39 protein-coding genes are annotated in these 57,671 nt (G+C 60.8%); 27 read left to right on the top strand and 12 right to left on the bottom strand.

The genetic code is table 11. The features are described from left to right. Positions 1 to 42 precede the first annotated feature (42 nt). From AC4IHP_RS18030 to AC4IHP_RS18010, 5 genes are read left to right on the top strand one after another with little or no spacing between them, the layout of a single operon-like run. Positions 43 to 1,290 (top strand): MFS transporter, encoded by a 1,248-nt coding sequence (locus AC4IHP_RS18030; RefSeq protein ID WP_490832348.1) that lies wholly within the window; start codon positions 43 to 45, stop codon positions 1,288 to 1,290. 8 nt (positions 1,291 to 1,298) lie between these two features. Continuing rightward, a complete protein-coding gene (locus AC4IHP_RS18025; RefSeq protein WP_490832347.1) occupies positions 1,299 to 2,429 on the top strand; it encodes a LuxE/PaaK family acyltransferase in 1,131 nt (376 codons plus the stop codon). Between the two features lies 1 nt (position 2,430). Beyond that, positions 2,431 to 4,833 carry an aldehyde dehydrogenase family protein gene (locus tag AC4IHP_RS18020; protein ID WP_490832346.1) on the top strand — a complete coding sequence of 801 codons (2,403 nt, stop codon included), beginning with the start codon at positions 2,431 to 2,433 and terminating at the stop codon, positions 4,831 to 4,833. Positions 4,834 to 4,872: 39 nt separating this feature from the next. Next, positions 4,873 to 6,183 carry a phenylacetate--CoA ligase family protein gene (locus tag AC4IHP_RS18015; RefSeq protein ID WP_490832345.1) on the top strand — a complete coding sequence of 437 codons (1,311 nt, stop codon included), beginning with the start codon at positions 4,873 to 4,875 and terminating at the stop codon, positions 6,181 to 6,183. After that, positions 6,152 to 7,087: a GNAT family N-acetyltransferase gene (locus AC4IHP_RS18010; RefSeq protein ID WP_460119038.1), complete on the top strand. Its 936-nt coding sequence runs from the start codon at positions 6,152 to 6,154 to the stop codon at positions 7,085 to 7,087. Before AC4IHP_RS18015 ends, AC4IHP_RS18010 begins: the two co-directional genes overlap by 32 nt. 46 nt (positions 7,088 to 7,133) lie before the next feature. Here the strand turns inward: AC4IHP_RS18010 and AC4IHP_RS18005 are convergent, their stop codons facing one another. Further along, on the bottom strand, positions 7,134 to 7,661 hold the full coding sequence (locus tag AC4IHP_RS18005) for a hypothetical protein (RefSeq protein WP_460119036.1): 528 nt from the start codon (positions 7,659 to 7,661) through the stop codon (positions 7,134 to 7,136). 365 nt (positions 7,662 to 8,026) lie between these two features. On the opposite strand from AC4IHP_RS18005, the gene AC4IHP_RS18000 reads away from it, so the two are divergent. The 18 genes from AC4IHP_RS18000 (at position 8,027) to AC4IHP_RS17915 (ending at position 31,258) form a co-directional block, all read left to right on the top strand. Next, complete coding sequence (locus AC4IHP_RS18000; RefSeq protein ID WP_490832344.1) at positions 8,027 to 10,018, top strand: methyl-accepting chemotaxis protein; 1,992 nt, start codon at positions 8,027 to 8,029, stop codon at positions 10,016 to 10,018. A 300-nt stretch (positions 10,019 to 10,318) separates the two neighbouring features. Next, complete coding sequence (locus AC4IHP_RS17995; RefSeq protein ID WP_490832343.1) at positions 10,319 to 10,765, top strand: DUF411 domain-containing protein; 447 nt, start codon at positions 10,319 to 10,321, stop codon at positions 10,763 to 10,765. Further along, on the top strand, positions 10,765 to 11,199 hold the full coding sequence (locus tag AC4IHP_RS17990; RefSeq protein ID WP_490832342.1) for a YqaA family protein: 435 nt from the start codon (positions 10,765 to 10,767) through the stop codon (positions 11,197 to 11,199). The genes AC4IHP_RS17995 and AC4IHP_RS17990 overlap by 1 nt, the downstream gene beginning before the upstream one ends. Positions 11,200 to 11,285: 86 nt before the next feature. Next, entirely contained in the window at positions 11,286 to 12,332 is a 1,047-nt protein-coding gene (locus tag AC4IHP_RS17985; protein ID WP_460119028.1) for an alpha/beta fold hydrolase, read from the top strand. Between the two features lie 12 nt (positions 12,333 to 12,344). Further along, positions 12,345 to 13,298 (top strand): D-2-hydroxyacid dehydrogenase family protein, encoded by a 954-nt coding sequence (locus tag AC4IHP_RS17980; protein WP_490832341.1) that lies wholly within the window; start codon positions 12,345 to 12,347, stop codon positions 13,296 to 13,298. Positions 13,299 to 13,888: 590 nt separating this feature from the next. Continuing rightward, on the top strand, positions 13,889 to 15,475 hold the full coding sequence (glgA, locus tag AC4IHP_RS17975) for a glycogen synthase GlgA (protein ID WP_460119024.1): 1,587 nt from the start codon (positions 13,889 to 13,891) through the stop codon (positions 15,473 to 15,475). A 17-nt stretch (positions 15,476 to 15,492) separates the two neighbouring features. Further along, the gene (gene treZ / locus AC4IHP_RS17970; RefSeq protein ID WP_490832340.1) at positions 15,493 to 17,295 is read left to right on the top strand and encodes a malto-oligosyltrehalose trehalohydrolase; all 1,803 of its coding nucleotides are present in this window, start codon (positions 15,493 to 15,495) and stop codon (positions 17,293 to 17,295) included. Beyond that, on the top strand, positions 17,292 to 19,370 hold the full coding sequence (gene malQ, locus AC4IHP_RS17965) for a 4-alpha-glucanotransferase (protein WP_490832339.1): 2,079 nt from the start codon (positions 17,292 to 17,294) through the stop codon (positions 19,368 to 19,370). The genes treZ and malQ overlap by 4 nt, the downstream gene beginning before the upstream one ends. Beyond that, positions 19,367 to 22,141, top strand: coding sequence for a malto-oligosyltrehalose synthase (locus tag AC4IHP_RS17960; protein ID WP_490832338.1), 2,775 nt, complete (start codon positions 19,367 to 19,369; stop codon positions 22,139 to 22,141). Before malQ ends, AC4IHP_RS17960 begins: the two co-directional genes overlap by 4 nt. 21 nt (positions 22,142 to 22,162) lie before the next feature. Beyond that, positions 22,163 to 22,501, top strand: a complete 339-nt coding sequence (locus AC4IHP_RS17955; RefSeq protein ID WP_460119016.1) for a DUF2934 domain-containing protein — start codon at positions 22,163 to 22,165, stop codon at positions 22,499 to 22,501. 240 nt (positions 22,502 to 22,741) lie between these two features. Continuing rightward, positions 22,742 to 24,901: a glycogen debranching protein GlgX gene (glgX, locus tag AC4IHP_RS17950; RefSeq protein ID WP_490832337.1), complete on the top strand. Its 2,160-nt coding sequence runs from the start codon at positions 22,742 to 22,744 to the stop codon at positions 24,899 to 24,901. 1 nt (position 24,902) lies between these two features. After that, positions 24,903 to 25,901, top strand: a complete 999-nt coding sequence (locus AC4IHP_RS17945; protein ID WP_490832336.1) for an acyl-CoA dehydrogenase family protein — start codon at positions 24,903 to 24,905, stop codon at positions 25,899 to 25,901. Beyond that, complete coding sequence (locus AC4IHP_RS17940; RefSeq protein WP_460119010.1) at positions 25,898 to 26,656, top strand: PIG-L deacetylase family protein; 759 nt, start codon at positions 25,898 to 25,900, stop codon at positions 26,654 to 26,656. The genes AC4IHP_RS17945 and AC4IHP_RS17940 overlap by 4 nt, the downstream gene beginning before the upstream one ends. After that, entirely contained in the window at positions 26,653 to 27,252 is a 600-nt protein-coding gene (locus AC4IHP_RS17935; protein WP_460119008.1) for an SAM-dependent methyltransferase, read from the top strand. The genes AC4IHP_RS17940 and AC4IHP_RS17935 overlap by 4 nt, the downstream gene beginning before the upstream one ends. Continuing rightward, entirely contained in the window at positions 27,249 to 27,908 is a 660-nt protein-coding gene (locus AC4IHP_RS17930; RefSeq protein WP_490832335.1) for a glycosyltransferase family 2 protein, read from the top strand. The genes AC4IHP_RS17935 and AC4IHP_RS17930 overlap by 4 nt, the downstream gene beginning before the upstream one ends. Before the next feature lie 178 nt (positions 27,909 to 28,086). Next, positions 28,087 to 28,845, top strand: coding sequence for a PIG-L deacetylase family protein (locus AC4IHP_RS17925; protein ID WP_490832334.1), 759 nt, complete (start codon positions 28,087 to 28,089; stop codon positions 28,843 to 28,845). 198 nt (positions 28,846 to 29,043) lie between these two features. Next, positions 29,044 to 29,826, top strand: coding sequence for an endonuclease/exonuclease/phosphatase family protein (locus AC4IHP_RS17920; protein ID WP_016774637.1), 783 nt, complete (start codon positions 29,044 to 29,046; stop codon positions 29,824 to 29,826). A gap of 379 nt (positions 29,827 to 30,205) precedes the next feature. Further along, the gene (locus AC4IHP_RS17915; RefSeq protein ID WP_490832333.1) at positions 30,206 to 31,258 is read left to right on the top strand and encodes an autotransporter domain-containing protein; all 1,053 of its coding nucleotides are present in this window, start codon (positions 30,206 to 30,208) and stop codon (positions 31,256 to 31,258) included. A gap of 245 nt (positions 31,259 to 31,503) precedes the next feature. On the opposite strand, the gene glgB is transcribed toward AC4IHP_RS17915, so the two are convergent. The 3 genes from glgB to AC4IHP_RS17900 form a co-directional block, all read right to left on the bottom strand. Next, entirely contained in the window at positions 31,504 to 33,735 is a 2,232-nt protein-coding gene (gene glgB / locus AC4IHP_RS17910; protein ID WP_460119001.1) for a 1,4-alpha-glucan branching protein GlgB, read from the bottom strand. 2 nt (positions 33,736 to 33,737) lie between these two features. After that, entirely contained in the window at positions 33,738 to 37,079 is a 3,342-nt protein-coding gene (gene treS / locus AC4IHP_RS17905) for a maltose alpha-D-glucosyltransferase (protein ID WP_490832332.1), read from the bottom strand. 169 nt (positions 37,080 to 37,248) lie between these two features. Further along, complete coding sequence (locus AC4IHP_RS17900; RefSeq protein WP_490832331.1) at positions 37,249 to 39,246, bottom strand: alpha-1,4-glucan--maltose-1-phosphate maltosyltransferase; 1,998 nt, start codon at positions 39,244 to 39,246, stop codon at positions 37,249 to 37,251. A 215-nt stretch (positions 39,247 to 39,461) separates the two neighbouring features. Between AC4IHP_RS17900 and AC4IHP_RS17895 the strand changes: the two genes are divergently transcribed. Beyond that, on the top strand, positions 39,462 to 39,620 hold the full coding sequence (locus AC4IHP_RS17895; RefSeq protein WP_016774632.1) for a hypothetical protein: 159 nt from the start codon (positions 39,462 to 39,464) through the stop codon (positions 39,618 to 39,620). A gap of 123 nt (positions 39,621 to 39,743) precedes the next feature. On the opposite strand, the gene AC4IHP_RS17890 is transcribed toward AC4IHP_RS17895, so the two are convergent. Then, positions 39,744 to 40,256 (bottom strand): MgtC/SapB family protein, encoded by a 513-nt coding sequence (locus AC4IHP_RS17890; RefSeq protein WP_460118994.1) that lies wholly within the window; start codon positions 40,254 to 40,256, stop codon positions 39,744 to 39,746. 123 nt (positions 40,257 to 40,379) lie between these two features. Here AC4IHP_RS17890 and AC4IHP_RS17885 point away from each other — a divergent pair, with 123 nt between their 5' ends. The 3 genes from AC4IHP_RS17885 to mapR all read left to right on the top strand — a co-directional run bounded on the left by AC4IHP_RS17885 (position 40,380) and on the right by mapR (position 43,794). After that, on the top strand, positions 40,380 to 40,628 hold the full coding sequence (locus AC4IHP_RS17885) for a DUF3203 family protein (RefSeq protein WP_460118992.1): 249 nt from the start codon (positions 40,380 to 40,382) through the stop codon (positions 40,626 to 40,628). Between the two features lie 195 nt (positions 40,629 to 40,823). Continuing rightward, positions 40,824 to 42,254: a cytochrome c oxidase accessory protein CcoG gene (ccoG, locus tag AC4IHP_RS17880; RefSeq protein ID WP_490832330.1), complete on the top strand. Its 1,431-nt coding sequence runs from the start codon at positions 40,824 to 40,826 to the stop codon at positions 42,252 to 42,254. A gap of 130 nt (positions 42,255 to 42,384) precedes the next feature. Continuing rightward, entirely contained in the window at positions 42,385 to 43,794 is a 1,410-nt protein-coding gene (gene mapR / locus AC4IHP_RS17875; RefSeq protein ID WP_460118988.1) for a GntR family transcriptional regulator MpaR, read from the top strand. 131 nt (positions 43,795 to 43,925) lie between these two features. Here the strand turns inward: mapR and AC4IHP_RS17870 are convergent, their stop codons facing one another. The 7 genes from AC4IHP_RS17870 to tpx all read right to left on the bottom strand — a co-directional run bounded on the left by AC4IHP_RS17870 (position 43,926) and on the right by tpx (position 57,251). Then, positions 43,926 to 44,672, bottom strand: coding sequence for an SDR family oxidoreductase (locus AC4IHP_RS17870; RefSeq protein WP_415762551.1), 747 nt, complete (start codon positions 44,670 to 44,672; stop codon positions 43,926 to 43,928). A 138-nt stretch (positions 44,673 to 44,810) separates the two neighbouring features. Continuing rightward, entirely contained in the window at positions 44,811 to 46,892 is a 2,082-nt protein-coding gene (locus AC4IHP_RS17865) for a putative bifunctional diguanylate cyclase/phosphodiesterase (RefSeq protein ID WP_490832329.1), read from the bottom strand. A 571-nt stretch (positions 46,893 to 47,463) separates the two neighbouring features. Further along, entirely contained in the window at positions 47,464 to 48,933 is a 1,470-nt protein-coding gene (locus tag AC4IHP_RS17860; protein ID WP_490832328.1) for an efflux transporter outer membrane subunit, read from the bottom strand. Next, a complete protein-coding gene (locus AC4IHP_RS17855) occupies positions 48,930 to 52,037 on the bottom strand; it encodes an efflux RND transporter permease subunit (RefSeq protein ID WP_490832327.1) in 3,108 nt (1,035 codons plus the stop codon). Before AC4IHP_RS17855 ends, AC4IHP_RS17860 begins: the two co-directional genes overlap by 4 nt. 139 nt (positions 52,038 to 52,176) lie before the next feature. Continuing rightward, complete coding sequence (locus AC4IHP_RS17850) at positions 52,177 to 55,275, bottom strand: MdtB/MuxB family multidrug efflux RND transporter permease subunit (RefSeq protein ID WP_490832326.1); 3,099 nt, start codon at positions 55,273 to 55,275, stop codon at positions 52,177 to 52,179. Further along, entirely contained in the window at positions 55,272 to 56,576 is a 1,305-nt protein-coding gene (locus AC4IHP_RS17845) for an MdtA/MuxA family multidrug efflux RND transporter periplasmic adaptor subunit (RefSeq protein WP_041481001.1), read from the bottom strand. The genes AC4IHP_RS17850 and AC4IHP_RS17845 overlap by 4 nt, the downstream gene beginning before the upstream one ends. Positions 56,577 to 56,750: 174 nt before the next feature. Next, positions 56,751 to 57,251 (bottom strand): thiol peroxidase, encoded by a 501-nt coding sequence (gene tpx / locus AC4IHP_RS17840; RefSeq protein ID WP_460118976.1) that lies wholly within the window; start codon positions 57,249 to 57,251, stop codon positions 56,751 to 56,753. Positions 57,252 to 57,671 lie beyond the last annotated feature (420 nt).

Genomic DNA, 57,671 nt, shown 5'->3' with positions numbered 1-57,671 from the left:
TAGGCTCTGCGAACTTCCTACAACTCATAAACAGGGATGTTCATGCAGAGAACACTGATAAACATCGGCCCCAGACAGGTAGCAGGTTTCTGCCTGGCGTTGACCGCTTTCGAACTCCTCACCTACATGGCCAGCGACGTGATCATGCCAGCGATGCTCGACGTCACGAGCGAGCTCGAGGCGCACGCACGGCATGTTCCCAATGCCTTCAATCTCTATCTATTGGGTGGCGTCTGCCTGCAATGGCTACTGGGCCCCTTGTCCGATCAATTCGGGCGAAGGCCACTGTTATTGATCGGCAGCGCGCTCTTCGGCGTGTCGTGTGCGGCAGCCTTTTTCATTGGCAATATCGAAGTTTTCAACCTGTTGCGTCTGGTGCAGGGCATGGGGCTGGGGTTCGTTGTCGCGGTCAGCTATCCGGCATTGCAGGAGGTCTTCTGCGAAGCCGATGCGGTCAGACTTATGGCACTGCTCGGCAATGTTGCGTTGTTATCGCCCCTGCTCGGGCCGCTGCTGGGAATCCTCTTGCTGGAATGGCTGAGCTGGCGGGAAATCTTTCTACTGCTTGGTCTTGCATCGGCGCTGGTCTGGCTCGGCCTGTTGTTGTGGATGCCGGAAACCGTCGGGGTCGAGCGCCGTGATGGCCAATTCACTCGCGCAGTGTCCTTCTCCTGGCGCCTGACTTCTCGGCGCTACGCAACGCTGTTCAGCAATCCACGTTTCCTCTGCGCCAGTCTGGCGCTAGGCCTGATGAGTCTGCCATTGATCGCCTGGATCGGCCTGGCGCCGTTGTTGCTGGTGCGGGTTCTGCAGCTGCCGCCGCTGGAATATGGCCTGTGGCAGATTCCGGTGTTCACGGCGGTGATCGCCGGCAATCTGGTTCTCGACCGCTTGCTCAAGACCCGCTCGTTGCAGCAATTGATTCAACTGGCGCTCTGGCCCTTCTGTCTGGGCCTGCTGCTGCTGATCGTATGCGCATTGTTCGGGGCCGGACCTGGACCCGTGGTGGCTAGCCTTGCGTTGTACGCCGTAGGGTTGGGCATGAGCAATGCGGCGGTGTATCGCCTCGCGCTGTTTTCCAGTGATGACAGCAAAGGTCTGGTATCGGCGCTGACCGGCATGCTCTCGATTGCCGTCATGGGGCTCGGCGGTTCGCTGATTGCTGCCATCGGTGGCGGCAGCCGTCTCGAGTATTTCGCTCTCTGGGCCGGACTCGGCGGACTGATGTGCCTGCCTTTGATCTACCGGCTCCTGCAAACCCCCACGCCGGATGTGGCCTCGCCTCAATAAGGAACAAGATGACTCATTTACCCTATGCCGACGCGTTGTGCGCGTTGCCGCAACCCTATTGCCTGAATTCCGCCCCGGCCGATCTGTTCGATCGGGCGATGGCTGAGATCAGCCGCTTTCACTGCGATCACACGCCGGGTTACCGCCATTGGCTCAACGCCCATGGATTGTCGCCGCAAGACCTCGACAGTCTCGATGACTGGTCACGACTGCCGCCGATTTTTGCCAGTTTCTTCAAGCAGCACCTGCTCCTCAGCAGCACTGGCACGGACGCCCTCGAACTGACTTCATCAGGCACCAGCGGACAGAAAAGCCGGATGCGTTACGACGAGCGCAGCCTGGCGCGGGCGCAATTCATGGTCGTGCAGATCTTCCGCCATTACGCTTGGGACACTCCGGATACGCCATGCAACTACCTGCTGCTGAGCTACGAACCCGAAGGCCGCATTACGCTCGGCACTTCGTTCACCGACCAGTTTCTGTGTCGGTTCGCCCCGACCAGCCGGGTGGTCTATGCCTTGCGCAACACCGGTAGCGGCCATCAGTTCGACGTGTTTGGGGTGATCGCCGCGTTGCAGTCATTCGCTGCGGAGGGATTGCCGGTGCGGATCTTCGGTTTCCCGGCGTTTTTGTGGCAGACCCTGCAACGCATGCAGGACACCGGTGTGCAAGATCTGCAAATGCCGGCCGGTTCGCTGGCCTTTTTTGGCGGAGGCTGGAAAACCCAGGCCGCGGAGGAAATCCCCAAACAGCAGCTCTACACCCACATCCACCGCCAGCTGGGCATTGAACCCGGCCGCTGCCGCGATGGTTACGGCGCCGTCGAGCACGCCGTGCCTTACATCGAATGCGCCCATCACCGCTTTCACGTGCCGGTGTATGCGCGGGTATTGATCCGCAACCCGGCGGATTTTTCCCTGCTGCCCTACGGCCAACAAGGCCTGCTCGGCTTCGTTTCGCCCTATATCACCTCCAGCCCCGCCCATGCCGTGGTCATGAGCGACCTGGCCACGCTGCACCCGGGCGCAAGCTGCGGCTGCGGATTGACCACCGACTGGTTTGAGCTGCAAGGCCGCGCCGGGACCACGGCGGGCAGAAGCTGCGCCATGGCCGCCGCCGAATTACTGGGAAATCACTGACATGTATCTGATCAATGGACAATTGCACGACATTTACAGCCTCGACCAAGCGCTGCAAGACCTGCAACAGGCGCTGCCGCACCGGTTGTCGACGGCACTCGAAAGCGGCACGGTCATCCAGGCCGCGAGGTGTTTTGTCCAGCAGCTGCGTAGCGCCCACACCGATTTGCCACTCGACAACGAACAACGGCAAGCCTTGATCGATTTCTGCCAACCCCAAGCGCTGAGGCACAAACGCCAGCGTGAACTTGGTACCGATGCCGATTCTCTGCGCCGAATCGACTATCGCCAGCCCCGCTTCGAAGCCTGGCGCCCGCTCGGGCTGGTGGTGCACATCACCCCCGCCAATGCGCCGCTGCTGGCGTTCTGTGCGGTGGTCGAAAGTCTGCTGGCCGGCAACGTCAACTGGTTGCGCCCCAGCCGCAGCGATCGAGGCCTGACGGCGCGACTGCTGAGCGCATTGGTGGCGTGCGATGCCAACGGGCAACTGGCTGGTTATGTAGCGGTGATTCCAGCCGACACCAGCCAGATTGGCCAACTGTGCAAGCACGCCAACGGTGTCGCGGCGTGGGGTGGCGAAGCGGCTCTGCAAGCCATCCGGCAGCAACTGGCGCCGGGTTGTCGCTGGATCGACTGGGGACATCGCATCAGCTTTGTGTATCTCTGTGCGGAAACTGCCACGCCCGAGGCGCTCGACGCTGTCGCCGACGAAGTCTGCAAACTGGATCAGCAAGCCTGCTCCAGCCCGCAATGGCTGCTGGTGGACAGCGATGATCCGCAGGTTTTACACGATATCGGTGAACGCTTGGCGCAAGCGCTGAAGCGCCGCGCCGCACAATGGCCGGCACTGGTGCCGACGCTCCAGGAAGCTTCACAAATTTCCACGCATACGCAGATGGCCCGCCTCGGCCAGAGTTTTGCCGGAGACACCGGCCAAGTCTGGAACGGCTCAGGCTGGCGAGTGATCTGGCGCCATGATCGGCAACTCACACCTTCGCCGCTGTTTCGCAGCGTACTGCTGCACCCGGTGCCACAGGCCCTGCTCACCGCCACCCTGCTGCCATGGCGTAACGTGCTGCAAAGCTGTGCTTTGGTGTGCGCAGAATCGCGCATTGTCGAGCTGACCCATGCACTGATCGGCGCCGGGCTCACACGTATCGCACCGATCGGCAGCCTTCACGACGGTTACGAAGGCGAACCCCATGACGGCGTCTACGCGCTGCAACGTTTGAGTCGCCGGGTATCGGCGAGTCTGGCGGCGACGCAACTGCCGAATCAAGCCTCTCTCGATACAGCGTCATCACCAGCGAAGCCGTGCGCTGCGATCATGGACAAAGCGGCTTTCGTCGCCCAGCCCGTCAACGATCAGGCGCAGTTGTTTTTTCGTTCCGGAGGCAGCAGCGGCATCCCGGCGCTGGCCGGCTACAGCTATCGCGACTTTGATCGGCAGATGCGTGCAACCGCAGACGGCCTGTTCGCCGCCGGCCTTGATCCGGCGCGGGATCGGGTCATGAACCTGTTTTTCTGCGGCGGGCTGTACGGTGGTTTTCTCAGCTTCGGCAAAGCGCTGGAATTGCTCGAAGTGACGCACCTGCCCATGGCCGCGCCTGCTGATAACGACTATAGGGAAATTGCCCGATTGATCATCGATCAGCGGGTCAACGTGCTGGTCGGCATGCCCGCCACGCTGCATCGCCTGTTCCTCAACGAGCAGGAGCATTTGCGTGCTTATGGAGGGGTGGAAAAAGTCTTCCTTGGTGGCGAGCACCTGAGCGAACAGAACCGTGAATTGCTGCGCAGTTGTGGCGTCTCGACGATCCGCTCGGCGATTTACGGCAGCGTCGATGCCGGCCCGCTTGGCCATGCCTGCCAGGTTTCAGCGGACGGAGTTTTCCATTTGATGAGCGATATCCAGCAACTGGAAATCGTTGCGCTGGATGAAGATGTCACGGTTGTCGACGACCAGGTGGGTCGGCTGCTGGTGACTTCGCTTGCCCGTGAAGGTGGCCAGCGCGTGCAGCGTTACGAGATCGGCGACACCGGGCGCTGGTTGCCGGGTGCCTGCGCCTGCGGACTGCAGTCGCCACGCTTTGAACTGCTGCAACGCCACGGCACGCTGCTGCGTATCGGCACCGACTTCATCTCGGCAAGCGAGCTTTCGACAAGGCTGCAGGTGCCATTTCAGTTGCACCTGGACCACACCGCCGAGGGCATCGAGCACCTGCAGGTGCACTGCGAACTTGCAACTGACGTGGTTCAAGCCCGGCTCGCCGATTATCCGACCCTGATGACCGTCATCGACAGCGGATTGCTGGTCATACAGGCCCAACAATGCTCGCCCGCAGATTTCATTCAAAACAAACACAGCGGCAAGACGCCACTGGTCATTGACTCGCGCCGCTGACGTTTGAGCGCAAGTCAGATCATTCAGGAAGAACACCTTGTGAAAATAACTCAACCGATTCGCGAACTGATGAGTTTTGCCCGTCAGCATTCACGCTACTACAAGAACTGTCTCGCTGATGTTCCCGAGGCAATGAACTCACTGACCGAACTGCCTCTGCTTGATCCAGCGAGTTTCTGGATTGGCAGCGAGCGCCTCGAGCAATGGCCGGTACTGACCGCGCCGATCGGCTCGGCGGTGGTTTTCAAGACCGGCGGAACCACCGGCGGCGGCAGGCTCTCGGTCTACACCCGTGCCGAATGGCAAGCCACTGTAGAGAATTTCGGTCGCAGTCTGAATCGACAATTCAGCCCGGGCGACCGGGTCGCCAATCTGTTCTTCGCCGGCGACCTCTATGCCAGTTTTTTGTTTATCCACGATTCACTGGCCCATGTTGATACGCCGATCACCGAGTTCCCGTTCAGTGGTGAAGTCGACCCGCCGAAGCTGGCCGATGCCATCGCGCAACACCGGATCAACGTGCTGGCTGGCGTGCCCGCGCAATTATTGACCTTCGTCAGTTGGCTGAGGCAACGCAACCTCGCATTGCCTTTGGTTGATACCGTGCTTTACGGCGGGGAAAGCCTGTTCGCCTCGCAGCGCCAACTCCTTGCGCAAGCGCTGCCCAACGCACGCATCGCCTCCATCGGCTACGCCAGCGTCGACGCTGGATTTATCGGCGCCAGTCATCATGACTGCATGGAAGGTGAACATCGCACCCCTGACGGCCACGTCCTGCTGGAGATCATCGACCAGCACACGGGCAAGCCGATCGAGGCCTGCGATCAAAAAGGCGTGCTCGTATTGACCAACCTTCATCGGCGCTTGATGCCCCTGCTCCGCTATCCCGTGGGAGATCTGGCGTGCTGGCGCGAACCGGTCGGTACGCCGCAACGCAAATTCGCCCTCAAGGGCCGCAGCGGCAACAGCCAGCGCGTGCGCGTCGGCATCCTGTCGCTGATGACGGATGAAATCAGCGAAACCGTAAGGAGCACTGCTGGCAGCGACGACTGGCAATTGTTGATTGAACAGGCCGACGGCACCGATGTATTGACGTTGAAATATGCAGTCGATGAGCGATCAACACACATCGATAAGAACCTTGAGGCCCGCTTGATCGAACGCTACCCGCAGATCACCCGACTGCGAGGCGCTGGATTACTGCAGTTACGCATCCAGAGCTGCCGCTTCGAGGATCTCGCGCGCCATCCTCGCGCCGGCAAAAGCCTGCGGATCGTCGATTTACGCTGCTATGACCAACATGACAGGGAGGTGCGTGATGGAAGCGTTGATCCTGCGCAATTACCGTGAGAGCGACGCCGCCGCCGTCAGCGAACTGTTTCGCCAGGTTTACGGCGACCATTACGTACAAAGTGACGTGTACCTGCCGTGCCTGATCAGTCAGAACCATGCAGAAAAACGCTGGCACTCATTGGTAGCGGTCGAGGGAGAACGGATTCGTGGTCATGCCACCTTGTACAGGCAAAGCAAGGCATCGCACGACGCTGAACTGGCTTTGAGTGCCGTTCATCCTGACACCCGTGGGCAGAACATCGCCACGCGCCTGGGCGAGCAACTGCTGACTCACGCACAGGCATTGGGTTGTCGCAGCGTTTCGATCAAGCAGGTCACCCACCACCCTTACACCCAACGCATGGCGATCAGCCTCGGGTTCCATAACACCGGACTGCTACCGGACTATGTCCGCTCGCCTTTTGGCTGCAAAAAGCCGGAGTCGATCGTTTTGGGCGTTCGCGCGATCGATGGCTATCGGCGGCCGTTGCCCGAGCAGGACTGGCCAGCCAGTTGTCGGCCCTTGATGGAGCGTCTGACAAGCGTGTTCGGCATCGGAACCAGTGCGGGACGCTGGCGCGGGGCCTCGGTTCAGGTTGAACAACACGGCGATCGCCATGAAATGCTTCTGGAGAAACTCGATCCGGAACTGCTGAACCAATTGCGCACGCTGCCCGGGCATTGGCTGATTTCGATTCGCCTGCAACTGTCGGGACAATTTGCAGTGGATCTGCACAGTCTGGACGCCATTGGTTTTGTCTTCACCGGTCTAGCGCCGGCGCCAGACAATCAGGGCGGCTGGCTGGCGTTGTTCCATCGCGGTTTCCGCCCGCGCAGACTGGCCTTGCATTGCCCGTACATGCAAGACCTGCAGGCTCGGACGCAACGGCAAATCGCGCGCCGTGATCTGCAGACGCTTTGATCGGCTACCCGTAATAAAGCATAAGCCCGCTCGCTGAGGCGCGGACTTATGCCTTGGCTTTGAGGCCCTGGTCTGACGGCACAGCGGCATTGCCTTCGCCGTAAGTCTTGAGGTTTTGCAGGACGTAAATGGCTTTCTTGAATTCGGGAATCAGGCTTTTGCCGTAGTAGTTGCCATTGAGACTGTTGGTCTGGATGGCATCGAGCTGCGTGGCAAAATATTCCAGCGCGTTGAACTTCGCCTCCGGGTCTTTCTGCACACCGAAGCGGTCGAACTTGTCGCCGGCATTGAGCAAGGTGATCGAGGTGATTTCAGAAATCAGCCCACGCCCGCGCAGAAACTCGCTGAGGTTGCCCAATTGCTTGACGGAAACGTTGGCCGGGTCGAAGCCCTTGATCTGCTTGCGCAGCCCCTGCTTATCCATCTCGGCGACGTTCAGCGCGTTCGGATCGTTGCCGACCAGCGTGAGCATCTGCTGCACCTTGACGCTCTGCGAAACCTGTTTCTTCGCGCCGGTATCACGGACCATTACGCCCGCCTTGCTTTCCCAGGCGCCGGTATAACCGATCGTCATGCGAGGATTCCTTGTGCCATGAGCATGAAATGTCCTTGTTCCAACAAACTGAATGGGCGCAAGTATCGGCCGCCTCGTTTGATCGCACCAACCTTTTTGTGCGCTTTTTTACAACTTTCGTACATTCACGATACAAAGCGCATCCCCTGCAAACATTGCGCTAGAGCCGTCATCACCATGTAACGAAGGCGCCTGTCGCGCAGTAACGGTCGCGAACGTATCAATTGCGATACCAACCGGTCATCGCTACCCGTTTCTTTCGGCACGCCAGTACCTAAAGCTTCGGCCCGAAACGACGATACGCTGTGATACCCGCCCTGTTTTATTCCTGCCCTCAAACAAAACGCCGCTCAAGGATCAGTTCCATGCCCGCACTGCGCACTATTCAGGCTCGCTACACGCTGTTTCTGGTTCTGTTTATCCTGCTGTTGTCAGTGCTGACCGTGGTCGGCATCAGCCAGTTGGTCGCGCCAACCCTGCGCGATACCGAAGAGAAGGTCGTGCTCAACCGCATCGCCGAAGTGGCCGTGCAGATTCAGGGCGAACTGAACAAGGTGCAGGCGCAGCAACGCAGCATCACCCAGACCATTCCACTGCTCGACAGCGCCGCCATCGACGTGGTGCTGCCAGGGCTGGTGGATCAGTACGGCGAACTGAAAGTCTTCGGCGGCGGCATCTGGCCGTTGCCGGGCCAGCGTGACGCCGGGCGCAACAAGTTCAGCACGTTCTGGCATCGCGACGCCTCGGGTCAGCTCAAGGTCAACACCTTCTGGAACAGCGACGCCGCACCGAACTACTACGACCAGAGCTGGCACAAGGGCGGCATGGCCACTCCGCGCGGCCAGTGCGCGTGGGCCGCTGCCTATAAGGACGACGCCAGTGCCGAGCCGCGCACCAACTGCGCCATGGCGATCTACAAGAACGGTAGCGCCTGGGGCGTGTCGACCATCGACGTGACCCTGGGCTTCTTCAATGACCTGGTGGCCCGCAAGGAAAAAGACCTCAACGCCGAAATGCTCATCGTCGAGGCTGACGGCAAGATCATCAGCAACAGCTCGCGCATCAGCGGCCCGATCGTGCTGAAGAACATCAGCGAACTGGCGGCCAGCTCGACCTTCATCAATCAGATCAAGACAGGCCTGCAGAACCGCGATAAAGCGCAACGTGTCGAGTTCGACAACAACGGTGAAGACGCCACCTTCTTCATGCGCCCTATCGAGGGTACACCGTGGTTCCTCGCCACCGCCCTGCCGACCAAAATGCTCACCGCACAGCGCGACGACGTGCTCAACAGCCTGAGTCTGATCCAGATTCCGCTGGTGATCCTGTTGGTGCTGTTGCAGGTCTACGCGATTCGTAAACTGGTGCTGCGCATGAAAGCGCTGAAGGCCAACATTGATTCGCTGTCCAGCGGTGACGCCGACCTGACCCGCCGCATCACCATTCGCGCCGAAGACGAACTGGGCGCCATCGGTCACTCGGTCAACACCTTCATCGCCTATCTGCAGAACATGATCGGCGAAGTCACCCACGCCACCGGCGCCATGGCTTCGAGCCTCGATAATCTGCAACGCACCTCGGCGCATACCAGCCAGATTCTGCTGCGTCATGCCTCGGAAACCGATCAGACTGTCACCGCGATTACTGAAATGAGCTCCACCGCCGAAAGCGTTGCGCAGAATGCGGCTGAGACCGCAGCGTTCACCCAGCGCGCCAATGAAAACGCCGATCGCTCGCGCGTCGTGGTCGGGGAAGCGACCAACAGCGTGGTCGCGCTGATCGACGAAGTGGCGAGCGCTACACACAAAGTTGAAAACATGCAGCAGGACGCCCAGCGCATCACCGAAATCCTCGGCGTCATCGGCGCGATTGCCGGGCAGACCAACCTGCTCGCCCTTAACGCCGCGATTGAAGCGGCGCGTGCCGGGGAACAGGGGCGCGGCTTTGCGGTGGTGGCGGATGAAGTCCGCGCCCTCGCCGCACGAACGCAGGCCAGCACCTCGGAAATCAACGAAATGTTGACCCGTCTGACCCAAGGCGTGAGTTCGTCGGTCAGCGCCATGGAAAATACCCAGGCCAGTTGCCAGTCCGCAGCTGACGCCACCGCCCGAGTCAACTCGGGGCTGGACGAAATGGCCGGTTCAGTCAGCCACATCAACAGCCTCAGCACCCAGATCGCCACTGCCGCCGAACAGCAAAGCGCGGTGACCGAAGAGATCAACCGCAGCATGGTGCAGATCCGTCACATGGTCGATGAACTGGTGCAGAGCGGCCAGGCCAGCGAGCTGAATACCCGCCAGCTGCTCGAAGCCAACAGCCGCGTGAGCGCGATCATGGGACGCTTCAAGGTCAGTTGACTCACCCCCCACACTGGATTGCCTGATGGCAGACAATCCAGTGTGGGAGCGGGCTTGCTCGCGAAGCCGTTGTGTCTGGCAATTGAGTCTTTACTGACGCGCCGCGTTCGCGAGCAGCCCGCTCCCACAGGGATTACTTCGCATGGCATACCTTACTGACAACCTTGTTACCTCTCCCTCATCTCTCAGCCCTCTGCCCGCCCGTCTTGTAGCAACTGGAAACACTCAGTTGATGCCGGGACGGAAAAACCGGTCAAAATGCGCTCTTTCTGACCTTCACCGAGTCGAGAGCCCATTCCCATGCGAACCCCATTGCGTCTGCTCGCCCTGAGCGCCCTGTTCATCTCCACCCTGGCGCAAGCCGCCGAACTGATCCCGATCGAAGTGCACCGCGATGCCAATTGCGGTTGCTGCAAAAAGTGGATCAGTCATCTCGAGGCCAATGGCTTCAAAGTCGAAGACCACGTCGAAAGCGACATGAGCAGCTTTAAACAGCAGCACGGCGTGCCACCGCGTCTGGCGTCCTGCCACACGGCGATCATCAATGGCAAATTCGTCGAAGGCCATGTGCCGGCCGATCAGGTGCTCGCGTTGAGCAAGCGCGACGATCTGCTTGGCGTGGCCGCACCGGGCATGCCGATGGGTTCGCCAGGCATGGAAATGGACGGCATGAGCGACGCGTATCAGGTCATCGGCCTGAAAAAGGACGGTGCTGACGTAGTGGTGGCGGACTACCCGGCCCGTTGATGGGGGCGGCTTATTTCGGTCTGTTCTTTGCTGCGTTTGGCGCGGCGACGTTGTTGCCGCTGCAATCCGAGGCGCTGCTGGTCGGTCTGATCGTCAGCGAGCGTTACTGGTTGTGGGGGCTGCTCGCGGTGGCGACGCTAGGCAACGTACTCGGCTCGCTGGTCAACTGGTGGCTGGGCCGTGGCATCGATAGGTTTCAGGATCGACGCTGGTTCCCGGTCAGCCCTCGGCATATGACCACGGCGCGCAAGCACTACGAGCGTTATGGGCATTGGTCGCTGCTGCTCAGTTGGCTGCCGGTGATCGGCGATCCGCTGACCTTGATAGCAGGCGTCATGCGCGAACCGCTCGGGCGCTTTCTGTTGATCGTGACGCTGGCCAAAGGCGCGCGCTATGGCGTGCTGGCCTTGCTGACCCTCGGCTGGCTCGGTTGAACCAACCTTCGCTGCGATTGCCTTTGTTTAACGTCGGCGTAATCCCGGCCTTCCAGAGTCGGCCAATTTTCAAGGAGTTTGTGCTCATGTCTGTCACGCTTTCCCGCTGGCTGCCCGGCCTCGTCCTCAGCGCTGCCCTGCCATTAATGGCGCACGCGGCCACTGAAACCGCTCCCGCCGAAGGGCCTGCCTACGGCCCGGAGCTGCAAGGCTTCCAATATCCCTACACGCTTAAACACTTCGCCTTCGAATCTCAAGGCCAGAAACTGCAAATGGGCTACATGGACGTCGCCGCCAATGGCAAGGCCAACGGCCGCACCGTGGTGCTGATGCACGGCAAGAATTTCTGCGCGGCGACCTGGGACAGTTCGATCAAAGCCTTGAGCGATGCCGGCTACCGCGTGATTGCGCCGGACCAGATCGGCTTCTGTACGTCCAGCAAACCTGCGCACTATCAATACAGCTTCCAGCAACTGGCAACCAACACCCAGCAATTGCTCAAGGCGCTGGGCATTCAGAAAGCCACTGTGCTCGGGCACTCCACCGGCGGCATGCTCGCCACCCGTTACGCGTTGCTGTTCCCTGAACAGGTTGATCAACTGGCGATGGTCAACCCGATCGGTCTGGAAGACTGGAAAGCCCTCGGTGTTCCGTATCGCACCGTCGATCAGTGGTATCAGCGTGAATTGAAGGTCACGGCCAAGGGCATCCGCGACTATGAGCGCACCACTTATTACGATGGCCGCTGGAAGCCGGAATTCGATCGTTGGGTCGACATGCTCGCCGGCCTGAGCAAAGGTCCGGGCAAGACCCAGGTCGCGTGGAACTCGGCGCTGATCTACGACATGATCTTCACCCAGCCGGTCTACTACGAGTTCAAAGACCTGAAGATGCCGACCCTGCTGCTGATCGGCACCTCCGACACCACCGCCATCGGCAAGGACCTTGCACCACCTGAAGTGAAAGCGAAAATCGGTCATTACGAGGTGCTCGGCAAGCAAGTCGCCAAGCTGATTCCGCAGTCGACGCTGATTGAATTCCCGGGCATGGGCCATGCGCCGCAAATGGAAGAACCGGAAAAATTCCACCAGGCACTGCTCGGCTGGCTGGGCAAGACTCCTTCCGTTCCTTGATGAGGTAAGGCGATGACAGTGCAGATTGCAGTGATCGACGACTGGCAGGACGTGGCCCGCGACGCGGTCGACTGGTCCGTGCTCGAGGGCATCGGTGAAGTAACCTTTGTGCATGATTACCCGGCCGACAACGCGACACTGGCCGAGCGCCTTGGCAAGTATGAGGTGATCTGCGTCATGCGCGAACGCACGCGTTTCGACGCCGATTTGCTCGGGCGCCTGCCCAATCTGAAGTTGCTGGCCACCGGCGGCATGCGCAATGCCGCGCTGGACATGCCGGCCGCTGCAGCCCTGGGCATCAAGGTCTGCGGCACCGACAGCTACAAGCACGCCGCACCGGAACTGACCTGGGCGCTGATCATGGCGGCGACCCGGAATCTGGTTAACGAGGCCAATGCTCTGCGCGCCGGCCACTGGCAGCAGGGGTTGGGCGGTGATCTGCACGGCAAGACGCTGGGGATTCTCGGTTTGGGCAGCATCGGCCAGCGGGTCGCGCAGTTCGGTCAGGTGTTCGGCATGCGGGTGATCGCCTGGAGCGAAAATCTCACGGCCGAACGCGCTGAACAGGCCGGCCTGACGTACGTCAGCAAGCAGCAACTGTTCGAGCAGGCCGACGTACTGTCGGTGCATCTGGTGCTCAGCGAGCGCAGTCGCGGTCTGGTCGATGCCCAGGCGCTGGAGTGGATGAAACCGACTGCGCTGCTGGTCAACACCGCACGCGGGCCGATCGTTGATGAAGCGGCGCTAATCAAGACATTGCAGAAACAGCGGATTGCCGGTGCCGCGCTGGACGTGTTCGAGCAAGAACCTTTGCCGGCCCTGCACCCGTTTCGCACGCTGGACAATGTCCTCGCCACGCCGCATGTGGGGTATGTCAGTCGGCAGAACTATGAGCAGTTCTTCCGGCAGATGATCGAGGATATTCAGGCTTGGGCGGCTGGGCAGCCGGTGCGTCTGTTGAATTGATTCCATCACTTTAAAGTTGTGTTGCTTCAACCGCCCTCTTCGCGAGCAGGCTCGCTCCCACAGGTTGTATGTGTCCCAATGTGGGAGCGAGCCTGCTCGCGAATAGTCCATCACTGACACCACGCCCAAATGCCTTTGCACCAAATCGGTGCCCTGACCCCATCCCCTAGCACAAAATCGTGACTAGCCAGTCACCGTTTTGGCCCACTCCAGACGAAAAACATGCCCTTCGTCGGAGCGTTCCCCCTCCTGAACCCTCGATTACATCCCGACACAACCGATTGTCGAACAATTTACCCATTTGCCCTGACCCGCTCTAGGATCTGGCCTAGACTCATTTTTCAGTGGCCAAACCACTCGGTCATACCGGCGAAAAAAAGTCGAAACTTTTGCTTCACGCCACAGGTCATCAGAACAACTGGGCGAAAGCGACTGGTGTAATCCTTGCAACGGCCTCACCACCCATTCTGCTTGCGCGTGTTGGGTCAGCGTTTGCTCACCGATGCGTGGCGCCTTTGCGCCCGGCCACAGGACTTGGCCATGAAACAGCTTGTTCGAGACAAGAATCAGATCAAACACGGGAGATACATATGATCAGTGCGGCATTGGATATTCAGGGAGAGCGTGCTCACCAGTCGCTTGGAGAATCGAGCACCATCAGTGTTCCCGGCAGCCGACAGATCAACGTACCCGGCACCAAGACGCTTGCTCCGGTAGCAAGCCAGAATCCCAACAAGAAAAAAGTGTTGTTCGTGACTTCGGAAATCGCCGATCTGGTCAAGACCGGTGGTCTGGGTGACGTCTCCGCCGCCCTGCCCCGGGCCATGGCCCATCTGCATGACGTGCGGGTGCTGATTCCCGGTTACCCGCAAGTGGTGCACAGCGAAAACCCGATTCACATCATCGGTGAGCTGGGTGGCCACGCCGCGCTGCCACCTTGCAAGATCGGGCGCATGGACATGCCCGATGGCTTGGTGATCTACGTGTTGATCTGCCCTGAACTCTACGAGCGTGAGGGCGGCCCGTACGGCGCCAACAACGGTCGCGACTGGCCGGACAACCATATCCGCTTCGCCCGTCTCGGCCTGGCTGCTGCCGACATCGCCGCCAACCTCGCGCAAATCCATTGGCGCCCGGATCTGGTGCACGCCCATGACTGGCCGGCTGGCCTCGCGCCCGCTTACATGCACTGGCGCGGGCAGCGCACGCCAACGCTGTTCACCATTCACAACCTTGCCTACCAAGGCGTGACCAGCCTTGCTTCCTGCCCCGAGCTTGGGATTCCCACCCATGCCCTGCAACAGGAAGGCATGGAGTTCTACGGCAAGATGTCGTTCCTCAAGGCCGGCATGGCCTATTCGAGCCACATCACCACCGTCAGCGCCACTTACGCGCAGGAAATCACCACGCCCGACTTTGGCTGTGGCCTCGACGGCTTCCTTGCCGCCAAAACCCAGCAAGGCCTGCTCAGCGGCATCCCCAACGGCATCGATGAAAGCTGGGATTCCGCAACCGATCCGCACCTGTTCGCCCCTTTCGCCATTGGCGACTGGGAAGGCAAAGCGGTGAATGCCGCCCACGTCCGTGAGCTGTTCGGCCTGAATGATTCCACCGGCCCGCTGTTCGCCGTGGTTTCGCGACTGGTCTATCAGAAAGGTCTCGACCTGACCGAAGCGGTGTCCGAGTTCATCGTGCAGAACGGTGGCCAGATCGCGATCATCGGTCGCGGCGAGCCGGAAGAAGAGCAAGCCATGCGCGAGCTGGCCCTGCGCTTCCCTGGGCAGATCGGCGTGCGCATCGGCTTCAACGAGACCGATGCACGGCGCATGTTCGCTGGCAGCGATTTCCTGCTGATGCCGTCGCGTTACGAGCCATGCGGCCTGAGCCAGATGTACGCCCAGCGTTTCGGCTCCTTGCCGGTCGCGCGCAACACCGGCGGCCTGGCCGACACCATCGAAAACGGCGTCACCGGTTTCCTCTTCGATGAATCCACTGTCGAAAGCTACAAGGAAGCCCTGAGCCGCGCGTTCAAGGTCTTCGCCTTCCCGGAACTGCTCAATGCCATGCGTTGCCGGGCCATGGCCGCACCGTTCAACTGGAGCAAAGCGGTTGAACCCTATGCCGAACTTTACGAACAACTGGTCGCCAAGGCGTTGGGTAAAGCCAGCCACAAATAACCAGGGAGTTGCAGAAAATGCCGTCAAGGACCCAAGAAACCTGGCCCCACGGCGCGATCATGCTGGATGCCGAGCACACGCAATTTGCGTTGTGGGCGCCTGACGCGTTCTACGTCAGTGTGGAACTGGATGATGGAAAATCGTTGCCCATGCTGCCCCAGGGCGACGGTTGGTTTGTGATCAAGGCCAACTGCCCAGCGGGCAGCCGCTACCGTTACTGCATCGATGGCGAACTGGAGGTGCCGGACCCGGCCTCCAGGGCGCAGGATGGTGACCTCGACCGCCACAGTGTGGTGGTCGATCCGCATGCCTACCAATGGCGGCACATCACATGGAATGGTCGGCCGTGGAGCGAAGCAGTGATCTACGAGTTGCACGTTGGTGCGCTCGGTGGATTTGCCGAAGTCGAACAACATCTGGCGCGGCTGGTGGCGCTGGGCGTCACCGCCATCGAACTGATGCCGCTGGCGCAATTCCCCGGTGATCGCAACTGGGGCTACGACGGGGTCCTGCCCTACGCACCTCAGGCTTCCTACGGCACACCGGAACAACTCAAACACCTGATCGACACTGCCCACGGCCATGGCCTGGCGGTGATTCTCGACGTCGTCTACAACCACTTCGGCCCTGACGGCAACTATCTGCATCGTTACGCCAAAGGCTTTTTCCGCGAGGACAAGCACACGCCCTGGGGCGCGGCGATCGACTTCCGCCGTCCGGAAGTGCGCGAGTTCTTCATTGAAAACGCGCTGATGTGGCTGCTCGAATACCGTTTCGACGGCTTGCGTCTGGATGCGGTGCATGCGATTGAAGACCCGGATTTCCTCAGCGATCTGGCCCGGCGCATTCGCCAGCAGATCGACCCGACCCGGCACGTCTGGCTGACCGTCGAAAACGAGCTGAATCAGTCGAGTCTGCTGGAGAATGATTACGACGCGCAGTGGAACGACGACGGTCATAACGCATTGCACGTGCTGCTGACCGGCGAAACCGACGCCTATTACGCTGACTATGCTGCGCAGCCCACCGAGCAACTGGTGCGCTGCCTGAGTCAGGGCTTCGTTTTCCAGGGCCACATCACTCGCCATGGCGAACCTCGCGGCGAGCCGAGCGAGCATCTGCCCTCCACCGCTTTCGTACTGTTCCTGCAGAACCATGACCAAATCGGCAACCGCGCCTTTGGCGAGCGTCTGCATCAGCTCGCCGACCCGCGCGCGGTGCAAGCGGCGACGGTGCTATTGCTGCTGTCGCCGATGATTCCGCTGATGTTCATGGGCGATGAGTTTGCCGCCGAGCAACCATTCCTGTTTTTCACCAGCCACCACGGTGAACTGGCGGAACTGGTGCGTGAAGGTCGGCGTAATGAGTTTGCCGCATTCAGCGCGTTTGCCGATCCGCACAAGCGCGAGCAGATTCCCGATCCAAATGCCGCAAGCACCTTTCACGCTTCGCAGCCGAGACTGGTAGGCAGCGGCACGCCATTGCAACAGCAGACCCAGGAGCTTTACCGGCAACTGCTGAAATTGCGTCACCAGTACATCATTCCCAACCTCTCCGGAACCCAGGCTCTGGGCGCGCAGATGCTCGGCTATGGCGCGGTCAGCGCACGCTGGCGGCTGGGCAATGGCAGTGAGCTGCGAATTGACCTGAACCTCAGTGATACGGCAGTGGTCAACCCTGCACAGACCAATACCGAGTGGCTGTTTCAACAGCCGCCGGCCCTTGATCTGTCGGACCCGAATCAACTGCCGGCGTACACCGCGCTCGTCAGCCTCACGGCCGCACCCCTTTTGCACCCCCTGGATGGAGAGCGCCTATGAGCGATGCGCAACTGGAAATACTCGCCAGCCGAGCCGGCCTTGCCGTCGACTGGATCGACGCCAACGGGCGTCAGCAAAAAGTCGCTCCTGCTGTGCTGCGCAATGTCCTGATCGGACTCGGCCACCCCGCCAGCACCGCGCAAGAAATCGATGCCAGCCTGCTGGAACTGCAAGAAGTCCAGCAAGACCGCCACTTGCCGCCCCTGCTGACCTGCGACGTGGGCGTTGCCCTCGACCTGAGTCGCTACTTTTCACCGGAAACGCCTTGCGAAATTCAGCTTGAAGACGGCTCGCAGATGAATCTCAAGCTGGACAACGAAGCGATGTTGCCTGGCTTGATTCCGGTCGGTTACCAGCAAGTGCACATTGGTGATCAGTATTTCACTTTGGCCGTAGCGCCCGAGCGTTGCTTCAGCGTCGGCGATGCGGTCGATAGCCCGATCCCGCGCGCCTGGGGCCTGAGTGCACAGTTATATGCGCTGCGCCGTCCCGGTGACGGTGGCTTCGGCGACACCCAGGCGCTGGAAGAACTGGTCCGCGTGGCTGGCGAACGTGGCGCCGATGCGCTTGCGATCAGCCCGATGCACGCGATGTTCAGCGCCGACAATGGCCGCTACAGCCCTTATTCGCCATCCAGCCGCTTGTTTCTCAATTCACTCTACGCAGCGCCGGGCGCGATTCTTGGCGAACGCGCGTTGCGTGACGCGATTGATGCCAGTGGTCTGGCCGCGCAGTTCGAGCAACTGGAAAATCTCAAGCTGATCGACTGGCCGACCGCCGCCGAAGCCAAGCAGAAACTGTTGCAAGCCTTGTACGACGGCTTTGTCGCTGGCGAGCACCCGCTGCACGCCGACTTCGCCAGTTTCCGCCACTCCGCTGGCGAAGCGCTGGAGAACCATTGCCGCTTTGAAGCCATTCAGGAAATGCGCGCCGCCCGTGGCGAAAGCCTCGACTGGCGCGAATGGCCGGAGCACTGGCATGACCCGCGCGGCGCAGCACTCAGTGCTTTTGCCGAGGAATACGCCGAGCGCATCGGTTATTTCGCCTTCTGCCAGTGGCTGATCCATCGCTGCCTCGAGCGCGCACAAACTGCCGCGCGCAGCGCTGGCATGGGCATCGGTCTGATCGCCGACCTCGCCGTCGGTGCTGATGGCGCTGGCAGTCAGGCCTGGAGCTTTCAGGATGAACTGCTCGCCTCGCTGACCGTGGGCGCGCCGCCGGACATCCTCAATCGCAGCGGCCAGGGTTGGGGCATTTCCGCGTTCTCGCCCGAAGGGCTGATCCGCAACGGTTTCCGCGCCTTCATTGACATGCTGCGCGCCAACTTCGCCCACGCCGGTGGCCTGCGCATCGACCATGTCATGGGCCTCCAACGCCTGTGGGTGATTCCCAACGGCGCCGCGCCGGCCGATGGCGCCTATCTGTATTACCCGTTCGACGACATGCTGCGCCTGCTGACCCTGGAATCGCATCGGCACCAGGCCATCGTCCTCGGCGAAGACCTCGGCACGGTACCGGAAGGCCTGCGTGAAAAACTCGCAGCGCGTTCGATTCTGGGCATGCGCGTGCTGTTGTTCGAACAGGACAACACCCGCTTCAAACCGATTCTCGACTGGCCGGATGACGCGCTGGCCACCACCAGCACCCATGACCTGCCGACACTCAACGGTTGGTGGCATGGCCGCGATATCGACTGGAACGCGCGCCTCGGCCTGGTCGATGCCAACGGCGAAATCGACTGGCGCCGGCACCGCGAGCGTGAACGCGAAGGCCTGCGCGACGCGCTGCGCCAGGATCCGCAGAATTTCCGTGAAGAGTCCCACGAAGCCGATCAAGTGGTCGACGCCAGTGTGCGTTTCCTCGGCCATACCCGTGCGCCCTTGGTGCTGCTGCCGCTGGAAGATGCCTTGGGTATCGACGAGCAGGCGAATCTGCCCGGTACTATCGATTCACATCCGAACTGGTCGCGACGTTTGCCCGGTCCCAGCGAAGCGTTGCTAGACGGCCCCGATGCCGCCCGCCGCCTGGAACTGCTGGCCTGCGCGCGCCTTCAAGCCTCTGAGCGTGACCAATGAATCAACAGCAAATCCAGCCACTGCGCGCCACGTTGCGCCTGCAATTTCATAAAGGTTTTACCCTCGAACAAGCGGTGCCACTGGTGCCGTACTTTGCCCGACTCGGCATCAGCCATATCTACGCCTCGCCCCTGCTGGCGGCGCGGGCAGGTTCCATGCACGGTTACGACGTGGTCGACCCGACCCAGGTCAACCCGGAACTCGGTGGTGAGCCAGCACTGCGCCGACTGGTCAGCACCCTGCGTGAGCACAACATGGGGCTGATCCTCGACATCGTTTCCAACCACATGGCCGTGGGCGGCAATGACAATCCGTGGTGGCTCGACCTGCTCGAATGGGGACGCCTGAGTCCGTATGGCGAGTTCTTCGACATTCAGTGGCACTCCCCTGATCCGCTGATGGAAGGCCAGTTGCTCTTGCCGTTCCTTGGCAGCGATTACGGTGTGGCGTTGCAAGAAGGCGCACTCAAGCTCAAGTTCAACGCGCAGACCGGGACTTTTTACGTCGAGCACTACGACCACCACTTCCCGATCTGCCCGAGCAATTACGGCGAACTGCTGAAATCAGCCGACACGCTCAAGTCCCTGGCCGATCGCTTCAGCACACTCAGCTACCAGACCGACGCCCATTCGCTGGCGATCCCGCTAAAGCATGAGTTGCGAGAGCTGGCGAGCGATCCGCGTATCCTGGCGACTGTCGAAGGCAACCTCGCAGAATACGATTCCACCACCGAGGAAGGCTTTCACAAACTTCACGAACTGCTGGAACGGCAAAGCTATCGCCTGGCCAGCTGGCGCACGGCGGCGGACGACATCAACTGGCGGCGCTTCTTCGACATCAATGAGCTTGGCGGCCTGCGTGTCGAGCGTCCGGCAGTTTTCGAAGCGACCCACGGCAAGATCTTCCAGTTGATCGAAGAAGGCTTGGTCGATGGCCTGCGCATCGACCACATCGACGGCCTCGCCGACCCGCGTGGCTACTGCCGCAAACTGCGCCGGCGACTTGATCACCTTGCACCGGGGCGTCATCTGCCGATCTATGTCGAGAAGATCCTCGGCGAGGGCGAAACCCTGCGCCGCGACTGGAGCGTGGACGGCACCACCGGTTATGAGTTCATGAATCAGCTGTCGCTGCTGCAACACGACCCGGACGGCGAACATGTGCTCGGCGAACTCTGGCAGCGCCGCACCGAGCGCCCGGCAGCATTTATTGAGGAAGCGCAACTGGCCCGTCAGCAGATCCTCAACGGCTCGCTGGCCAGCGATTTCGAAAGTGTCGCGCAGGCCCTGCACCAGGTTGCGCGGGATGACTTGATGACTCGCGACCTGACCCTGGGCGCGATTCGCCGCGTGCTGCACGCGCTGATCGTGCACTTCCCGGTTTATCGCACCTACATCAGCGCCATGGGTCGCTCGGAGCAGGACGAAGCGATTTTCCAGCACGCCATGGACGGTGCGCGGCAAACCCTCAGCGAGGCTGATTGGCCGGTGCTCGACTCGGTCGCCAGCTGGCTCGGCGGCACGCCATGGCGCCGCAAACCGCGCGGGCGTTCGCGCAAGATCCTCAAGCATGCCTGCGTGCGTTTCCAGCAATTGACCTCGCCGGCGGCCGCCAAAGCCGTGGAAGATACCGCGCTCTATCGTTCGGCGGTGCTGCTGTCGCGCAATGATGTCGGTTACAACACCGAGCAATTCAGCGCGCCGATCAGTGAGTTCCACGAAGTCAATCAACAGCGCATGGCGGAGTTTCCTGACAACCTGCTCGCGACCGCCACCCATGATCACAAGCGCGGCGAAGACACTCGCGCCCGGTTGGCCGTACTCAGCGAGCGCAGCCATTGGTACGCCGACCAGGTCGAACTGTGGCGCGCCCTCGCCCGCCCGGTGCGCATCGAAGATGACGCACCGTCTGCCGGCGACGAACTGATCCTCTATCAGGCACTGCTCGGCAGTTGGCCGCTGGATCTGCGGGACGACGACAAGGCCGGTTTCGCCGACTACGCCAAGCGCATCTGGCAATGGCAGCAGAAAGCCCTGCGTGAAGCCAAGTTGCAAAGCAGCTGGAGCGCGCCAAATGAAACCTATGAACGCGCGGCGCAGGCCTTCACGGAAAAACTCCTGACCGGCGAAGAAGGCGAATTGCTGCGTGCGGCGCTGAGCAAGACCGTCAACAGCATCGCCGCTGCCGGCGCGCTCAACGGGCTGGCGCAAACCTTGCTGCGCATGACCGTGCCGGGAGTGCCGGATCTGTACCAGGGCAACGAGTACTGGGACTTCAGTCTGGTCGATCCGGATAACCGCCGGCCGGTGGATTACGCCGCCCGCGAGCAATCGTTGCAGGCCTCCGCGCCGAGTGCAGAACTGCTCAAGGACTGGCGCGACGGGCGCATCAAGCAGGCGCTGATCAGAGAGGTGCTGAACCTGCGCAAGGAGCACGGCGAGTTGTTCCGTCATGGCGATTACCAGCCGTTGGAAGTGCTGGGCAGGCAGGCGCACAACGTGCTGGCATTCGCACGCGAACACGACGGTGTGCGGGCCATTGTCGTGGTGCCGGTACGCTGCGCAACGTTGCTGGAAAACAGTGCCGTTGCGCAAGTCGATGCGCTGCGCTGGGGCGATACGCGGGTGGTTTTACCGTCCGCCGCTTCGGATGCAAACCTGAAGGGACTTTTTGCCAGCAGCGTAGTCACACAAAACAGGGAGCTGAATGTCAGCGAAGCGCTGGGGGATGTCCCGGTCAATCTCTTTATCCAACACTCGACACAAGCATGAGTTCAGTTCAGGAGCATTGCGATGAGCACCGACGATAAACGCATTCGCGAATTCGCCTATCAGATCTGGGAGTCGGAAGGGAAACCTGAAGGCCACGAAGAACGTCATTGGGAGATGGCGCGCAAGCTGGCCGAGGCCGAAGCGCTGGCGCCGAAGAAGCCACCGAAAGCGGCTGGCAGCAAAGCGGCTGGCAAGACTACAGCGACAGCAGCGAAGAGCACTGACGCCAAGACACCGGCCGCAGCCAAAGCCAAACCAGCGGCGAAAGCCAAGCCTGCGGCTACGGCCAAAGTAGTCCCGCCGGGCGAAAAGGCTGCCGAGAAAAAGCCGCGAGCAGCGAAGAAGCCCCCGGCGAACTGACCCGATCCATATTTGAACTGAATGACTGTGTGGCGAGCGTGCTCGCCACAAGGGGTTTTTGCGCCCCGAAGAACGCCCCTTCTTGGGGGCAAACACACAGCCTTGTGGAACCGAGCCCGCTCGCGAAAGCGCTCGGTCAGTTGGTGAAGATGTCGGATGTACCGACGCTTTCGCGAGCAGGCTCGCTCCCACCAGGAAATCTCATTGCCTGAACTGTCCCGTTTTTTTGCAGGAGCAATCATGACCCGTCCAAAGAAAGCCGAACCCGCTGCGCACGTCGAGCCGTCGAAAATTCGTGAAGGCCTGCCCTTCCCGCTCGGTGCGACCTGGGATGGTCTGGGGGTGAACTTTGCTCTGTTTTCCGCCAACGCCACCAAGGTCGAGCTGTGCATTTTCGACGACAGCGGCGAAGTCGAACTCGAGCGCATCGAACTGCCCGAATACACCGATGAGATCTACCACGGCTACCTTCCGGATGCGCATCCGGGCCTGATCTACGGCTACCGCGTTTATGGTCCATATGACCCGGCCAATGGTCATCGCTTCAACCACAACAAACTGCTCATCGACCCGTACGCCAAGCAATTGGTCGGCGAGCTGAAATGGTCGGAAGCTCTGTTCGGCTACACCATCGGTCACCCCGACGCCGACCTCAGTTTCGACGAACGTGACAGCGCGCCATTCGTGCCCAAATGCAAAGTCATCGACCCGGCGCACACCTGGGGCAATGACCATCGCGTCAGCGTGCCGTGGGACAAGACCATCATTTATGAAACCCACGTGCGCGGCATCAGCATGCGTCACCCTTCGGTGCCGGAAAACCTGCGTGGCACCTTCGGCGGTTTGATGGTCGACGACGTGCTCGATCACATTCGCAAACTCGGTGTTTCGTCTGTCGAACTGTTGCCGATTCACGCCTTTGTCAACGATCAGCATCTGCTGCAAAAAGGCATGACCAACTATTGGGGCTACAACAGCATTGCGTTCTTCGCCCCGGATCCGCGTTATCTGGCCAGTGGCAAGATTGCCGAATTCAAGGAAATGGTCGCGCACCTGCACGATGCCAACCTCGAAGTGATTCTCGACGTGGTCTACAACCATACCGCCGAAGGCAACGAGCAGGGCCCGACCCTGTCGATGCGCGGTATCGACAACGCCTCGTACTACCGCTTGATGCCCGACGACAAGCGCTACTACATCAACGATTCCGGCACCGGCAACACGCTGGACCTGAGTCACCCGTGCGTCCTGCAAATGGTCACCGACTCTCTGCGCTACTGGGCCAGTGAGATGCATGTCGACGGTTTCCGCTTCGACCTGGCAACCATTCTCGGCCGTTACCACGATGGTTTCGACGAGCGCCACAGCTTCCTCGTCGCCTGCCGTCAGGACCCGGTGCTGCGGCAGGTGAAAATGATCGCCGAACCATGGGACTGCGGCCCCGGCGGCTATCAGGTGGGTAACTTCCCGCCGGGCTGGGTCGAATGGAACGACAAATTCCGCGACACCGTGCGTGCGTTCTGGAAAGGCGACGACGCCCAGCTCGCCGATTTCGCCAGCCGCATGACCGCCTCCGGGGAGATGTTCAACCAGCGTGGGCGTCGGCCGTATTCGTCGGTGAACTTCATCACCGCCCACGACGGTTTTACCCTCAATGATCTGGTCTCGTACAACGACAAGCACAACGAAGCCAACGACGAGAACAATCAGGACGGCAGCAACAACAACCTGTCGTGGAACCACGGTGTCGAAGGCCCGACCGACGATCCGGAAATCAATGCACTGCGTCATCGGCAGATGCGCAATTTCTTCGCCACCCTGCTGTTGGCCCAAGGTACGCCGATGATCGTTGCCGGTGACGAGTTCGCCCGTACTCAGGACGGCAACAACAACGCCTATTGCCAGGACAGCGAAATCGGTTGGGTCAACTGGGATCTGAGCGAGGACGGCAAGGCGCTGCTGAAATTCGTCAAGCGCCTGATCAAATTGCGTCTGACTTATCCGATCCTGCGTCGCGGGCGCTTCCTGGTCGGCGAATACAACGAGGACATCGGCGTCAAGGACGTGACCTGGCTGGCACCGGACGCCACCGAGATGACCACCGAGCACTGGCACGACGCGCATAATCGCTGCCTCGGCATGCTGCTCGACGGTCGCGCACAGGAAACCGGGATTCGCCGCAAGGGCGCTGATGCGACGCTACTGCTGGTGGTCAATGCGCACCACGACATCGTCAACTTCACCCTGCCGGAAGTACCGGACGGTGGCTTCTGGACCTGCATGATCGACACCAATCAACCGTCGATTCGCGGCCAGGAACGCTTCGACTTTGGCCATGAATATTCGGTGACCGGGCGCTCGTTGCTGTTGTTCGAACTGCAACGTGACGAAGAAGATTGATATGGACTTTCAACACTATCTGGCCCGCCGTCCGCCAGATTACGCCGACACCAACGCCCTCGGCCGTTGCCTGCGGGCAATGGTCGAGGCCGGACTCGATCGCTTGCCGTTGCCCGGTAGCGGTCACACGCTGGAGCGCTTTCAGCGTCTTTCGGAAGTCGGAGGACATGATTTAGGCCTGTGCAAACTCTATGAAGGCCACACGGATGCGCTGGCGATCATTGAGCAATTGGGCGGTACGCCAACCCCGGGCAGCACGTGGGGCATGTGGGCCGCCGAACCGCCGCAGGCACGGGTGAAAGTCACGCCTTCGGGGCACATGGTGACGCTCAACGGGCGCAAGGCCTGGTGTTCTGGCGCTGCGGTGCTCAGCCACGCTTTACTCACTGCGTGGGACGCTGATGACCAGCAGCAATTGGTGGCGGTCGCACTTGATCAACCTGGCGTGACCATCACCGATCAGGGCTGGCAAGCCGTGGGCATGGCCGCCACCGGCAGCGTCGAAGTGCTGTTCGACAACGCCGAAGCCCAGGCTATTGGCAACCCCGGTGATTACCTGAATCGGCCGGGCTTCTGGCAAGGCGGGATCGGTATCGCGGCGTGCTGGTACGGCGCTTCGCGGCGAATTGCCGAAGGGCTGCGTCAGCACTGCACGCAACGCGATGAACCGCACGCCCTCGCCCACCTCGGCGCGACTGATACCGCACTGCAAGCGGCGGCCGATGTGCTGCGCTTCAGTGCATTGCAAATCGATGCGCAGCCCGAAGCTGACGTTGAACTGCTGGCGCGACGCGCCCGTGCCGTGGTCGAGCAGTCTGCCGAACAAGTCATGCGTGAAGTCGGTCGTGCGTTGGGCGCAGGGCCGTTTTGTCAGGATCGGCATTTCGCGCGGTTGAGTGCCGACTTGCCAGTGTTTCTGCGCCAGAGTCACGCCGAACGCGACCTTGCTGCACTGGGCCAGCAGATTGCTGGTCAGTCTTGCGAGGTCTGGGCGCTATGAAGGCTAACCCGATCGTCGGCCAGGGCACCTCGCTGCAGCAATGGCAGAGTTCGCGGCGCCTGGCCGAACTGCCGACAATCGACGTTCTTGACTTGGTACCGCTGGGTTCGCGAGCGGTGATCATCGCACCGCATCCGGATGACGAAGTGCTCGGTTGCGGCGGCATGATGCAGTTGCTGGCGGCAGCCGGACGCCCGTTGCAGTTGATCTCGGTCACCGATGGCAGTGCCAGTCACCCCGGCTCGCAGCGCTGGACTGTCGAACGTTTGAGTGTAGTGCGTCCGCAGGAATCCGCCGAAGCCCTGCGGCGCCTCGGCTTGCCGATGCACAGCCTGAAATGGCTGCGCGGTGGTTTTACCGATACGCAAGTGGCGGCTGAAGAAACCGGGTTGAGCGAATTCATTGCCAGTTACCTGCACGCCAATGACGTGGTCTTCACTACCTGGCGCGAGGATGGCCACAGTGATCACGAGGCCGTCGGCCGCGCCAGTGTCGAAGCGGCGCGACGCGTCGGCGCGACCTGTCACGAGCTTCCGGTCTGGACCTGGCACTGGGCGACCCCGGAAGATGCCACAGTGCCATGGGAGCGGGCGCGCAAGATTCTCTTGTCACCCACGCACATCGCGCGCAAACGCCACGCGGCCCACGCGTTCGCCAGCCAGTTGGAAGGCGACCGCGACGTCGGCCTCGGGCCAGTACTCGCACCCTATGTGCTCGATCGTTTGTTGCAACCTTTTGAAGTGGTGTTCCTGTGAGCGTCGATGACCGCTATTTCGACGGCCTGTTTGCCGGCAATGACGACCCCTGGGCGTTCCGCCAGCGTTGGTACGAGCAGCGCAAACGCGCGATCACCCTCGCCGCGCTGCCCCGTCCGCGCTACCGGTCAGTCTTCGAGCCGGGCTGCGCCAATGGCGAGTTGAGTGCGGAACTCGCTCCGCGCTGCGAGCGCCTGCTGTGTTGCGATACCGCTAGCGCGGCGGTAAAACTTGCACGTACTCGTTTGAGCGTGTTCGAGCATGCCGAAGTGCGCCAGGGGCGCCTCCCGGCTGACTGGCCGGAGGAAAAATTCGACCTGATTGTATTCAGCGAAATCGGCTACTACCTCGACGAGCAAGATCTGACAGCAGTGCTCCGCCGCATCAGCGAATCGCTGACCGCCGACGGCCAATTGCTGGCCTGCCACTGGCGCCCGCCGATTGAGGGCTGTCCGCTAAATGCCCGTCAGGTACATGATCAGATTCACGATCAATTGGCTTTGCCGCGTCTGGTGCTGCATCAGGAAGCGGATTTCATTCTCGAACTGTGGAGCCGCGAGCCACGCTCGGTGGCGGCCCTGGAGGGCTTGCGTTGATCGGTATCGTGATTCCCGCGCACAACGAAGAGGCGCTGCTTGATGAATGTCTGCGTGCAGCGTTGCGCGCCAGCCAGCATGGGCAACTGGCCGGCGAGCCGGTGGAAATACTGGTGGTGCTCGACAGTTGCAGCGATGGCTCGGCGCAAATCGTCAGCGCTTATCCGGTAATGAGCCTGCAGATCGATGCGCGCAACGTTGGCGAAGCCCGCGCCGCCGGTGCGCGCCTGTTGCTTGAGCGCGGTGCCCGCTGGATCGCCTGCACCGATGCCGACAGCCGCGTCGCCGATGACTGGCTAGCCGCGCAATTGGGCCTGGGAGCAGACGCCGTGTGCGGCACGGTGACCGTCGAGCACTGGCACGAATCCATCGATGAAGCGGCGCAGATTCGCTATCACCGTCACTATCAGGCCCGCGATGGCCATCGGCATATTCATGGCGCCAACCTCGGCGTCAGCGCCGAGGCCTATCGCCTGGCCGGCGGTTTCAAACCGCTGACCTGTGACGAGGACGTGCAACTGGTGCGTGCGCTGGAGCGCAGCGGCGCCAACATCGCCTGGAGTCACCGCCCGCAAGTGCATACCAGCGCCCGTCTGGACAGTCGGGCCAAGGGCGGCTTCGGTGATTTTCTGCGCAATCTGGCACAGCTGGAATAAAAAAATACGTATCAGATTGATCTGTGACGCGACGAATGCCGAGTCTTGAGCAATACTCTGCCTCGCAGTAATCCAAGGGTTGGAGCACTGCACCGTTGCTATTCATTTGCCTTCACGGGCCGCGATCAGCGTTGGCTGCTCACGACTGAGGGCAAGACACCACAAGGACGTCGCACTCATGAAACCGTCATTGCTCAACGAACACGGCCTGCCAGCACAGATCTGGAACAGCGCGCCGCAACTCGACAATATTCCCGTCATCAACACCCACAGTCTGGTTCCCGCCGGCGCCCGCGCCGTGGTCATCGCCCCGCATCCGGGCGATGAAGTCGTCACCTGCGGCGGCTTGCTGCAATTGCTTTCCAGCCTTGGCCATCCACTGCAATTGCTGTCGATCACTGACGGCAGCGCCAGCCACCCCGGCTCGCGGCAATGGTCGGAACAACGCCTGAGCGTGTTCCGCCCGCAGGAAAGCGTCGAAGCCCTGCGCCGCCTCGGCCTGCCCATGCACAGCCTGAAGTGGGTGCGCGGCGGCTTTACCGACAACGCACTGAGTGATCAGCAAAGCCAACTGACCGAATTCATCGGCCGTTACCTGCGCCCGGGCGATGTGGTGTTCAGCACCTGGCGCAAGGATGGTCCAGCGGATCATGAAGTGGTTGGCCGCGCCAGTTTCGACGCGGCGCAAAAGGCCGGTGCGACCTATCACGATGTGCCGGTATGGGCCTGGCACTGGCCTGAGCGCGAGCAGCGCATGATTCCGTGGGAACGCGCGCGCAAGCTGCGTCTCGACACCTGGACCGTTGCGCGCAAAAGCCACGCCACCCACGCTTACGCCAGCCAGCTCAAAGGCGAACCGGCCATCGGCATCGCCCCGCTGCTGCCCCCGGTGCTGCTCGAGCGGATGCGTTTGCCGTATGAAATCGTCTTTGTCTGAACGGCGGAAGCTCACAATACCTGTGGGAGCGAGCCTGCTCGCGAAAGCGGTGTGTCATGTGTCAGATGTATTGAATGTGATGAAGTCTTCGCGAGCAGGCTCGCTCCCACATTGGCCCAGCAGTGAATCATCGGAAGGAACTGCCACCCCCTCAAACCAGTCGCATGAACAGGCATGGCCCAATTCAGAGGAGTGAACGTGTCCAGCGATCCCAAGCGTCAAGCGGTCGACGCGCCAGTCATTCATCGCCTGCGGGTACTCACGGTCAACACCCACAAGGGCTTCACCGCGCTGAATCGGCGCTTCGTCCTCCCGGAGCTGCGCGAAGCAATGCGCAGTACCTCGGCCGATCTGGTGTTTCTGCAGGAAGTGGTGGGTGAACACGAACGGCATTCGAGTCGCTACAACGATTGGCCGCAGACCTCGCAATACGAATTCCTCGCCGACAGTATGTGGAGCGATTTTGCCTACGGGCGCAACGCCGTTTATCCCGATGGCCACCACGGCAACGCGCTACTGTCGAAATACCCGATCCGCGAATACCGCAACCTCGACGTGTCGATCACCGGCCCTGAACGGCGCGGACTGTTGCACTGCATCCTCGATGTGCCCGGGCATGCCGAAGTGCATGCGATCTGTGTGCATTTGAGTCTGCTGGAAAGTCATCGGCAGTTGCAGTTGCAGCTGCTCTGCCAGTTGCTGGAGTCGCTGCCCGACGACGCGCCGGTGATCATCGCCGGCGATTTTAACGACTGGCAGCTGCAAGGTAACGCTGCCCTCGCCCGACGCGATTATTTGCACGAAGCCTTTGAGCGCCATCATGGGCGCCCGGCGAAAACCTATCCCGCGCGGTTTCCCTTGCTCAGGCTTGACCGGATTTATCTGCGCAATGCCAGCAGCCATGATCCACGCATTCTTGGCAACAAGCCGTGGACGCATCTTTCCGATCACTTGCCGTTAGCAGTTGAAGTACACCTGTAGCTGCGTTTTTGACAGCAATCAAATGACAGGCCTTCCCGGCAACTAACGCTCGGAAGGACCTTTCGTCGGCGGCAAAAAACCGTCAGCCGCCCGCTTCGCAAGCGTTCTTCCATGCAAACAGACACTTAGTTATGTGCAGAAAAACAAACGCTTGCGAGGGCCGATTTAAGCGCACCATTCATCGTGCATTTTCTTGACGCGCAGGCGTCGCTCTTCTTATCTCTACCTTACTACCCCCGGAATCACTACTGGGGCTGACCCTCCGGCACTCGCGCAATCGAGCGGCCGCGGTTCGCCCCGCTCTATTCGGTCGCCCCTCATTCGGGGTAGGAGAGACGCCAAACACGAGATGACGCATGCGCTTGCAAGGTAGACCTCCATGAAAACTTCACTGACCCCACACGATTTGAAAATCACCCTTTGCACAGTGTCAGGTTCGCTGCTGCTGTGCTCGTCCATGGAGGCGCATGCGGAATCGGCGGCGGATGAGTCCACCTGGTATCGCGCCGATGTGCCCGTGGTGACCTTGCCGGTGACCGTGATAACGCCCGGACCGCTGCCGCTGAGTCAGCAGAGTTCGCGGCTGATTACCGAGGATCTGGCGCCCTCCGCTTGGGACGAGCTGTATGGCAGAAGCGCCCGACGCGCACAGACCGATGCGCTGTCTTCCAGTTACGTGACGGCCGGCGGCGAGTTCAGAGGCCCGCCAGTGGTCACGGTGAAAAGCGGCAATGGCGCCACCCAGACGCTTGGCCTGATCACTGGCGACAGTCAGATACAGATGAGTGCCGATGGCGCACTGACCCGACGCACCCTCTCCGCCCCGAACACTGACAGCCTGAATCTCCAAGGCCAGAGCCTGGGCGCCTATTACAGCCTGGTGGGCGCGCAGGGCTGGCACGTAGACGTCTCGGCCAGCGGCGGTCGGGTCAGCGGTTTCAGTCGCACTGCGCAAGGTAATCGTCAGGCCAGCGAAGGCAGTGCGATGACGTTTTCGGTCGAAGGCGGCTATCCGATCGGCTTGAGTGAGAATTGGGTCGTTGAACCTCAGGCGCAATTGATCAACCAACGCATCAGCCTCGATGCACCCTACGCCAGCTCGGGCAATGCCTCTTCGACCGACCTGACCGCGTGGAGCGGCCGCGTCGGCGCGCGGTTGAAAGGCAGTTATGACTTGAACGGACTACCCGTCGAACCTTACGTTCGCACCAACCTTTGGCACACGGTCTATACCGGGAGCACGGTGACGCTCGATCAGGTCGACAAGATCAGCAGCAGCCGCAAGTCTTCAACAGTGGAATTGGGTTTGGGACTGGTAGCGCGGGTCACGCCGGCAGTGAGCCTGTACATGAGCGCCGATTACAGCAGCGATGTGGATGACAATGATCTGAACGGCATCATCGGCAGCCTCGGGGTGCGGATGCGCTGGTGACTTCAAGGGCGCTGTACTACCAGTGGGAGCGAGCCTGCTCGCGAAAGCGGTGGGTCAGCTCCCCCTCTGTTGGACCTGCCGGCCCTTTCGCGAGCAGGCTCGCTCCCACTGGTGGTTCGTGGTTCATCCGGGGGAACATTGGTTGGTTGGAATGACGTCATCGCGAGCAGGCTCACTCCTTCAGTTGAGAATGCGTTCTCTTGTAGGAGTGAGCCTGCCCGCGATGGCAGCGACTCGGTTGCGGATCAGCCCTGCGGCTTGAGAATCAACACCGCCAACGGCGGAAGATTCAGTTCCAGCGACAACGATTGACCATGACTCGGTACTTCATCGGTCAATGCCCCGCCGCCATTGCCATAGTTGGAGCCGGCGTAAATGTCGGCGTCGCTGTTGAACAACTCGGTCCAGCGCCCGGCAAACGGCACGCCGACGCGATACGACTGGCGCGGTACCGGCGTGAAGTTGGCAACCACCAGTACTGGCGAGCCATCCTTGCTCCAGCGCAGCCACGCATAAACGCTGTTGATCGCATCGTCGCCAATCAACCACTGGAAGCCTTGCGGCGCATCGTCCTGATCATGCAGCGCGGGCTCTTCGCGATACAGGCGGTTGAGATCGCCAACCAGTTTCTGCACGCCTTTGTGCTCGGAATACTGCAGCAGATACCAGTCCAGCTGTTGATCGTGGTTCCACTCGCGCCATTGGCCAAACTCACAGCCCATGAACAGCAGTTTTTTGCCTGGATGAGTCCACATGAAGCTCAGGTAAGCACGCAGGTTGGCAAACTTCTGCCAGCGGTCGCCGGGCATCTTGTCGATCAGCGAGTGCTTGCCGTGCACCACTTCGTCGTGGGAGATCGGCAGGATGAAGCGCTCCGACCAGGCGTAGACCAGACCAAAACTCAGCTCATTGTGGTGATGGGCGCGGTACACCGGATCCTGCTGGATGTAGTGCAGCGAGTCGTGCATCCAGCCCATGTTCCATTTGTAGGCAAAACCGAGGCCGCCCTGCTGGGTGCTCTGACTGACGCCCGGCCATGCGGTGGATTCTTCGGCAATCACCAGCGCACCCGGTGCTTCCAGCTCAACCACGTCATTCAAATGGCGCAGGAAGTCGATGGCCTCCAGGTTCTCGCGACCACCGTGGCGGTTCGGCACCCATTCGCCCGCCTTGCGCGAATAGTCGCGGTACAGCATCGAGGCCACGGCATCGACACGCAGGCCGTCGATATGGAAGTGTTTCAGCCAGTGCAGCGCCGAGGCCAGCATGTAGCCGTGCACTTCAGTGCGGCCGAGGTTGTAGATCAGCGTGTCCCAATCCTGGTGAAAACCTTCCAGCGGATTGCCGTATTCGTACAGCGCGGTGCCGTCAAACTGCGCCAGACCATGAGTATCGGTCGGGAAATGCGCCGGTACCCAGTCAAGGATCACGCCAATATCGGCCTGGTGACAGGCATTGACGAACGCGGCGAACTGATCCGGCGTGCCGTAACGCGCGCTCGGCGCGAACTGCGAGAGCAACTGATAGCCCCAGGAACCGCCGAACGGATGCTCCATGATCGGCATCAGTTCAATGTGGGTGAAACCCAGCTCTTTGACATAAGGAATCAGTCGCTCGGCCAACTCCGGCCAGGTGTACTGCCGCGCAACTTCACCGAGATCATCCAACTCGCACTGCCAGGAACCAGCGTGCAACTCGTAGATCGACAAAGGCTTGGAGCGCTGCTGGCGTTCCTGACGGGCATTCATCCAGTCGTGATCCTGCCAGTCGATCTGCAATGGCGAGGCAACTTTCGAGGCGGTGTCCGGTGGCAGGCTGGTGGCCAGCGCCATCGGGTCAGCCTTGAGCGGCAGAATGCCGTGGGCGCCGAGGATTTCGTATTTGTACAACTCCCCCGCTTGCAGGCGCGGGATGAACAACTCCCAAACCCCGGAAGGATGACGCAGGCGCATCGGGTGACGACGACCGTCCCAGACGTTGAAATCACCTACCACCGAGACACGGCGGGCATTTGGCGCCCACACCGCAAAGCGCACACCGTCGACGCCATCAACGGTTTTCAGCTGTGCACCGAGGCAGGCGCTGAGGTCGCGGTGGTTGCCTTCGGCGAACAGATACAAATCCATTTCGCCGAGCAACTGGCCAAAGCTGTACGGATCTTCGGCAACCTGCTCGCCACCGGCCCAGCGCGTGCGCAACAGATACGGTCGCGCCTGATCGAAATGGCCGACAAACAGCCCCGGCGTCTCGGTCATCTCCAGCGGGCCAAGCTCTTCGCCGCTGTCCTTGTCCAGCACCGCCACACTCAGCGCGCCGGGCAGATAGGCGCGGATGAACTGCCCACCAGCGCCATCGCCGTGCGGGCCGAGAATGGAAAACGGGTCGTGATGTTCAGCGCGCACCAAGGCATCAATGTCGCGTGCCGAGGGTAACAATGCTTCCTTTACCACACCCTGTTCCTTGTTCGAGAAACTCATGACTACTCTCCACCAAGATCGGAAAAGGGTTTAAGCCCAGTCAATAATCCATACAAGCCGTGCAACGGCACGGGCAGCCACGTTGGGCGGTTTTCCGCCTCGTAGGCCACTTCATAAGCGGCTTTTTCCAGGCCGAACAACGCCAGCGCGGCGTCGGCGCCTTGAGGATCCTGCCAGGCATGCTCAAGACTAGCTGCTGCCTCGCGGTATGCCTGGACAAATGCCTCGCGTGCTTCGCGCAGATAACGCTCGGCGACTCGTTTGCGCGCTGTTTCAGCTTCAGTGCTGTTATCAACGTTGTGCACGTTGATAGTCATCGCGGCTGCGTAATCGAACGAGCGCAATACACCGCTGACGTCCTTGTACGGGCTGTGCTTGCCGCGACGCTCGCTCAACGGCCGCGCCGGTTCGCCCTCGAAGTCGATCAGGTAGGCATCGCCCTTGATCACCAGCACCTGACCCAAATGCAAGTCGCCATGCACCCGAATGCACAAACCGCCAGTGGCTTTCTTCGCCAGCTCCTGCACATGGGCCAGGATGGTTTTCTTCTCGTCGAGCAAACGCTTGACCAGTTTCTGGTCCGCCGCGTTCAACTCGCCTTGATGCTGCTTGAGCAGTTTCAAGGCGTGTTCGACCTGGGCGGTGACGTCCTTGGACGTCGCGGCCATGTCCTTGCTCGACGACACCTGCGGAGCGAAGTCGGCGTTGTCGGTTGGCGCAGCGAGCACCTGATGCATCTCGCCCAGACGCTGACCGAGCATGCCGGCGAAGTCCTTCAGCTCGCCCAAAGCGTTGTAATGCTGTTCCTGCTCGGACATGGCGTCGGCCAGTTCATCGCGCAGCGCCCGTTCGAGGTTGTTCTGCGTCCATTCCCACGCGTCGCCCTGATTGCTCAGATAGCCTTGGGCGATCATCAGGAGGTTGTCTTCACCCTGCGCATCGCGGCGAATCACCGAACCCAGTAATGGAGAGATATTGGCAAACCCGGCCTCGGTCAGGTAAGCGCTCATCTCCAGTTCGGGGTGTACGCCAGAAGCGACTTTGCGTATCAGCTTTAGTACCAGACTGTTGCCGATCACCACGGAGCTGTTCGATTGCTCGGCCGACAGGTAGCGCACATCCGGCTCGGCGCCGAGGCCGAGTTTTTCCAGATGATCTGTCTGTTCGAAGCGGATTTCGCCTTCGATCGACTCCAGTACGGTGTTGTTCTGCATGCCTTGCAGCACGGCGCGAACAAAGGTTTCCAGGCTGAACGCATCGGTGATCAAACCGACCTGACGCACACGGCGTACACGCGACAGCGCCAATTGCTGCGGCAGCGGCGGACCGACATGGTCTTCGGCGATGAAGCCGAACGGCAGTTGATAACGGTTGGTCTGGCCGCCGCTGGTGACTTCGATTTCGCTGAGCAGCACTGGGTGCTGGGCATCGCCGAAGCGCACGCCGTACGCCAGATTGACCTTCTCGATTGCCGCGTCCTTGCCGGCGAACCAGCGTCGGTTCTGCAGCCAGTTCGGCAGGATGCTTTGCTCCAGCGTCGTGCGCGACGGAGCTTCGAGCAGTTCTTCCATGCGTTTTTTCAACACCAGCGTGGTGAAGTCCGGCAGGCTCTGCGCCGGCTCGACGTGCCAGCTCGGCATCTGGTTTTCTGTCGCGAGGGCAAACCAATAGAAGCCATAAGGCGCAAGGGTCAGGAGGAAATTCAACTGGCCGATCGGCGGGAACGCGTTACCACCAAGCATTTCCACCGGCACCATGCCGACGTACGCCGACAGATCCAGTTCCACTGCTTGCGCACTGCGCGAGACGTTGGCCACACAGAGAATGATTTCGTGCTTGCCATCGGCATCGGTGTATTCACGGGTGTAAGCCAGTACGCGACGGTTGGTCGGCGAGAGCATTTTCAAAGTGCCACGGCCGAAGGCTTTCGATTGCTTGCGCACTGCCAGCAGGCGCCGCGTCCAGTTCAACAGCGAATGCGGATCCCCGGACTGAGTTTCGACGTTAACCGACTGATAGCCATACTGCGGGTCCATGATCGGCGGCAGCACCAGACTGGCCGGATCGGCGCGGGAGAACCCGCCGTTGCGGTCGATCGACCACTGCATCGGCGTACGCACACCATCACGGTCGCCGAGGTAGATGTTGTCGCCCATACCGATTTCGTCGCCGTAATACAGGGTCGGCGTGCCGGGCATCGACAGCAGCAGGCTGTTGAGCAGTTCGATGCGGCGGCGGTCGCGCTCCATCAGCGGTGCGAGACGGCGGCGAATGCCGAGGTTGATCCGTGCGCGACGGTCGGCCGCGTAGTAATTCCACAGGTAATCGCGCTCGCGGTCGGTGACCATTTCCAGGGTCAGCTCATCGTGGTTGCGCAGGAAGATCGCCCACTGGCAGTTGGCCGGAATTTCCGGGGTCTGGCGGAGAATGTCGGTAATCGGGAAACGGTCTTCCTGGGCCAGCGCCATGTACATGCGCGGCATCAGCGGGAAGTGGAACGCCATGTGGCATTCATCGCCATTCACCCCAGCGGCATCGGTATCGCCGAAATACAGCTGGGTGTCTTCCGGCCACTGATTGGCCTCGGCCAGCAGCATGCGGTCGGGATAGTTGGCGTCGATCTCGGCACGGATCTGCTTGAGGACGTCGTGGGTCTCGGGCAGGTTTTCGTTGTTGGTGCCGTCGCGCTCGATCAGGTAAGGAATCGCGTCAAGGCGCAGGCCGTCGATGCCCATGTCCAGCCAGTAACGCATTACCGACAACACGGCTTTCATCACTTGCGGGTTGTCAAAGTTCAGATCCGGCTGGTGCGAATAGAAGCGGTGCCAGAAGTACTGACCAGCGACCGGGTCCCAAGTCCAGTTGGACTTTTCGGTGTCGAGGAAGATGATCCGCGTGCCGTCGTATTTCTGGTCGTCATCGGACCAGACGTAGAAATCCCGCGCCGCCGAGCCGGGCTTGGCCTTGCGCGCACGCTGGAACCACGGGTGCTGGTCGGACGTGTGGTTGATGACCAGCTCGGTGATCACCCGCAGCCCGCGCTTGTGCGCCTCAGCGATAAAGCGCTTGGCGTCGGCCATGGTCCCGTAGTCGCTGTGCACGCCACGGTATTCGGCGATGTCGTAACCGTCGTCGCGACGTGGCGAGGGATAGAACGGCAGCAGCCAGATGGTGTTCACGCCGAGGTCGGCAATGTAATCGAGTTTGGCGATAAGCCCGGGAAAGTCGCCGATCCCGTCATTGTTGGAGTCGAAAAACGATTTGACGTGAACCTGATAGATCACCGCGTCCTTGTACCAGAGCGGGTCTTTGATGAAGGCGGCTGCCTTGGGTTTCTTCGCCATGTGGAACTCCTGTTGAATACTAGAAAAACCGTGAGCCGATCACTTGACTCAGAAGCGCTGCATAACCTGTGGGAGCGAGCCTGCTCGCGAATGCGGACTGACATTCAGCAAAATGTCGTCTGCCAGATTGCTTTCGCGAGCAGGCTCGCTCCCACAGGTGCGCCATGTATTACGTGGCGCTGATCCGCCAAATCCCGAACGGCTGATACGCCGGGTCGATGCGCATGAACTGATATTTGCCGTGCCAGTCCCAGCGATGGCCGTTCATCAAATCTTCGCCATGGGTAGTCGCGTCGTCCGGCAGGCCCATTTCCCACAGCGGCAGTTCGAAGTTCGCTTCCTGCACGTTGTGCGGATCGAGGCTGACCGCGACGAGGATGAAGTTGCTGCCATCGGCGCTGCGCTTGCCGAAGTACAGAATGTTGTCGTTCCACGCGTTGTAGATCTTCAGGCCCAGATGCGTGTGCAGCGCCGAGTTCTGCCGACGGATGCGGTTGAGCTGGGCGATTTCGGCAATGATGTTGCCGGGCGCGGTGAAGTCGCGGACGCGGATTTCGTATTTCTCCGAATCCAGATATTCCTCTTTGCCTGGCACCGGTGCCGATTCGCACAGCTCGAAGCCGGAATACATGCCCCACAGACCCGAGCCCATGGTTGCCAATGCAGCACGGATGAGGAAACCGGGACGCCCCGATTCATGCAAAAACGCCGGGTTGATGTCCGGGGTATTGACGAAGAAATTCGGCCGGTAGCATTCGCGCCACGGTGACTGGTTCAGTTCGGTGAAATATTCCGCCAGCTCGGCCTTGGTATTGCGCCAGGTGAAATAGGTGTAGCTCTGCGAGTAACCGACCTTGCCCAGACGCGCCATCATCGCCGGCGTGGTGAAGGCCTCGGCGAGGAAGATCACTTCCGGATACAGCGTGCGCACATCGGCAATCAGCCATTGCCAGAACGGCAGCGGCTTGGTGTGCGGGTTGTCGACGCGGAAGATTTTCACGCCTTCCTTGACCCAGCCGACGACGATGTCGCGCAACTCGACCCACAGGCTCGGGATCGCGTCCGGCGCATAGAAGTCGACGTTGACGATGTCCTGGTATTTCTTCGGTGGGTTCTCGGCGTATTTGATCGTGCCGTCCGGGCGCCAGTTGAACCAGCCCGGATGCTCCTTGAGCCATGGGTGGTCCTGGGAACACTGGATGGCGAAGTCGAGAGCGATTTCCAGGCCATGGTCGGCGGCGGCAGCCACCAGGCGGCGAAAATCTTCACGGGTACCGAGCTGCGAGTGAATCGCCTCGTGACCACCCTCCTCGCTGCCGATAGCGTACGGGCTGCCGGGATCGTCCGGGCCGGCAGTCAGGGAATTGTTGCGGCCCTTGCGGTGAGCGCGGCCGATCGGGTGAATCGGCGTGAAGTACAACACGTCGAAACCCATGTCCTGAATCATTGGCAGACGCGAGTGCACGTCGTTAAAAGTACCGTGACGCTGGGGGTCGTCGGTGATCGAGCGCGGAAACAGCTCATACCAACTGGCGAACTCGGCGAGTTCGCGCTCGACGTCCATGGGGAACTCGGCGCTGATGCTCAGATAGGCACGGTGATCGGCCTGGGCCATCAGCTCTGCACTGCGCGAGTGCAGAAACAACGCGACCTGCTCGGTTTCGAGCAGCCCGGACAATTCGTGGTGCAGCGCCGCAAGCTGCTCGCTGAGCTGGCCTTCGCTGCGTTCGGCGGCCTGCTGCACCATCGTCCGGCCTTCCTGCAATTCCAGCGAAACCGGCACAGCCGCGTTGTGCTTTTTCTCGAGTTCGTACTGGAAGCTGGCGAAATGGTCGATCCACGCTTCGATGCAATACAGATAGCGGCCCTGCTCTTCGGGGCGGAACTGGCCTTGCCAGGTGTTGTTGCCCTGATCGGACATGACCTCGGTCTGCCAGGTTTCCTGGCCCTCTTCGCGCCAGCGGATGCGTACGGCGAGCTTGTCATGGCCGTCGGCAAAGACTTTGCTGGTCACCACCACCTCGCGCCCGGCAATCGATTTGACGGCAAACTGGCCGCCATCCAGGGTCGGCATGGTGTTTTCGATGACGATACGCGGCAGCAACAGTGCCTGCGACAACGGCATGTGCGGGTTGTAACTCAGCTCTGAAGGTCTTTCAGCAGTCATTGAGCATCTCTCCTTAACGCCCCAAGGACGCTCTTGTGCCAGAACAGTATTCGCGACAAAGCGCCTGCCCTGTCATGAACTCACTTAGGTTCCGAGCAACCGGCGCGGGGAAAAGTTCAGATGAAATTATCGAGACGCGCCATGGATCGAATCAGTCGTGACCGGGTCAACTCACTTAAGCACGTCCCACGCCATGTGCCATACGGAGGTACCTGATGAGCATCCCGATCCCGGCGGAAACGCCCGATCCGAACATCGACAAACCCACCCTGCCCGAAACCGAGCCGCCGCCAGTCCCTGAGCAAGAGCCGCCCGGCACCACGCCACCACCGAAAGAAGAGCCGCCGAGTACGATGCCGCCAGTGATCGTCTGAAATTTCCATGTCTGTGTGCCATCCCTGTAGGAGCTGCCGAAGGCTGCGATCTTTTCGCCACGCTGCAATGCGGATCAAAAGATCGCAGCCTTCGGCAGCTCCTACACGGGACCGAGTGATTAGCTAGAGGTGGTCGTTCTTGTCGACATCCTTCTCGAACACTCTCACCACGTAGGGCATCACACTGAAAATCGCCAGCGCCAGAACGGTACTGAGCAATGCCGTCGCTTCCTTCCCCAGCCCCGCCGCCACGCCGATCGCCGCCGTCATCCATAACCCTGCCGCTGTGGTCAGGCCTTTGACATGGGCCTCGTCGCCCTGCTGATTTTTCAGAATGGTCCCGGCGCCGAGGAAGCCGATCCCGGCAATCACACCCTGCAGCACGCGACTCATGGCGTCGGATTCCGCACCCGAGGTCTGTGGCACCAATACAAACAACGCCGCGCCCAACGCCACCAGCATGTGCGTGCGAACACCTGCTGCCTTGCCTTTGTGCTCGCGCTCGAAACCAAGGATCCCACCGAGGATCGCCGCCATCACCAGGCGTACGGTGATTCGGGTCATTTGCGAGGCATCACCGATATCGGCGAACTCGGCTTGCATCGTTGCCCACACTTCATCCCACCAGTCTTCCATCGTGCCTCCCTTGTTATTGGCTTGATAAGCGATGGACAACAGCGACCATTAATCGGTTGCGCAGAACGATCAGCGCGCTGCGCGTCCTAATGTGCAGACCTCACTGGAACAAGGACTGCCGCCATGCCCGTTCGAATCGATGAATCCAACCCCGAGCAGAAAGTGTGTTTTTTTACCGTCGAACATGGCGAGGAAATCCGCATTTGCGACACGCTCGAAGTCATGACCGATAGCGAAAAAGCCATGTCGTTCGTGGAAATCGAAGGCAAACGCGCCTACATCACCGAAGCAGAAGCCGATGCCCTGACCGTGGCCGGGGCCAAAGACGGGCGCAAGCACTTGAAAGCCGATGACGGTGATTCGGTGGTTTGACTGATCTCGCTCAACACGCTGCGCAAACGTCTGCGATAGGCGTTTGCGCCGTGTCCGCTCTGATGCTTCAAGTTGTCGCAGACATTACGCCAAAGCTCATCTGATCTGCTTTTTATTGCCAGACCTGAGTCTGTTCTGCAAACAGATCGGCGCTCATAGTGCATCGGCCTGATGGAGGCTGATGAGCGAACGACCATGAGCGAACAAATCCCCGTCCGAACCGTAGAAGCGTCGCCCACTATAAAAAGCGTCCCCGCCCGCCCGATGAAGGCGACGCTCCGTTCCACCGACAAGCAGATCCACACTCGCAGTTTTAGCGGCCTGTTCCGCAACCTGCGCATGAGCGGCGCCGGAGTTCTGTTTGTGCTGTTCTTCGGCACCGTGTGGCTTAACTGGTGCGGTCGGCAGGCGGTGCTGTGGGATCTGGCGGAAAGCAAGTTCCATATCTTCGGGGCGACGTTCTGGCCGCAGGATTTCATTCTGCTCTCGGCGCTGCTGATCATTGCTGCGTTCGGCCTCTTCGCCATCACCGTGTTTGCCGGGAGGGTCTGGTGTGGTTACACCTGTCCGCAGAGTTCATGGACGTGGATCTTCATGTGGTGCGAAAAGATCACCGAAGGCGAGCGCAACCAGCGCATCAAACTGCAAGCCGCCCCCTGGAGCCTGAACAAGCTGGCGCGGCGTGCCGCCAAGCACACGTTGTGGCTGGCAATCAGCGTGATCACCGGCCTGACCTTCGTCGGCTACTTCACACCGATCCGGCCGCTGGCTGAAGAGCTGCTGACCCTGCAGATCGGTGGGGTCAGTTTGTTCTGGGTGCTGTTCTTCGCTGCCGCCACCTATATCAACGCCGGTTGGCTGCGCGAAGCGGTGTGCATGCACATGTGCCCGTATGCGCGGTTCCAGAGCGTGATGTTCGACAAGGACACACTGACCATCGCTTACGACGCCGCGCGCGGCGAAAACCGCGGCCCGCGCAAGCGTGATGTGCGCCCCGTGGAAGCGGGCCTGGGCGATTGCATCGACTGCCAGCTGTGCGTGCAGGTCTGCCCGACCGGCATCGACATCCGCGATGGCTTGCAAATGGAATGCATCGGCTGCGCAGCGTGCATCGATGCCTGCGATTCGATCATGGACAAAATGCATTACCCGCGCGGCCTGATCCGCTACAGTTCCGAGCGCGAATTGCAGGGCGGCAAGACCCATCTGCTGCGCCCGCGCCTGATTGGCTACACGGCGGTGCTGCTGGTGATGATCGGCGCGTTGGCGCTGGCGTTGATCGAACGGCCGATGGTGTCGCTGGACGTGACCAAGGATCGCGGGCTGTTTCGTGAGAACGCTCAGGGGCAGATCGAGAATATTTATTCGCTGAAGGTGATCAACAAGACTCAGCAACGGCAGGATTACCGGTTGAGTCTGGTTGATGGCGACGGGTTTGAATTGCAGGGCAAAACGGCATTGAGCCTGGCGCCGGGAGAGATTGTCGATGTGCCGGTGTCGGTGGCGATGACCACCGAGCGCCCGGCGAGCAGTTCGCAGACGTTGAGTTTCAGGATTGAAGACAGTGACCAGCCGCAGATATACAGCGTGGCGAAGAGCCGGTTTGTGGCGCCGATGAATCGCTGATTGCCGTTAGACTGCGGTGCTTTCAATCGCGAGCAGGCTCGCTCCCACAGGAAATTGGGGTCGTTGTGGGAGCGAGCCTGCTCGCGAATGGAGGCGACGCGATTCCTTATAGACCCCATTCGGATCCACCATGAAACGCTACGAAAAATTCGCCGACGACATCGCTGAACTGATCCGCTCCGGCGTCCTCGGCCCTGGCCAGCGCGTGCCGTCGGTGCGCTACGCCAGCCAGACTTACGGGGTCAGTCCGTCGACGGTGTTCCAGGCCTATTACCTGCTCGAACGTCGTGGCCTGATCCGCGCGCGGCCGCGCTCCGGCTACTTCGTCAACGCCCACACGCCGAGCGCATTCTCCGAGCCGGTCATCAGCAGCCAGGTCAACGAATCCACCGAAGTTGACGTCAGCGAACTGGTGTTCTCAGTGCTCGATTCGATCAAAGACCCGAACACCGTGCCGTTCGGATCCGCCTTCCCCAGCCCGACACTGTTCCCCCTGCAACGCCTGTCGCGTTCCTTGGCCAGCGCCGCGCGGGAGATGGATCCGCGCATGGTCGTCACCGATATGTCGCCGGGCAACCCGCAACTGCGTCGGCAGATTGCCCTGCGCTACATGGTCGGCGGGCTGATGCTGCCGATGGAAGAATTGCTCATCACCAACGGCGCTCTCGAAGCGCTGAACCTGTGCCTGCAAGCGGTGACCGAGCCCGGTGATCTGGTGGCCATCGAGGCCCCGGCGTTTTATGCCTGCCTGCAAGTGCTGGAGCGCCTGAAACTGAAAGCCGTGGAAATCCCCGTGCATCCACGCGATGGCATCGACCTCGGCGTGCTCGCGCAAACCCTGGATCGTCATCCGATCAAGGCCTGCTGGTGCATGACCAGTTTCCAGAACCCGATGGGCGCAACCGTGCCCGAGGCGAAGAAACAGGAATTGGTCGAACTTCTGCGTCAGCATCAGGTGCCGCTGATCGAGGACGACGTCTACGCCGAACTCTATTACGGCCAACAGGCGCCAAAACCGGCCAAGGCTTTTGATACTGAAGGCTTGGTCATGCATTGCGGCTCGTTCGCCAAAAGCCTCGCCCCCGGTTATCGCATCGGCTGGGTCGCGGCCGGGCGTTTCGCGCAGAAAATCGAACGGCTGAAGCTGATGACCTCGCTCTGCGCTTCGATGCCGGCGCAAGCGGCGATTGCCGATTATCTGCAACACGGCGGCTACGATCGGCATCTGCGCAAACTGCGTTATGCCCTGGAAGAACAGCAGAGCGCGATGCTCGCGGCGATTGCCCGCTACTTTCCGGCGCAGACCCGCGTCAGCCAACCGGCGGGCGGTTATTTTCTGTGGCTGGAATTGCCAGAGCAGATGGATTCACTGAAGTTGTTTCAGATGGCGTTGGCGCAAGGCATCAGCATCGCGCCGGGGCCGATTTTCTCGCCGACCCAGCGTTTCAGAAACTGCATTCGCTTGAATTACGGCAGCCCATGGACCGAAGAATCGGAGAAGGCCATGGAGACGTTGGGGCGGATTGTGCGGTCGTTCTGATGGATCGACGTTGTCTGGGCTGGCGCCTTCGCGAGCAGGCTCGCTCCCACATTGGTTCCGCATTCACAAACCAACTGTGGGAGCGAGCCTGCTCGCGAAGAGGCCGGCTTTAACACTGCAAATCCACCGGTTTAACGCCCACCCCCCAAATCAACAAACGTCCCGGTCGCATACGAAGCCTTGTCTGACAGCAACCAGACAATCGCCTCTGCCACTTCATCCGGCCGCCCGCCCCGGGCCATGGGAATCGCCGATTCGAGCTTGCTGACCCGATCCGGGTCGCCGCTCAGGGCATGGAAGTCGGTATAAATATAGCCCGGACGCACGGCATTCACGCGAATGCCCTCGCCTGCCACCTCTTTCGACAGGCCGATGGTGAACGTATCGAGCGCCCCTTTGGACGCTGCGTAATCAACGTACTCGTTCGGCGAACCGAGGCGAGCCGCGACCGAGGACACGTTGACGATGCTGCCGCCCTGCCCGCCATGCTTTGGCGACATGCGCAGGATTGCGTGTTTCGCGCAGAGGATCGGCGCCAGTACGTTGGTCTTCATGATTTTGAGGATGCGGAATTCGGACATTTCATCGACTCGCGATTTCTGCCCGACGGTGCCGGCATTGTTGACCAGCGCGGTAACCCGGCCCAGTTCGTTGTCGACGCGCTGAAACATCGCGATCACTTCGTCTTCGATACTGACATCGGCGCGCACCGCGATAGCCTGGGCACCCAACGCTCTGACTTGCTCAAGCACGCTGTGTGCGGCCTGTTCATCCGACTGATAGTTGATGCAGATCCGGTAGCCTTGTCCGGCTGCCAACAATGCCGTAGCCGCGCCGATTCCGCGCCCGCCACCGGTGATGACAATGACTTTATCCATGCTGGCCTTCCCCCACGTGCACACGTAACAGTCGGGGCCAAGAATAACTGCCATTCATGGCTTTTGCATGAGTTCAATGGTGTTGCCGCAATCCCCTGTGGGAGCGAGCCTGCTCGCGAAGAACGATGACTCGGCCTCTCAGACCACCGCCAGCCGTTGCCCACGCACGATGTCCTGCATGAAGCGCTCCGCCGGCATCGGGTGGCCGAGCAGATAGCCCTGCAACGAATCACAGCCCAATTTGGTGAGGAAATCCTGCTGCGCGCCGGTCTCGACACCTTCGGCGACAATCCGCAGATCCAGCGCCTGCCCCAGCGCCACAATCGCCGAGACGATCGCGGCGTCATCGCTGTCATGTTCCAGATCACGGACGAAACCGCGATCGATCTTCAGCTCATTGGCCGGCAGGCGCTTGAGGTACATCAGGCTGGAATAGCCGGTGCCGAAGTCGTCGATCGATAGGTCGACGCCCATGTCCGACAACTCCTGGAGCACAGTCATGCTCGCGTCAGCGTCGCTCATCGCCGTGGTTTCGGTGATTTCGAGCGTCAGGCTGTTGGCCGGCAAATGATGAGTCGCCAAAGCCTTGGCCACGCTTTGTACCAGCCCGGCGTGGCAGAACTGCAAGGCCGAAAGGTTTACGGCAATGCGCCAGTCGGTATAGCCGAGCACGTACCACTCGCGCATCTGCCGGCAGGCTTCGTTGAGCACCCATTCGCCCATCGGAATGATCAGCCCGGTTTTCTCCGCCAGATCGATGAACTTGTCCGGCATCAACATGCCATGCAGCGGATGCTTCCAACGCAGCAGCGCTTCGGCACCGACCGGACGGCCATTGGCGGCGTCGAATTTAGGCTGGTAATGCAGGCAGAACTGGTTGTGCTCGATGGCCGCGCGCAGGTCCTGCAACAGTTGCAGTTGTTTGCGCGCGTTGGTGTTCATCGATACGTCGAAGAAGCTGTAGCCGTTCTTGCCGCCGCCCTTGGCGTGGTACATCGCAGCATCGGCGTTCATCAGCAGTTCCTGGGCGTTGTCGCCGTTGCCCGGGTACAGGGCAATGCCGACGCTGGCGGAAATCTGCAGATCATGTTCGGCGACGCGAAACGTGCGGCCGATCAAGCTGACCTGACGCGCGGCCAGGCTCAAAGCGTCATTGGGCTCGCTCAAACGCACCAGCAGAACGAATTCATCGCCGCCGATTCGTGCGAGTGTGTCCTGGCTGCGCAAGTCTTCGCGCAGACGAATACCGACCTCGCGCAACAATTGGTCGCCCATGTGATGGCCGAACGCATCGTTGACTGGTTTGAAACCGTCGAGGTCGATGAACATCAAGGCAAAGCAACCGCCCTGCTCCTCAACTTTCTTGATCGCCTGATTGATGCGGTCATCGAGCAACATGCGATTGGGCAGACTGGTCAGCGGATCGTGCAAGGCCAGTTGGGTGAGTTCGCGATTGGCCACAGTCAGCGAGTGCGCCAGATCGGCGGTGCGCGCTTCGAGGCGGGCGTCGAGAATCGAGGTCAACAACGCGATCGACAGCACCGCCAGCGTGGTCACTACTACCAGACTATCGAGGCCGTTGCCCTTCAAGCCATTGAGCGTCGCGCCGCAGAAACTGCCGTCAGGAAACTGCGCGGCGGCCATGCCGGTGTAGTGCATGCCGACAATCGCCATGCCCATGATCACCGCCGCCCCGGCGCGAATCAGCCGCACATAGGGCGATTGCTGGCGTAAACGAAACGCGATCCACAATGCCGCCGCCGAGGCGCCGACGGCAATCAGCAAGGAGGCACTGAACAGCGTTGGGTCGTAATCGATACCCGGGGTCATGCGCAGAGCGGCCATGCCGGTGTAATGCATGGCGCTGATGCCCGCCCCCATTATCAGCGCGCCAAAGGCCAGTTGCGCCAGTGGCAACTTTGGTTGGCTGACCAGCCACAAGGCAAAACCGCAGGAAAGCACCGCGATCAGCAATGACAACGCAGTGAGGGCGAAGTCATAGCCCAGATCGATCGGCAATTTGAAGGCGAGCATGCCGATGAAGTGCATTGACCAGACGCCAACACCCATCGCCAACGCCCCGCCCGCCGTCCAGAAATGCACGGCCCGGCCTTTTGCCGTGGCGATGCGCCCGGTGAGGTCGAGCGCCGTGTAGGAAGCGAGGATCGCCACGCACAACGATATGAAAACCAGGGTGAAGGAGTAGCTGCCGATGAGCATGGAGGTTCTCGTGACAAGCCGAAACCGTACTGCTTCCATTCTCGGTCGGGCAAATGCGGCGATTGTACTGATTGCGCGGAAGAACGCACTGACAAAGTAACCAAATTGCCATCAAGCCGATGAAACGCTCGTTCGATCGTCCTACAACGCTCTGCGGTGGGCTTTAAGCACACCTTGTAGAAGCGATCTCACGCCAGACACAAATCCCTGTGCGAGCGGGCTTGCTCGCGAAGGCGTCGGCACATCCAGCATCTCGCTCGACTGACCCACCGCGTTCGCGAGCAGGCTCGCTCCCACAAATTTCAGCGTCCAGCCACCCTTCATCATTCGAACGCGAATCCCTGTGGGAGCGGGCTTGCTCCCTCAATTTTCAGCGCCCGACCACCCTTCATCATTTGATCGCGAGTCCCTGTGGGAGCGGGCTTGCTCGCGAAGGCGTCGGCACAGCCAACATCTCGCTCGACTGACCCACCGCGTTCGCGAGCAGGCTCGCTCCCACAATTTTCAGCGCCCAGCCACCCTTCATCATTCGAACGCGAATCCCTGTGGGAGCAGGCTCGCGCCCTCAGGCTCAGCGGTTGTCGCTGACGTCGAGTTGGCCATCCCAGCCGCCGCCCAGTGCGGCGATCAGTTGCACGCTGGCAATCAATCGACTCTGCAAAATGTTCAGCACGCTGCGCTCATTGCTCAGCGCCGTGGCCTGCACCACAACCACATCGATATAAGCGATCAGCCCGGCCTTGTACTGGTTCTCCGTCAGACGCAAGGAATCGCGGGCGGCATCCAGCGCTTCCTGGCGCACCGCCGCTTCGTCTTCATACACCTTGAGCTGGATCAGGTAGTTTTCCACTTCGCGGAAACCATCGAGCACGGTCTGGCGGTAGCGGGCGACGGTTTCGTCATAGGCCGCTTCACTGCGGTCGACCTCGGCCGAACGAATGCCACCGTCGAACAGCGGCAACGACAGTTGCGGGCCGACCGACCAGAAACGGTTCGGCAGGCTGATCAGATTTTTCGAGGTACTGCTGCTGTAACCGCCGCTCAGACTCAGGGTCAGGTCCGGGTAATACGCGGCCTTCGCCACGCCGACATTGGCATTGGCGGCGATCACCGAGCGCTCGGCCGACGCGATGTCGGGACGACGCTCCAGCAATTGTGAAGGCAAGCTCAACGGCACCTGCGGCAGCTTCGGAATGCTCTGGCTTTCGGCGATGCTGAAGTTGGCCGGTGCTTCGCCGGTCAGTACGGCGATGGCGTTTTCAAACTGTGCGCGCTGCCAGATCAGGTCGACCAGATCGGCCTGAGTGCTTTTCAACTGGGTTTGCGCCTGCGCCACTGCATCGCGCCCGGAAACTCCGGCGCGGTACTGGTTCTGCGTCATCTTCAGTGAACGCTCGTAAGCGGCAACGGTGGCTTCAAGCAATCGCTTCTGCTGATCGATGACCCGCAGTTGCAGGTAGTTCTGCACCAGCTCCGATTGCTGACTCAAACGCATCGCTGCCAGATCGGCAAAACTTGCCTGGGCGCTGGCCTCGTCGGCCTCCAGCCCACGGCGCAGCTTGCCCCAGACATCGGCTTCCCAACTGACGCCCAGTTGCGCGGTGTAGGTATCACGAATACCACTTGAGGAGCTGCTCAGGCTCGAACTGCTGCTGCCGGTGCCCTGACTGGAGCGATTCTTGCCCAGACTCAAGTCGACGCTGGGATAAAACGCCCCGCGCGCACTGCGCACCAGGGCCTGCGCCTGACGGAACTGCGCTTCGGACTGGGCAACGGTCTGGTTGGAGCTGTTGAGTTTTTCGATCAAGGCGTTGAGCTGCCGGTCGCCGTACAACTCCCACCAGGCGCCCCGGGCCAGCGAGTCGCTGGGGTTGGCCTGACGCCAGCCTTCGGCTTCCTTGAACTGAGCGATTGCGGCAGTTTGCGGACGCTGGTAGTCCGGGCCGACGGCGCAGGCGCTGAGCAGCGCCACGCACAACGACAGGCTCAACAGGCGCGAGCCGCGCACGGTGGCCAATTGGATAAGCGAACGGTCAGTCATAGCGGAGTTTCCAGAGCGGCGTCAGTGCGCACGCCACGCCATTTATTGAAACGATGGCGCAGCTTGTCGAGATAGAGGTAAACCACGGGTGTGGTGTAAAGGGTCAGGACCTGGCTGAACACCAGACCGCCAATGATGGTCAGGCCCAGCGGCTGGCGCATTTCCGCGCCCTCGGCGCGGCCGAGCAGCAGCGGCAAGGCGCCGAGGATCGCCGCCAGCGTCGTCATCAGAATCGGTCGCAGGCGTTGCAGACAGGCGCTGCGAATCGACTCCAGCGGCGACAGCCCCTCATGCCGCTCCAATTGCAGCGCAAGATCGATCATCAGAATGGCGTTCTTTTTCACCACGCCGATCAGCAGGAATATTCCCAGCAGGGAAATCAGGCTGAACTCGCCGCCGAGTGCATAGATCGACAGCAACGCGCCGACGCCGGCTGAAGGCAAGGTCGAGAGAATGGTCAGCGGGTGGATGTAGCTTTCATACAGCACACCCAGCACCAGATACACGGCGAGCAACGCACCGAGGATCATGAACGGCTGGCTCTTCTGCGTGGCCGCGAAGGCGTCAGCGGTGCCGGCCATTTTCGCAATCACATCCTCCGGCAGGCCGACCTTGGCGATCGCCCGTTCGATGGCGGCGCTGCCCTGCCCTACGGTCACACCTTCGGCCATGTCAAAGGAAATGCTTTCGGATGCGAACTGACCTTCATGGCTGACCCGGTCGTTTTCCAGGCTGTTTTCGTAATGGGCGAACGTCGACAGCGGCACCCGCGCACCGTCAGCGGTAATCACCTCGACCTGCTTGAGCGTCACCGGATCCTGGGCGTATTTCGGATTGACCTCCATCACCACCTGGTACTGGTTGAGGCTGTCGTAGATCGTCGAAATCTGCCGCTGGCTGTAAGCGTTGTTGAGCACGGCGGTGACCATGTTCATGTCGACCCCCAGGCGTTTGGCCTGATCCCGGTCGACGATCAGTGTCACCTGCTGTGCCCCGGCACCCTCGCGGGCATCAATGGCGGTCAGCTCGGGCAAGGCACGCAACGCGGTGACCACTTTCGGGAACCACTTGCGCAGCTCGGCGAGGTCGCCGCTTTGCAGGATGTAGGTGTACTGCGAACTGGTCTGTTCGCGGCCACCGCCGAACTGCAGATCCTGATCGGCCATCAGCATCAGCTGCGCACCGGGTACCTTGGGCATTTCCTTGCGCAGGCGCTCAATGACTTTCTGCGCCGACAGCCGGCGTTCCTTGATCGGTTTCAGGCGCACGATCATGAAGGCGTTGTTGGTGCCGTTGTTACCACCAATGAACCCGGCGACGCTTTCCACCGCTTCGTCCTTGAGCACGGCGCGGCGGAAGGTTTCCATTTTCGGCTGCATGACGTTGAACGACAGACCGTCATCGCCACGTACGAAACCGATCAATTGCCCGGTGTCCTGCTGCGGCAGGAAGGTTTTCGGCACCACCACGTAGAGCGCAACGTTGACGCCGACGGTGAGCAGCAGACTGAGCAAGGTCAGACGTCGATGACGCAATACCCAGTCGAGGCTGGTGGCGTATTTGCCGACCATCCAGTCGTTGGTCTTCTGGCTCCAGCGTTGCAGGCGGTTTTCCTGCCCCGGCGTGTGTGGTTTGAGCCAGCGCGCGCAGAGCATTGGCGTCAGCGTCAGGGAAACCACCAGCGACACCACGATCGCCGCCGCCAGAGTGATGGAAAACTCGCGGAACAGGCTTTCGACCAGCCCGCCCATGAACAGGATCGACAGGAACACTGCCACCAGCGAGACGTTCATCGACAACAGGGTAAAGCCGACTTCCTTGGCCCCGAGGTACGCCGCCTGCATCGGTTTGACGCCTTCGTCGATATGCCGGGAAATGTTCTCCAGCACCACGATGGCGTCGTCCACCACCAGACCGGTGGCGAGAATCAGCGCCATCAGCGACAGGTTGTTCAGCGAGAACCCATACAGGTACATCACCGCAAACGTGCCGACCAGCGACACCGGCACCGCCAGCGTCGGGATCAGCGAAGCGCGGAAGTTACCGAGAAACAGGTACACCACCAGCACCACCAGAGCGACGGCGATCAGCAAGGTCATCTCGGCTTCATGCAGCGTGGCCTTGATGACCGGCGATCGGTCCATGGCCAGATTGAGTTTGACGCTGGCTGGCAGTACCGCTTGCAGCGCCGGCAACTGCGCCTTGATCTCGTTGACCGTCTCGATGATGTTGGCGCCGGCCTGACGGTTGATCACCAGCAGCACCGCCGCGTCGTCGTTGAAGAAACCGCTGTTGTAACGGTCTTCGACGCCATCGCTGACTTTCGCCACGTCCTTGAGACGCAACGCGGCGCCGTCGGCGTAGTGAATGATCAGCGACTCGTAATCCTTGGCTTTCTCGAGCTGGTCGTTGGCCTGGATCTGCCACAAGCGCTCGCCATCCTCGACCGAACCCTTGGGCCGGCGGACGTTGGCGTCGGCGATGGTCTTGCGCACATCGTCGAGGGCCACGCCGTACTGGTTCAGTGCCTGCGGTTCGAGCTCGATGCGCACCGCCGGCAGCGAACTGCCACCGATCTGCACTTCACCGACGCCCTGCACCTGCGACAGGCTTTGCGAAAGTATGGTCGAGGCCAAATCGTAGAGTTGGCCTTTTTCCAGCACGTCCGAAGTCAGCGACAGCACCATGATCGGCGCCTGCGACGGGTTGACCTTTTTATAGGTCGGCATGCTGCGCATCCCGCTCGGCAGTAGATTGCGCGAGGCGTTGATCGCCGCCTGCACTTCCCGCGCCGCGCCGTTGATGTCGCGGTCGAGGTCAAATTGCAGAATCACCCGCGTCGAACCCTGACTGGAGCGGCTGCTCATGGTATTGACGCCGGCAATCGCACCGAACGAACGCTCCAGCGGCGTCGCCACCGTCGAAGCCATCACCTCGGGACTTGCGCCCGGCAGACTGGCCTGGACGACGATGACCGGGAAGTCCATCTGCGGCAATGGCGATACCGGCAGCAGACCGAAGCTGACACCGCCAAGCAACATGATTGCCAGCGAGAGCAGCATGGTTGCCACGGGGCGTTTGATGAAAGGGCCTGAAAGATTCATTCGCGCCAGTCCCTACCGCTTAACCCTGTGGGAGCGGGCTTGCTCGCGAAGAGGCCGGCACATCCAACATATGTAGCGGCTGACACAGCGCTTTCGCGAGCAAACCCGCTCCCACAGGAGATATGTGGTGGTTGCGAGGTCATACCGCGACCTCTTCATCGGCTTTGGATTTACCAAAGCGCCGGCCCAGGCGGTCGAAGTACAGGTAAATCACCGGCGTCGTGAACAGCGTCAACACCTGGCTCACCAACAAGCCACCGACCATCACCAGACCCAACGGCTGACGCAGTTCCGCGCCAGACCCCGTGGCCAGCATCAGCGGCACCGCGCCGAACAACGCTGCCAGTGTGGTCATCAGAATCGGCCGGAAGCGCAGCAGCGCCGCTTGATAAATCGCCTCTGCCGGGGCCATGCCCTGGGTGCGTTCGGCGTCGAGGGCGAAGTCGATCATCATGATCGCGTTCTTCTTGACGATACCGATCAGCAGAATGATGCCGATGATCGCGATCATCCCCAGGTCGTTGCCACTGAGCAGCAACGCCAGCAAGGCGCCAACCGCGGCGGACGGCAAGGTCGAGAGGATGGTGATCGGGTGGATGTAGCTCTCGTAGAGCACGCCCAGCACGATATACATGGTCGCCACCGCCGCCAGAATCAGCAGCAAGGTGCTCGACAGCGAAGCCTGGAACGCCTGCGCCGCGCCCTGGAACTGAGTCTGCACGCCGACCGGCATGCCGATGTTCTGCTGCACTTGCTCTATGATGTCCACCGCATGCCCCAACGCCACACCCGGCGCGAGGTTGAACGACATCATCACCGCCGGGAACTGGCCGATGTGAGTGATCGCCAACTGCGCCTGACGCTCTTCGACATGCGCCAGGCTCGACAGGCGCACCTGCGCGCCGTCGGTGGTCTTGACGTGAATCTGGTCCAGCGCCTGTGGGCCGATCTTCTCCCCGGCCTGGGCTTGCAGCACCACGCGGTACTGGCTGGCCTGGGTGTAAATAGTCGAAATCTGCCGCTGGCCGAACGCGTCATACAGTGCATCAGTAATGTTTGCCACCGACACGCCGAGGCGCGAAGCAGCATCACGGTCGATCACCAGATAGACCTGCAAGCCTTTGTCCTGCAAATCACTGGCAACGTCGGTCAACTCGGGACGCTGCGCCAGGGCTTCGACCAGACGTCCGCTCCACTGGCTGAGCAATTCCGAGTCCGGCGACGACATACTGAACTGGTACTGGGTGCGACTGACCCGATCCTCGATGGTCAGATCCTGCACGGGCTGCATGAACAGGCGAATGCCGACCAGTTTGTCCAGTTGCGGTTGCAGGCGTGCGATCACTTCGCTGGCCGTCAGATCGCGCTCGCCGTGGGGCTTGAGGTTGATCAGCAAGCGTCCGCTGTTGAGCGTGGCGTTGTCGCCGTCGACGCCGATGTACGACGACAGGCTCTGCACCGCCGGATCTTCCAGGATGATCTTCGCCAGTTCCTGCTGCCGCTCGCCCATCGCCGCGAAGGAAATCGACTGCGGCGCTTCGGAAATGCCCTGGATCACCCCGGTGTCCTGCACCGGAAAGAAGCCCTTCGGCACGATCACGTAAAGGAACACGGTCAACGCCAGTGTGCCGATGGCGACCAGCAAGGTCAGCGGCTGATGCTTGAGGACCCAGCGCAGCATCCGCCCGTATTCCTTGATCATCCAGTCGATGAACGCACCGCTGGCGCGATAGAAACGGCCTTGCTCATGTTCTTGCGGTTCACGCTTGAGCAGTCGCGCGCACATCATCGGTGTCAGGGTCAGCGACACGACCAGGGAAATCAGGATCGCCACGGCCAGGGTGATGGCGAATTCACGGAACAGGCGCCCCACCACGTCGGCCATGAACAGCAGCGGAATCAGGACGGCGATCAGCGACAGGGTCAGGGAAATCAGGGTGAAACCGATCTGTTTCGCGCCCTTGAGCGCGGCCTGCATCGGACTATCGCCTTCCTCAATGAAGCGCGAGATGTTCTCGAGCATGACGATGGCGTCGTCGACCACGAAACCGGTGGCAATGGTCAGCGCCATCAGGGTCAGGTTGTTCACCGAGAACCCGGCCAGGTACATCACGCCGAAGGTGCCGATCAGCGACAGTGGTACAGCCACGGAAGGGATGATCGTCGCACTGGCGCGGCGTAGAAACAGGAAAGTGACCATGACCACCAGCGCGATAGCGATCAGCAGTTCATGTTGCACGTCGGTGACCGAGGCGCGGATGGTCTGCGTGCGATCCGTCAGCACAGTGACGTCGAGGCCGGCCGGCAGGTTGTCGGTGATGCTCGGCAGCAAGGCCTTGATGCGGTCGACCACTTCGATGACGTTGGCTCCGGGCTGACGCTGGATGTTCAGCAGTACTGCCTGATTCTGATTGGCCCATGCAGCCAGACGCTCGTTCTCGGCGCCATCGACGATCTCGGCGACGTCCTTGAGCCGCAGCGGTGCGCCGTTCTTGTAGGTCAGGATGAGGTTGGCGTAGTCCTCAGGCGAGGTCAACTGGTCGTTGGCATCGAGCATCGACACCCGGGTCGGGCCATCGAAGTTGCCTTTTGGCTGGTTGACGTTGGAGGCGCCGATCAGGGTGCGCACGTCCGACAGATTGAGGCTGTTGGCCGCCAGCGCTTCGGGGTTGACCTTGATCCGCACGGCCTGACGTTGGCCGCCGGCGATGCTGACCATGCCGACGCCGCTGATCTGGGCGATTTTCTGCGCCATGCGCGTATCGACCAGATCATTGAGCTTGGGCAGCAGCATGGTTTTCGAGGTGATGGCCAGGGTCAGCACCGGGGTGTCCGCCGGGTTGACCTTGTTGTACACAGGCGGCGCTGGCAGATCGGTAGGCAGCAGATTGGTCGCAGCGTTGATCGCGGCCTGCACCTGCTGCTCGGCAACGTCCATGTTGATATCGAGGCTGAAACGCAGGGTCAGCACCGAAGCACCGCCCGAGCTGGTCGAGGCCATTTGCGTGAGGCCCGGCATCTGCCCGAACTGGCGTTCGAGTGGCGCGGTGACGGCGCTGGTCATCACGTCCGGACTGGCGCCCGGATACAGAGTCATGACGCGAATGGTCGGGTAGTCGACCTGCGGCAACGCTGACACCGGCAGCAAGCGATAAGCGATCAGGCCGGCCAGAACAATGGCCAGCATGCTCAAGGTTGTGGCTACCGGACGGAGGATGAACAGCCGCGAAATGTTCATGCGCCCTTCTTGGCCTTATCGGCTGTGGTCGCATCAGGATTGGCGGCGGATTTGCCTTGCAGGTGTTCGGTTGGCGAGGTCGGCACTTCGCTGCTGTCATTGACCACTTCGACTTCGCTACCCTCCTTCAGGCGATCGGTGCCTTCAAGCACAACGCGATCACCCGCGGCGAGGCCTTCGGTGACCACGGTGTTGTCACCGTCGCTGGCACCGATTTTCAGTTGGCGAATGGTGACTTTCTTGTCGCCGTCCAGCGCATAGACAAAGGTGCCATTGGTGCCGAACTGAATCGCTGCCGACGGTGCCAGCACTACACCTTTGAGCGTGTCGGCCAGCAAATGAACGTTGACGAACTGGTTGGGAAATAGCGACTGGTCGCGGTTATCGTAACGGGCCTTGAACTTGAGGGTGCCGGTAGCGACGTCGATCTGGTTGTCGAGGCTTTGCAGCACACCGGTAGCCTGCAGTTTGGTGTCGCCGCGGTCCCACGCCTCGGCAGGCAGTTTGGCGCCGCTGCGGTAACGCGCCAGCACGGTGTCGAGGCTGTTTTCCGGCAAGGTGAAGGCCACGCTGATCGGCTGCGTCTGGGTGATCACCGCGAGGAACGTGGTGTCGTTGGCGGCGACGAGGTTGCCGACGTCGACCTGACGCAGACCGACGCGGCCGGCAATCGGCGCGCGGATCTTGGTGAATTCAAGATTGAGCTTGGCGTCGTTGACCGCGGCCTGATTGGTCTTGACCGTGCCCAGGTATTGGCCGACCAGCGCTTCGGCGGTGTCGAGGGTCTGTTTGGCGATGCTGTCTTCTTTGTACAGACCGCGATAACGCTCGACGTCGACCTGGGCGTTTTTCAACTGCGCCTGATTCTGCAGCAAGGTGCCTTCGGCCTGAAGCAAAGCATTCTGGTAAGGACGCGGATCAATCTCGGCCAGCAGGTCGCCCGCCTTGACCATCTGCCCTTCTTCGAAATGAATCTTGACCAGTTCGCCGCCCACCCGGCTGCGGACGTTGATGGTATTGAGCGCGGTGACCGTTCCCAGCGCCTTGTAATACAGCGGGAAGTCGCCCTTCACCGCCGGCGCCACACGCACCGGAATCGGCCCGGTGCCGCCGCCGAAGCCCGGCCGCATCATCCCCGAGCGCCCGGTGTGCCCGGCGGCCGCTTTGTCGCCGCCTGCCTTGTCAGCAGAGCCGGCGGGCCAGAATTTCCAGCACAGGACAGCGATGACCAACAGGACAAGCAGGCTGATCAGCCAGCGACGGGATTTGCGGGGGGACGATTGCATGGAGTTATTGACCATTGGGCGCGTGGGCTTCTATTACGGGAGGCTGAACGATAAGCACTGAGTGGATTTAAGCAAAGCAGCTTTACCGGCAATTTACCTTCCACTTACGTTTCAAGGTGTAAGGCAAAACCCTGATACACAAATGAAAACGGCCTGGACAGGGCCAGGCCGTTAACAATTGTAAAAGCCTTACTTGAGAACGGACAGTGCCGCTTCGTAGTCAGGCTCTTCGGCGATTTCCTTGACCAGTTCGCTGTGCAGGACGTTGTCGTTTTCGTCCAGAACCACCACGGCGCGTGCGGTCAGGCCCTTCAGCGGGCCGTCAGCAATGGCCACGCCGTAGTTTTCGATGAACTCGCTGCCGCGCAGGGTCGACAGGTTCTGTACGTTTTCCAGACCTTCGGCGCCGCAGAAGCGCGCCTGGGCGAACGGCAGGTCAGCGGAGATGCACAGCACCACGGTGTTGCTGATGTCGTTGGCCTGGGCATTGAACTTGCGCACGGAGGTGGCGCAGGTCGGGGTGTCGACGCTTGGGAAAATGTTCAGGACTTTGCGCTTGCCGGCGAAGTCTTGCAGGGTGACGTCGGACAGATTGCCGGCTACCAGGGAAAAGGCTGGCGCCTTGGAACCGGCTTGTGGCAACTGGCCGTTGACTTGAACCGGATTGCCTTTGAGGGTGACTTGAGCCATGACTTGAGTCCTTCTGTTTTTTGATTGGAAAGCATGCAAGAGGCGGAAGTTAACCACGAAATCCGCTGACGACCTATTCCCTGTTTGATTGTTGGGCGCTGGGTCGTGCGATTGTATACAACCCGCACAAATCCACCGATAGGAGTGAGTCCGCTCGCGATGGCGGCGGTACATTCAGTATCTTGATTGCCTGAGCTGACGCCTTCGCGAGCAAGCCCGCTCCCACAGTGGTTTTGTGTTGTGCCGGGATTTAATGCGCGCCGCCGAGCCCTGTGGGAGTGGGCTTGCCCACGAAGGCGGCAGCACATCCAGCATCGCAGTCGCCTGACCTGACGCTTTCGCGAGCAAGCCCGCTCCCACAGGGGAATCTGTGGTGTTGGAAGATTTTGCGCCTGGCGCCAGTTGAATGTGGGAGTGGGC

It is taken from the genome of Pseudomonas sp. UF-293 (genome assembly GCF_058245595.1).
The sequence above is the reverse complement of the archived record's forward strand: the minus strand, read 5'-3'. Positions and strand labels throughout refer to the sequence as shown.

Bases quoted from the DNA above. Each gene is read 5' to 3' on its own strand.
- AC4IHP_RS18030 (WP_490832348.1), top strand. From the start codon at position 43: ATGCAGAGAACACTGATAAACATCGGCCCCAGACAGGTAGCAGGTTTC.
- AC4IHP_RS18025 (WP_490832347.1), top strand. From the start codon at position 1,299: ATGACTCATTTACCCTATGCCGACGCGTTGTGCGCGTTGCCGCAACCC.
- AC4IHP_RS18020 (WP_490832346.1), top strand. From the start codon at position 2,431: ATGTATCTGATCAATGGACAATTGCACGACATTTACAGCCTCGACCAA.
- AC4IHP_RS18010 (WP_460119038.1), top strand. From the start codon at position 6,152: ATGGAAGCGTTGATCCTGCGCAATTACCGTGAGAGCGACGCCGCCGCC.
- AC4IHP_RS18005 (WP_460119036.1), bottom strand. From the start codon at position 7,661: ATGACGATCGGTTATACCGGCGCCTGGGAAAGCAAGGCGGGCGTAATG.
- AC4IHP_RS18000 (WP_490832344.1), top strand. From the start codon at position 8,027: ATGCCCGCACTGCGCACTATTCAGGCTCGCTACACGCTGTTTCTGGTT.
- AC4IHP_RS17995 (WP_490832343.1), top strand. From the start codon at position 10,319: ATGCGAACCCCATTGCGTCTGCTCGCCCTGAGCGCCCTGTTCATCTCC.
- AC4IHP_RS17990 (WP_490832342.1), top strand. From the start codon at position 10,765: ATGGGGGCGGCTTATTTCGGTCTGTTCTTTGCTGCGTTTGGCGCGGCG.
- AC4IHP_RS17985 (WP_460119028.1), top strand. From the start codon at position 11,286: ATGTCTGTCACGCTTTCCCGCTGGCTGCCCGGCCTCGTCCTCAGCGCT.
- AC4IHP_RS17980 (WP_490832341.1), top strand. From the start codon at position 12,345: ATGACAGTGCAGATTGCAGTGATCGACGACTGGCAGGACGTGGCCCGC.
- glgA (WP_460119024.1), top strand. From the start codon at position 13,889: ATGATCAGTGCGGCATTGGATATTCAGGGAGAGCGTGCTCACCAGTCG.
- treZ (WP_490832340.1), top strand. From the start codon at position 15,493: ATGCCGTCAAGGACCCAAGAAACCTGGCCCCACGGCGCGATCATGCTG.
- malQ (WP_490832339.1), top strand. From the start codon at position 17,292: ATGAGCGATGCGCAACTGGAAATACTCGCCAGCCGAGCCGGCCTTGCC.
- AC4IHP_RS17960 (WP_490832338.1), top strand. From the start codon at position 19,367: ATGAATCAACAGCAAATCCAGCCACTGCGCGCCACGTTGCGCCTGCAA.
- AC4IHP_RS17955 (WP_460119016.1), top strand. From the start codon at position 22,163: ATGAGCACCGACGATAAACGCATTCGCGAATTCGCCTATCAGATCTGG.
- glgX (WP_490832337.1), top strand. From the start codon at position 22,742: ATGACCCGTCCAAAGAAAGCCGAACCCGCTGCGCACGTCGAGCCGTCG.
- AC4IHP_RS17945 (WP_490832336.1), top strand. From the start codon at position 24,903: ATGGACTTTCAACACTATCTGGCCCGCCGTCCGCCAGATTACGCCGAC.
- AC4IHP_RS17940 (WP_460119010.1), top strand. From the start codon at position 25,898: ATGAAGGCTAACCCGATCGTCGGCCAGGGCACCTCGCTGCAGCAATGG.
- AC4IHP_RS17925 (WP_490832334.1), top strand. From the start codon at position 28,087: ATGAAACCGTCATTGCTCAACGAACACGGCCTGCCAGCACAGATCTGG.
- AC4IHP_RS17915 (WP_490832333.1), top strand. From the start codon at position 30,206: ATGAAAACTTCACTGACCCCACACGATTTGAAAATCACCCTTTGCACA.
- glgB (WP_460119001.1), bottom strand. From the start codon at position 33,735: ATGAGTTTCTCGAACAAGGAACAGGGTGTGGTAAAGGAAGCATTGTTA.
- treS (WP_490832332.1), bottom strand. From the start codon at position 37,079: ATGGCGAAGAAACCCAAGGCAGCCGCCTTCATCAAAGACCCGCTCTGG.
- AC4IHP_RS17900 (WP_490832331.1), bottom strand. From the start codon at position 39,246: ATGACTGCTGAAAGACCTTCAGAGCTGAGTTACAACCCGCACATGCCG.
- AC4IHP_RS17895 (WP_016774632.1), top strand. From the start codon at position 39,462: ATGAGCATCCCGATCCCGGCGGAAACGCCCGATCCGAACATCGACAAA.
- AC4IHP_RS17890 (WP_460118994.1), bottom strand. From the start codon at position 40,256: ATGGAAGACTGGTGGGATGAAGTGTGGGCAACGATGCAAGCCGAGTTC.
- AC4IHP_RS17885 (WP_460118992.1), top strand. From the start codon at position 40,380: ATGCCCGTTCGAATCGATGAATCCAACCCCGAGCAGAAAGTGTGTTTT.
- ccoG (WP_490832330.1), top strand. From the start codon at position 40,824: ATGAGCGAACAAATCCCCGTCCGAACCGTAGAAGCGTCGCCCACTATA.
- mapR (WP_460118988.1), top strand. From the start codon at position 42,385: ATGAAACGCTACGAAAAATTCGCCGACGACATCGCTGAACTGATCCGC.
- AC4IHP_RS17870 (WP_415762551.1), bottom strand. From the start codon at position 44,672: ATGGATAAAGTCATTGTCATCACCGGTGGCGGGCGCGGAATCGGCGCG.
- AC4IHP_RS17865 (WP_490832329.1), bottom strand. From the start codon at position 46,892: ATGCTCATCGGCAGCTACTCCTTCACCCTGGTTTTCATATCGTTGTGC.
- AC4IHP_RS17860 (WP_490832328.1), bottom strand. From the start codon at position 48,933: ATGACTGACCGTTCGCTTATCCAATTGGCCACCGTGCGCGGCTCGCGC.
- AC4IHP_RS17855 (WP_490832327.1), bottom strand. From the start codon at position 52,037: ATGAATCTTTCAGGCCCTTTCATCAAACGCCCCGTGGCAACCATGCTG.
- AC4IHP_RS17850 (WP_490832326.1), bottom strand. From the start codon at position 55,275: ATGAACATTTCGCGGCTGTTCATCCTCCGTCCGGTAGCCACAACCTTG.
- AC4IHP_RS17845 (WP_041481001.1), bottom strand. From the start codon at position 56,576: ATGGTCAATAACTCCATGCAATCGTCCCCCCGCAAATCCCGTCGCTGG.
- tpx (WP_460118976.1), bottom strand. From the start codon at position 57,251: ATGGCTCAAGTCACCCTCAAAGGCAATCCGGTTCAAGTCAACGGCCAG.